53 protein-coding genes and 2 pseudogenes (2 of these 55 running past the window's edge) are annotated in these 55,496 nt (G+C 65.1%); 14 read left to right on the forward strand and 41 right to left on the reverse strand.

The annotated features are described in order from the left end of the window. The 7 genes in view from AC1D2O_RS01625 to AC1D2O_RS01655 are tightly spaced (at most 39 nt apart) and all read right to left on the reverse strand, a layout consistent with a single transcriptional unit that may run on beyond the window. On the reverse strand, positions 1-316 hold the 5' end (the start) of the coding sequence (locus tag AC1D2O_RS01625) for an ABC transporter substrate-binding protein (protein WP_478086381.1). 1,271 nt of this gene lie to the left of the window's left edge; only the first 316 of its 1,587 coding nucleotides appear in the window; its start codon is at positions 314-316; its stop codon lies beyond the left edge, outside the window. Continuing rightward, entirely contained in the window at positions 316-1,362 is a 1,047-nt protein-coding gene (locus AC1D2O_RS01630; protein WP_478156041.1) for an ABC transporter ATP-binding protein, read from the reverse strand. The genes AC1D2O_RS01625 and AC1D2O_RS01630 overlap by 1 nt, the downstream gene beginning before the upstream one ends. After that, positions 1,359-2,378, reverse strand: coding sequence for an ABC transporter ATP-binding protein (locus AC1D2O_RS01635; protein ID WP_478086379.1), 1,020 nt, complete (start codon positions 2,376-2,378; stop codon positions 1,359-1,361). The genes AC1D2O_RS01630 and AC1D2O_RS01635 overlap by 4 nt, the downstream gene beginning before the upstream one ends. 30 nt (positions 2,379-2,408) lie before the next feature. Next, positions 2,409-2,633: an acyl-CoA carboxylase biotin carboxyl carrier protein subunit gene (locus tag AC1D2O_RS01640; protein ID WP_478086377.1), complete on the reverse strand. Its 225-nt coding sequence runs from the start codon at positions 2,631-2,633 to the stop codon at positions 2,409-2,411. Between the two features lie 39 nt (positions 2,634-2,672). Continuing rightward, complete coding sequence (locus AC1D2O_RS01645; RefSeq protein ID WP_478086376.1) at positions 2,673-4,031, reverse strand: acetyl-CoA carboxylase biotin carboxylase subunit; 1,359 nt, start codon at positions 4,029-4,031, stop codon at positions 2,673-2,675. 8 nt (positions 4,032-4,039) lie between these two features. Next, positions 4,040-5,587, reverse strand: coding sequence for an acyl-CoA carboxylase subunit beta (locus AC1D2O_RS01650; protein ID WP_478086375.1), 1,548 nt, complete (start codon positions 5,585-5,587; stop codon positions 4,040-4,042). Positions 5,588-5,596: 9 nt separating this feature from the next. Beyond that, a complete protein-coding gene (locus tag AC1D2O_RS01655) occupies positions 5,597-7,303 on the reverse strand; it encodes an AMP-binding protein (protein ID WP_478156043.1) in 1,707 nt (568 codons plus the stop codon). Positions 7,304-7,523: 220 nt separating this feature from the next. On the opposite strand from AC1D2O_RS01655, the gene AC1D2O_RS01660 reads away from it, so the two are divergent. Then, a complete protein-coding gene (locus tag AC1D2O_RS01660) occupies positions 7,524-8,267 on the forward strand; it encodes a GntR family transcriptional regulator (protein WP_478086371.1) in 744 nt (247 codons plus the stop codon). 4 nt (positions 8,268-8,271) lie between these two features. Here AC1D2O_RS01660 and AC1D2O_RS01665 read toward each other — a convergent pair whose 3' ends face one another. After that, positions 8,272-8,601, reverse strand: coding sequence for a hypothetical protein (locus AC1D2O_RS01665; RefSeq protein WP_478156086.1), 330 nt, complete (start codon positions 8,599-8,601; stop codon positions 8,272-8,274). Between the two features lie 216 nt (positions 8,602-8,817). Between AC1D2O_RS01665 and AC1D2O_RS01670 the strand changes: the two genes are divergently transcribed. Together AC1D2O_RS01670 and AC1D2O_RS01675 are read left to right on the forward strand one after the other, a co-directional pair. Continuing rightward, positions 8,818-9,810: a tripartite tricarboxylate transporter substrate binding protein gene (locus AC1D2O_RS01670; protein ID WP_478086369.1), complete on the forward strand. Its 993-nt coding sequence runs from the start codon at positions 8,818-8,820 to the stop codon at positions 9,808-9,810. After that, on the forward strand, positions 9,807-11,039 hold the full coding sequence (locus tag AC1D2O_RS01675; protein ID WP_478086367.1) for a flavin-dependent oxidoreductase: 1,233 nt from the start codon (positions 9,807-9,809) through the stop codon (positions 11,037-11,039). Before AC1D2O_RS01670 ends, AC1D2O_RS01675 begins: the two co-directional genes overlap by 4 nt. A 93-nt stretch (positions 11,040-11,132) precedes the next feature. Here AC1D2O_RS01675 and AC1D2O_RS01680 read toward each other — a convergent pair whose 3' ends face one another. From AC1D2O_RS01680 to AC1D2O_RS01705, 6 genes are read right to left on the reverse strand one after another with little or no spacing between them, the layout of a single operon-like run. Then, the gene (locus AC1D2O_RS01680) at positions 11,133-12,290 is read right to left on the reverse strand and encodes an acetyl-CoA acetyltransferase (RefSeq protein ID WP_478086365.1); all 1,158 of its coding nucleotides are present in this window, start codon (positions 12,288-12,290) and stop codon (positions 11,133-11,135) included. Continuing rightward, positions 12,287-12,697, reverse strand: a complete 411-nt coding sequence (locus AC1D2O_RS01685) for a Zn-ribbon domain-containing OB-fold protein (protein WP_478086364.1) — start codon at positions 12,695-12,697, stop codon at positions 12,287-12,289. The genes AC1D2O_RS01680 and AC1D2O_RS01685 overlap by 4 nt, the downstream gene beginning before the upstream one ends. An 8-nt stretch (positions 12,698-12,705) precedes the next feature. After that, the gene (locus AC1D2O_RS01690; protein ID WP_478086363.1) at positions 12,706-13,965 is read right to left on the reverse strand and encodes a CaiB/BaiF CoA transferase family protein; all 1,260 of its coding nucleotides are present in this window, start codon (positions 13,963-13,965) and stop codon (positions 12,706-12,708) included. Between the two features lie 9 nt (positions 13,966-13,974). Next, on the reverse strand, positions 13,975-14,970 hold the full coding sequence (locus tag AC1D2O_RS01695; protein WP_478156044.1) for a tripartite tricarboxylate transporter substrate binding protein: 996 nt from the start codon (positions 14,968-14,970) through the stop codon (positions 13,975-13,977). 45 nt (positions 14,971-15,015) lie between these two features. Then, positions 15,016-15,456 carry a MaoC family dehydratase gene (locus AC1D2O_RS01700; RefSeq protein WP_478156046.1) on the reverse strand — a complete coding sequence of 147 codons (441 nt, stop codon included), beginning with the start codon at positions 15,454-15,456 and terminating at the stop codon, positions 15,016-15,018. 9 nt (positions 15,457-15,465) lie between these two features. Continuing rightward, positions 15,466-15,894 carry a MaoC family dehydratase gene (locus tag AC1D2O_RS01705; RefSeq protein ID WP_478091067.1) on the reverse strand — a complete coding sequence of 143 codons (429 nt, stop codon included), beginning with the start codon at positions 15,892-15,894 and terminating at the stop codon, positions 15,466-15,468. 174 nt (positions 15,895-16,068) lie between these two features. Here AC1D2O_RS01705 and AC1D2O_RS01710 point away from each other — a divergent pair, with 174 nt between their 5' ends. Both AC1D2O_RS01710 and AC1D2O_RS01715 read left to right on the forward strand, forming a co-directional pair. Continuing rightward, entirely contained in the window at positions 16,069-16,833 is a 765-nt protein-coding gene (locus tag AC1D2O_RS01710) for an IclR family transcriptional regulator domain-containing protein (protein ID WP_478156047.1), read from the forward strand. A gap of 281 nt (positions 16,834-17,114) precedes the next feature. Next, positions 17,115-18,341: pseudogene (locus AC1D2O_RS01715) on the forward strand (MFS transporter). Positions 18,342-18,355: 14 nt separating this feature from the next. Here the strand turns inward: AC1D2O_RS01715 and phnY are convergent. From phnY to phnD, 6 genes are read right to left on the reverse strand one after another with little or no spacing between them, the layout of a single operon-like run. After that, positions 18,356-19,810 (reverse strand): phosphonoacetaldehyde dehydrogenase, encoded by a 1,455-nt coding sequence (gene phnY, locus AC1D2O_RS01720; protein ID WP_478091069.1) that lies wholly within the window; start codon positions 19,808-19,810, stop codon positions 18,356-18,358. Next, positions 19,807-20,913, reverse strand: a complete 1,107-nt coding sequence (gene psrA / locus AC1D2O_RS01725) for an iron-containing alcohol dehydrogenase PsrA (RefSeq protein WP_478091071.1) — start codon at positions 20,911-20,913, stop codon at positions 19,807-19,809. The genes phnY and psrA overlap by 4 nt, the downstream gene beginning before the upstream one ends. Before the next feature lie 8 nt (positions 20,914-20,921). Next, positions 20,922-22,166 (reverse strand): phosphonoacetate hydrolase, encoded by a 1,245-nt coding sequence (gene phnA / locus AC1D2O_RS01730; protein ID WP_478091073.1) that lies wholly within the window; start codon positions 22,164-22,166, stop codon positions 20,922-20,924. Then, positions 22,166-22,984: a phosphonate ABC transporter, permease protein PhnE gene (phnE, locus tag AC1D2O_RS01735; protein ID WP_478091074.1), complete on the reverse strand. Its 819-nt coding sequence runs from the start codon at positions 22,982-22,984 to the stop codon at positions 22,166-22,168. The genes phnA and phnE overlap by 1 nt, the downstream gene beginning before the upstream one ends. Next, the gene (phnC, locus tag AC1D2O_RS01740) at positions 22,981-23,820 is read right to left on the reverse strand and encodes a phosphonate ABC transporter ATP-binding protein (RefSeq protein ID WP_478091075.1); all 840 of its coding nucleotides are present in this window, start codon (positions 23,818-23,820) and stop codon (positions 22,981-22,983) included. The genes phnE and phnC overlap by 4 nt, the downstream gene beginning before the upstream one ends. Beyond that, positions 23,817-24,683 carry a phosphonate ABC transporter substrate-binding protein gene (gene phnD, locus AC1D2O_RS01745; RefSeq protein WP_478156048.1) on the reverse strand — a complete coding sequence of 289 codons (867 nt, stop codon included), beginning with the start codon at positions 24,681-24,683 and terminating at the stop codon, positions 23,817-23,819. Before phnD ends, phnC begins: the two co-directional genes overlap by 4 nt. A gap of 237 nt (positions 24,684-24,920) precedes the next feature. On the opposite strand from phnD, the gene AC1D2O_RS01750 reads away from it, so the two are divergent. Beyond that, positions 24,921-25,808, forward strand: coding sequence for a LysR substrate-binding domain-containing protein (locus AC1D2O_RS01750; RefSeq protein ID WP_478088392.1), 888 nt, complete (start codon positions 24,921-24,923; stop codon positions 25,806-25,808). Positions 25,809-25,832: 24 nt separating this feature from the next. Here AC1D2O_RS01750 and AC1D2O_RS01755 read toward each other — a convergent pair whose 3' ends face one another. Genes AC1D2O_RS01755 through AC1D2O_RS01765 form a run of 3 tightly spaced genes read right to left on the reverse strand, consistent with a single transcriptional unit; the run spans position 25,833 to position 29,771 of the window. After that, positions 25,833-27,272, reverse strand: a complete 1,440-nt coding sequence (locus AC1D2O_RS01755; protein ID WP_478088390.1) for an MFS transporter — start codon at positions 27,270-27,272, stop codon at positions 25,833-25,835. A gap of 4 nt (positions 27,273-27,276) precedes the next feature. Continuing rightward, positions 27,277-28,245: a tripartite tricarboxylate transporter substrate-binding protein gene (locus AC1D2O_RS01760; protein ID WP_478088388.1), complete on the reverse strand. Its 969-nt coding sequence runs from the start codon at positions 28,243-28,245 to the stop codon at positions 27,277-27,279. Between the two features lie 47 nt (positions 28,246-28,292). Next, a complete protein-coding gene (locus AC1D2O_RS01765; RefSeq protein WP_478088394.1) occupies positions 28,293-29,771 on the reverse strand; it encodes an amidase in 1,479 nt (492 codons plus the stop codon). 63 nt (positions 29,772-29,834) lie between these two features. On the opposite strand from AC1D2O_RS01765, the gene AC1D2O_RS01770 reads away from it, so the two are divergent. Beyond that, positions 29,835-30,713 carry a LysR family transcriptional regulator gene (locus tag AC1D2O_RS01770; protein ID WP_478156084.1) on the forward strand — a complete coding sequence of 293 codons (879 nt, stop codon included), beginning with the start codon at positions 29,835-29,837 and terminating at the stop codon, positions 30,711-30,713. 46 nt (positions 30,714-30,759) lie between these two features. On the opposite strand, the gene AC1D2O_RS01775 is transcribed toward AC1D2O_RS01770, so the two are convergent. The 10 genes from AC1D2O_RS01775 to AC1D2O_RS01820 all read right to left on the reverse strand — a co-directional run bounded on the left by AC1D2O_RS01775 (position 30,760) and on the right by AC1D2O_RS01820 (position 41,678). Next, the gene (locus AC1D2O_RS01775; RefSeq protein WP_478156050.1) at positions 30,760-31,686 is read right to left on the reverse strand and encodes an SMP-30/gluconolactonase/LRE family protein; all 927 of its coding nucleotides are present in this window, start codon (positions 31,684-31,686) and stop codon (positions 30,760-30,762) included. 16 nt (positions 31,687-31,702) lie between these two features. Further along, positions 31,703-32,701, reverse strand: a complete 999-nt coding sequence (locus tag AC1D2O_RS01780; RefSeq protein ID WP_478156052.1) for a Bug family tripartite tricarboxylate transporter substrate binding protein — start codon at positions 32,699-32,701, stop codon at positions 31,703-31,705. A 32-nt stretch (positions 32,702-32,733) separates the two neighbouring features. Then, positions 32,734-33,663: an NAD(P)-dependent oxidoreductase gene (locus AC1D2O_RS01785; protein ID WP_478088380.1), complete on the reverse strand. Its 930-nt coding sequence runs from the start codon at positions 33,661-33,663 to the stop codon at positions 32,734-32,736. Then, positions 33,660-34,346: an RraA family protein gene (locus AC1D2O_RS01790; RefSeq protein WP_478156053.1), complete on the reverse strand. Its 687-nt coding sequence runs from the start codon at positions 34,344-34,346 to the stop codon at positions 33,660-33,662. The genes AC1D2O_RS01785 and AC1D2O_RS01790 overlap by 4 nt, the downstream gene beginning before the upstream one ends. Positions 34,347-34,482: 136 nt before the next feature. Beyond that, positions 34,483-35,496: a tripartite tricarboxylate transporter substrate binding protein gene (locus AC1D2O_RS01795; RefSeq protein ID WP_478088376.1), complete on the reverse strand. Its 1,014-nt coding sequence runs from the start codon at positions 35,494-35,496 to the stop codon at positions 34,483-34,485. A gap of 129 nt (positions 35,497-35,625) precedes the next feature. Further along, positions 35,626-36,726, reverse strand: coding sequence for a LysR family transcriptional regulator (locus AC1D2O_RS01800; protein WP_478088375.1), 1,101 nt, complete (start codon positions 36,724-36,726; stop codon positions 35,626-35,628). Positions 36,727-37,145: 419 nt separating this feature from the next. Continuing rightward, positions 37,146-38,354, reverse strand: a complete 1,209-nt coding sequence (locus AC1D2O_RS01805) for a CaiB/BaiF CoA transferase family protein (protein WP_478088373.1) — start codon at positions 38,352-38,354, stop codon at positions 37,146-37,148. Next, on the reverse strand, positions 38,354-39,325 hold the full coding sequence (locus AC1D2O_RS01810; RefSeq protein WP_478088372.1) for a Bug family tripartite tricarboxylate transporter substrate binding protein: 972 nt from the start codon (positions 39,323-39,325) through the stop codon (positions 38,354-38,356). Before AC1D2O_RS01810 ends, AC1D2O_RS01805 begins: the two co-directional genes overlap by 1 nt. Next, positions 39,322-40,512, reverse strand: coding sequence for an acyl-CoA dehydrogenase family protein (locus AC1D2O_RS01815; RefSeq protein WP_478156054.1), 1,191 nt, complete (start codon positions 40,510-40,512; stop codon positions 39,322-39,324). The genes AC1D2O_RS01810 and AC1D2O_RS01815 overlap by 4 nt, the downstream gene beginning before the upstream one ends. After that, on the reverse strand, positions 40,512-41,678 hold the full coding sequence (locus AC1D2O_RS01820) for an acyl-CoA dehydrogenase family protein (protein ID WP_478088369.1): 1,167 nt from the start codon (positions 41,676-41,678) through the stop codon (positions 40,512-40,514). The genes AC1D2O_RS01815 and AC1D2O_RS01820 overlap by 1 nt, the downstream gene beginning before the upstream one ends. A gap of 100 nt (positions 41,679-41,778) precedes the next feature. Here AC1D2O_RS01820 and AC1D2O_RS01825 point away from each other — a divergent pair, with 100 nt between their 5' ends. Next, a complete protein-coding gene (locus AC1D2O_RS01825) occupies positions 41,779-42,603 on the forward strand; it encodes an IclR family transcriptional regulator (protein ID WP_478088368.1) in 825 nt (274 codons plus the stop codon). Here AC1D2O_RS01825 and AC1D2O_RS01830 read toward each other — a convergent pair. The 4 genes and pseudogenes from AC1D2O_RS01830 to AC1D2O_RS01845 form a co-directional block, all read right to left on the reverse strand. After that, positions 42,600-42,985 (reverse strand): annotated as a pseudogene (locus tag AC1D2O_RS01830) (transposase); the annotation flags it as partial. The gene AC1D2O_RS01825 and the pseudogene AC1D2O_RS01830 sit on opposite strands and share 4 nt — an antisense overlap. A 197-nt stretch (positions 42,986-43,182) precedes the next feature. Then, a complete protein-coding gene (locus AC1D2O_RS01835) occupies positions 43,183-43,743 on the reverse strand; it encodes a lipid-binding SYLF domain-containing protein (protein WP_478088366.1) in 561 nt (186 codons plus the stop codon). 191 nt (positions 43,744-43,934) lie between these two features. Further along, positions 43,935-44,195, reverse strand: a complete 261-nt coding sequence (locus tag AC1D2O_RS01840) for a hypothetical protein (protein ID WP_478088365.1) — start codon at positions 44,193-44,195, stop codon at positions 43,935-43,937. After that, entirely contained in the window at positions 44,195-44,689 is a 495-nt protein-coding gene (locus tag AC1D2O_RS01845) for a hypothetical protein (RefSeq protein WP_478156056.1), read from the reverse strand. Before AC1D2O_RS01845 ends, AC1D2O_RS01840 begins: the two co-directional genes overlap by 1 nt. Before the next feature lie 470 nt (positions 44,690-45,159). Here AC1D2O_RS01845 and AC1D2O_RS01850 point away from each other — a divergent pair, with 470 nt between their 5' ends. Together AC1D2O_RS01850 and AC1D2O_RS01855 are read left to right on the forward strand one after the other, a co-directional pair. Further along, a complete protein-coding gene (locus tag AC1D2O_RS01850; RefSeq protein ID WP_286521153.1) occupies positions 45,160-45,354 on the forward strand; it encodes a hypothetical protein in 195 nt (64 codons plus the stop codon). A 974-nt stretch (positions 45,355-46,328) separates the two neighbouring features. Beyond that, the gene (locus AC1D2O_RS01855; RefSeq protein WP_477650469.1) at positions 46,329-46,643 is read left to right on the forward strand and encodes an ABC transporter substrate binding protein; all 315 of its coding nucleotides are present in this window, start codon (positions 46,329-46,331) and stop codon (positions 46,641-46,643) included. A gap of 248 nt (positions 46,644-46,891) precedes the next feature. Here the strand turns inward: AC1D2O_RS01855 and AC1D2O_RS01860 are convergent, their stop codons facing one another. Then, the gene (locus AC1D2O_RS01860) at positions 46,892-47,320 is read right to left on the reverse strand and encodes a hypothetical protein (protein ID WP_477650468.1); all 429 of its coding nucleotides are present in this window, start codon (positions 47,318-47,320) and stop codon (positions 46,892-46,894) included. Positions 47,321-47,901: 581 nt separating this feature from the next. Next, positions 47,902-48,213, reverse strand: a complete 312-nt coding sequence (locus AC1D2O_RS01865) for a hypothetical protein (RefSeq protein WP_477650467.1) — start codon at positions 48,211-48,213, stop codon at positions 47,902-47,904. Positions 48,214-48,296: 83 nt separating this feature from the next. On the opposite strand from AC1D2O_RS01865, the gene AC1D2O_RS01870 reads away from it, so the two are divergent. Next, positions 48,297-49,094 carry a hypothetical protein gene (locus tag AC1D2O_RS01870; RefSeq protein WP_478094433.1) on the forward strand — a complete coding sequence of 266 codons (798 nt, stop codon included), beginning with the start codon at positions 48,297-48,299 and terminating at the stop codon, positions 49,092-49,094. Between the two features lie 111 nt (positions 49,095-49,205). Here AC1D2O_RS01870 and AC1D2O_RS01875 read toward each other — a convergent pair whose 3' ends face one another. Both AC1D2O_RS01875 and AC1D2O_RS01880 read right to left on the reverse strand, forming a co-directional pair. Then, positions 49,206-50,261, reverse strand: a complete 1,056-nt coding sequence (locus AC1D2O_RS01875; RefSeq protein ID WP_478094435.1) for a ParB/RepB/Spo0J family partition protein — start codon at positions 50,259-50,261, stop codon at positions 49,206-49,208. Position 50,262: 1 nt separating this feature from the next. After that, positions 50,263-51,459 (reverse strand): ParA family protein, encoded by a 1,197-nt coding sequence (locus tag AC1D2O_RS01880; RefSeq protein ID WP_478156058.1) that lies wholly within the window; start codon positions 51,457-51,459, stop codon positions 50,263-50,265. A gap of 625 nt (positions 51,460-52,084) precedes the next feature. On the opposite strand from AC1D2O_RS01880, the gene AC1D2O_RS01885 reads away from it, so the two are divergent. From AC1D2O_RS01885 to AC1D2O_RS01895, 3 genes are all read left to right on the forward strand, one after another. Beyond that, positions 52,085-53,458: a hypothetical protein gene (locus AC1D2O_RS01885; protein WP_478087621.1), complete on the forward strand. Its 1,374-nt coding sequence runs from the start codon at positions 52,085-52,087 to the stop codon at positions 53,456-53,458. A 177-nt stretch (positions 53,459-53,635) separates the two neighbouring features. Then, entirely contained in the window at positions 53,636-54,634 is a 999-nt protein-coding gene (locus AC1D2O_RS01890) for a Bug family tripartite tricarboxylate transporter substrate binding protein (protein WP_478087622.1), read from the forward strand. A gap of 168 nt (positions 54,635-54,802) precedes the next feature. Further along, positions 54,803-55,496: the 5' portion of a methionine ABC transporter ATP-binding protein gene (locus tag AC1D2O_RS01895; protein ID WP_478087624.1), read on the forward strand. 182 nt of this gene lie beyond the right edge of the window; the window shows 694 of its 876 coding nt (coding positions 1-694); the start codon lies at positions 54,803-54,805; its stop codon lies beyond the right edge, outside the window.

Here is a 55,496-nt window from a genome sequence, read left to right on the forward strand (position 1 = left end):
GGAAGGACCACTGCGCCAATCCCGGCTTGGTCTTGAGCGTGTCGTAGTCCCATTCGACCAGTGTGTCGAACATCGTCCACAGGAACGGGTGGTCGTTGCCCGAGCCGCCCGTCGCCGGATCGAGACTCGACGGATTGCTGATCGCCGCGATCTTCAGCACGCCGCCCGGCTTGCGCGCCGCCTGTGCCCAGGCCGGCAAGCCAATAGGACCGGCCAGCGCGGCTCCTCCCAGTAAACGCAGCGCCTGCCGCCGACTCAGGGCGAAGGCGGCTTCGGAGGCGACGGATTCGAGGGGAACATCCTGGTACTGCGGCATCACACTGTCCTTCTTGTGTTGAGGGATGGAACGGGGGGAAACGTCGCGGGCGGCCCATCCACCGTGGCGAAATGGCATGCAACCCAGTGGTCGGGGCGCAGTTCGCGCCAGTTCGGCGGCTCGTGCTCGCACGCCGCCTGCGCCGAGCGGCAGCGCGTGTGGAACGCACAGCCCGAGGGCGGGTCGATCGGGCTGGGAATATCGCCTTCGAGTTCGATGCGGCGATCCGTGCGCATCGACGCGGGCAATGGCACCGGCTCGGCCGACAACAGCGCCTGGGTATACGGGTGAAGCGGCCGCTCGCTGAGTTCCTCCGCTGGGCCGAGCTCCATGAACTTGCCCAGGTAGGTCACTGCCACGCGGTCGCTGATGTGCGAGACCACCGACAAGTCGTGCGTGATGAAGACGTAAGTCAGGCCGAACTCGCGCTGCAGATCGGCGAACAGGTTCAGCACCTCTCCGCGAATGGACACGTCGAGCGCGGCGACGACCTCGTCACAAACAATGAGCTTGGGCCGCAGCGTGAGCGCGCGCGCGATGTTGACGCGCTGCTTCTGTCCGCCCGAGAGCTGATGAGGATAGCGTCCCGCATAGTCCACGGGCAACCCGACCCGCGCCAGCGCGTCGAGCGCGGCCTGCCGGTTGGCGTCGCGGTCGCGCCGCCCCGCTGCGACGAGGGGCTCCATGACGGATTCGAGAATCGACAGGCGCGGGTTCAGCGCCGCGCTCGGATCCTGGAAGATGATCTGGTAGTCGCGCCGATGCGCGCGCAATTTCGCCGCGCCGAGCGACGCCGGATCCACGCCTTCGTGCAGCACCGCGCCTCCACTGGGCCGCACCAGCGAAACCAGCGCGCGACCCAGGGTCGTCTTGCCGGAGCCGGATTCGCCGATGACGCCGAATGTCTCCCCGGCGCGCACTTCGAAGCTCACGCCGTTGACGGCCTTGACCGTCTTGTGGCGCTCCTTGATCGCGAACTCGACGCGAAGGTCTCGCACTTCGAGCAACGGGGGGCGCGCATTCGCGCCCGTCGCCGATGCCGTCATTGCAGCACTCCCGGCAGCTCCAGCTCGCCGGCACGGCAGCACCTCACGCAACGCCCGGACTCTCCGCTCACGGCACGTAGCACCTGCTCCTGGCCGCAGGCCGCGTCGCCGTGGCCACAGCGCGGCCGAAAACGACAGCCGGCGGGCATCGCGGCCGGTGTCGGCACACGGCCCGGGATGAACCCAAGCGGAGCACGGCGCGGCGCCAGGCTCGGCAGAGAACGCAGCAGCCCCGAGGTATAGGGATGGCGCGGACGCACCAGCGCCGCGTCGACGGGAGCGTCCTCCACCACTTCACCGCCATACATCGTGAGCATGCGCGTGCAGGTCTCGGCCACAACGCCCAGGTCATGGGTGATAAACAGCAAGGCGGTGCCGGTCCGCTCGCTCAATTCGCGCAGCAGCTTGATGATCTGCGCTTGCACCGTGACGTCCAGCGCGGTCGTCGGCTCATCGGCGATCAACAGGCGCGGCTCGCAGATCAGCGCCATGGCGATCATCACGCGCTGGCGCATGCCGCCCGAGAGCTGGTGCGGATATTCGTGATAGCGCCGCTGCGGCAGCGGGATGCCGACGTCCGCCAGGGCTTGCACGCCGCGCTCCCGCGCCTCGGCGCGGTGCTGCGGAAAATGCATGCGATAGGTCTCGCTGATTTGCTCTCCGACCGTGAACACCGGGTCGAGCGCGCTCATGGGCTCCTGGAAGATCATGGCTATGTCGCGGCCGCGAACGGCGCGCATCTGCCGCTCCGTGAGCGCGGCCAGATCGCGGCCCTGAAAGAGAATCTGGCCACCGATGCGCGTCGATTTCGGGGGCAGCAGGCGCATAAGGGACAGGCCCGTCACCGTCTTGCCGCAGCCGCTTTCGCCCACGAGGCCGATGCGCTCGCCTGGCATCGCCGAGAAGGACACGTTGCGCGTGATCTGGACCTCGCCTGTGCGGGTCCGGAAGGCGACGCGCAGGTCGCGCACCGTCAGCAGCGGCTCGGCGGGCGAAGCGACGAAGGGGGTCTGCATGGGCGCTCGAGAAAAACGCGGCGGCCGGGGTCAGGTGGGACTCAAGACGGCGAGGACCTGGCCTTCGCTGACGTTGTCGCCTTCGGCAACCGCCAAGCGAGTCACGATGCCGGCGCTCGTCGCTTCGAGCGGAATTTCCATCTTCATCGACTCCACGATGAGGATGGACTCCCCCTCGGCCACCGCATCGCCGACCTGTTTTTCGACCTTCCAGACTTTGCCGGTGACCAGGGATTCGAGAGAAATTTCAGGCATGGTGAGTGGGACCTTCGAAGGGATGGAACATCGGGCTTTTCAGCCCGCCAGAATCTGCGCAGCAATGCCGGTATGGATATCACCGTCGACGAATGCGGGCGAGGCCAGCACGTTCTGGATGAATGGGATGTTGGTCTTGACGCCGCACACCTCGGTGGCGCGCAACGCGGCCGCCAGGCGCTCGATGGCGAGGGCCCGCGTGGGTGCATGCGCCACGATCTTGGCAAGCATCGGGTCGTAGAAAGGCGTGACCCGCGCGCCGGGGCCGTAGCCGGTTTCCACCCGGATGCCCTCCCCGCCGGGCATGCGAAAGACGTCGAGCGGTCCTGGCGACGGGAAGAAGCGGACGGGATCTTCCGCATACAACCGCGCCTCGATGGCGTGGCCCGTGCGGTCGATCACGGGGGGCAGCACCGCATCGATCGCCTCGCCCGCGGCGAGCCGCAACTGCGCCGCCACGATGTCAACGCCGGTGATCGCCTCGGTGACGGCATGCTCGACCTGCAGGCGCGTGTTCATCTCGAGGAAGTGAAAGGCGCCGGCTTGCGGGTCATACAGCATCTCGACGGTGCCGATGACGTCGTACTTCAGCGCGCCGAGGATGGTCGCGATGCGCGTGGCGGTTTCGTCGAGCAGCGCGCGCGACAGGCAGGGTGCAGGCGCTTCCTCGATGACCTTCTGATGGCGCCGCTGAACCGAGCAGTCGCGCTCGTACAGCACACGGACGTGCCCCGCACGGTCGGCCAGGATCTGGAACTCGATGTGCCTCGGGCGCTCGACGAGCCGCTCGACGTACACGTCGGCGCTTCCGAAGCTGCGCGTGGCGAGCGAGCGGGCCTGCGCGAGCGCGCGCAACAGCTCCTGCTCATTGCGTGCGGGCAGCATGCCGATGCCGCCGCCGCCGTTGACCGGCTTGACGAGGAGCGGATAGCCCAGCCGCACGATCTGATCGCGCGCCGCGGCGGGAAGGCCATCCCACTCTGCATCGATCAGTCCGCTGGAGGGGCACATCGGCATGCCCTGTGCGGCCATGAGATCACGTGCCTTGACCTTGTGGCCCATGACGTCGATCCAGCGTGGCGACGGACCGACGAAGCACACGCCCATGGCCTCGACCTGGCGGGCGAATGCGGCATTCTCCGAAAGAAAGCCGTAACCGGGATGCAGCGCGTCGGCGCCGCTGCGACGCAGTATGTCCAGCAGCAGGGCCTGGTTCAGATAGCTGTGCTGCGGCGCCGGGTCGCCGAGTGCGTAAGCCTCGTTGGCCTGCGCGACATAGGGGAGATCGCGGTCGACGTCGGAGTAGACGGCGACCGATGCGATGCCCATCTCGCGCAGCGCACGAATCACGCGGGCCGCGACGGCGCCGCGATTGGCGACGAGTACCTTGCGGAACATGCGCGTGCTCAGGGACGGTAGCGCACGCGGGCGCCGCGCGCCGCACGGATCGGGGCGCAAAGGTCGGCGAACTCGCACAGCAGCGCACGGGTGTCGCGCGGGTCCACGATTTCCTCGATACCGAATTTTTCAGCCGTGAGGAAGGGCGAGGCGAGCGCCTGAAGACGCTGCTCGATTTCTCGGCGTTTGGCCACCGGGTCTTCGGCGGCTTCCAGCTCCTGCTTATAGGCCGCCTCGAGGCCGCCCGCGATCGGCAGCGATCCCCATTGCGCCGAGGGCCAGGCGAACCGCGTCGAGAACCGCCCCTCCGGCCGGTGCGCGGCGCCGGCGACGCCGAAGCACTTGCGCAGGATCACCGTCGCCCACGGCACGGTGGTCTGCGTCATCGCCGACATGGCCCGCACGCCGTAGCGGATCGTGGCCGCCTGTTCGGCTTCCACGCCGATCTGGAAGCCGGGCACGTCCACCAGGTGCACCACCGGCAGGCGGAAGGTCTCGGCAAGGTCGAGAAAGCGAACGACCTTTTCGGAGGCGGAACGCGTCCAGCCGCCGCCGTAGATGTAGGGGTCGCTGGCGATCACCGCCACCGGCCAGCCGTCCAGGCGGGCCAGTCCGGTGACGAGCGAACGTCCCCATTGCCGCCCGATCTCGAAAAAACTTCCCTGATCGACGATGGTCTTGACGATCGGACGGATCGCGTACACCTTGCGTTCGTCCCGTGGGACGACGGACAGCAGCACTTCATCGCGCCGGTCGGCCGGGTCGGCGCAGGGCGACCGCGCCGGCAGCTCATCGATGGAACGCGGCAGGAACGACAAGAACGCGCGCGTGCGCTCGAAGGCTTCAGCCTCGCTCGCGACCTCGTCGTCCACCGTGCCGTTGCGCGCGTGGATCGCCGCGCCGCCGAGTTCTTCCTTGGTTACCGTCTGTCCGAGGTGCGCGACCAGCGGCGGACCCGCGGCGAAGATCTGCGCCGTGTTCTTGACGATCAGCGAGTAGTGGCTCGCGGCCACCCGCGCCGCCCCCAGCCCCGCGACCGACCCCAGCGCAAGCGCAACGACGGGGATCTGCGACAGGTTCTGATCGATGATCTCCCAGCCGGGCACGGCGGGCACATAGGTGTAGCCCAGTCGCTCGAGCTGCTTGACCGAGCCGCCGCCGCCCGTGCCGTCCACCAGCCGGATCAGCGGCATGCGCATGCCCTGGGCCAGCTTCTCGGGGTAGATCAGCTTTTCGTAAATGCTCGCGTCGCTCGCGCCGCCGCGCACCGTGAAATCGTCGCCGATGACCGCCACGGGCCGCCCGTCGATGCGGCCGTGGCCCGCCACCTGGTTCGTCGGCGTGAGGTCCGTCAGATGGTTGTGCGCGTCGTAGCTTGCCCAACCGCTGGCCGATCCGACCTCGCGAAAGGAGTCGGCGTCCAGCAGCGCATCGATGCGTTCGCGCACCGTGAGCTTGCCGTGCAGATGCTGCCGCTCGATCTTCTCGGGGCCGCCCATGCGGCGGACCATCTTGCGGCGCGCGTCGAGCGCGTCGAGTTCGGGTTGCCAGGTCAATTTCAATCCTTATGTGTCCGCGCGGTCCTGCTGCAGGAACATCGAGCGCAGCTTGTATTTCTCGACCTTGTTGGTCGCCGTGCGCGGCAGGTCGGCGATGAAGCGAACGTACTTGGGGCGCATGAACTTCGGCATGCCCGACTGCGCCCAGGCGTGGATGCTTTCCTCGGTTTCTTGCGCGCCTTCCTGCAGCACCAGGTAGACGACGACGTCGTCTTCATCACCCACGTGTGCGGGCACGGCGAACGCGGCGCAGATGGCCACCGACGCATGCTGGTTGAAGAGGTCCTCGATGTGGAAGGACGACAGGTTCTCGCCCCGCACGCGAATGCGATCACCCATCCGGTCGACGAACACGAAGGTTCCATCGGCCCGGCGCATGGCCGCGTCGCCGGTGTGGAACCAAGCGTTGCGCAGCGCCTTGGCGGTGGCCTCGGGCTTGCCGATGTACTCGGTGAAGATCGTGTTGCTGACCTTCGGGCGCAGCACGAGCTGCCCGACCTGATCGGCCTTGCAGAATTCGTCGCCCTCATCGACGATGGCGGCGTCAAAGAAGGGATTGGGTCGCCCCATGAAACCCTTGACGGTCGCCTGCTCGGGCCCGACTTGTGTCACGCCGAACGCCGACAGCCGGCGGGTGCGGGCTTCGCGGTCGTATCCACGGAACAGCGCGGCCGGCGTGCCTTCGCCGGGCGCGAGCTCCTCGATGATGGCCGTCATGCAGCTGCCGGACTCGGTTTGTCCGAAACCACAGCTCACGACATCGATACCGAATCGGCGCGCCACCTGGTGATGGTTCATCGGCAACGGCTGCATGTGCACTTTGTTGAGGCTGTTGGCGCGGTCGTCATCGCGGGCCGGCGCATTCATCAGCCACGGGATCATGGCGTCGAGCAGCACCGCCGTCGTCGCGTTGACCTTGCGGGCCCGGTCCCAGAACTGCGTCGGGCTGAAGCGCTCCCAGCAGGCCACTTCGCAGCCGACCCAGATGGCGCGCGCGACGTTGAACATCGCACCTCCCACGTGGTAGAGCGGGAGGTCGTTGTAGATGACGTCCTCCTGAGTCAGCGTCAGGCGGCCGAAGAAGGTGTACTGCGCGATCCAGCGGTGCGGCAGCAATACGCCCTTGGCCGGCCCCGTCGTGCCGGAGGTGTAGACGATGTTGGCCGGATCGTGCGGCGCCAACGCAATTGCGGGGCGGGCGTGGCCCGAGCACGCGGCCTGCCAGTCGAGCACCTGGATGCCCTGGGGGACCGGCACCGGCTGCGCATCGCGCTGCGGACACAGCACGAGCACGGGCTGCACCTCCAGGCTGTCCCAGATGTCGAGCACGGCCTGCAGCCCCGTGGCATCGACCACCAGCATCGCGGCGCCAGTGTCGTTGAGTTGATAGGCCAGCAACCGCCCGGAGAAGCCGAAGTTGACAGGTGCATAGACCGCGCCCGCCTTCCAAACGCCGAACATGGCCTGCGAGGCGATCAGCGGATTGCGCGTGAGGACGCCTACCGGCGTGCCGACCGCGGTGCCGTGTCCGGCCAGGAAACCTGCGATCGAATCGGTGACGGCACCGAGTTCAGCGTAGCTCAGGAGCCGGTCTTCCTCCCCGTAGTAGAAGCAGCGGGCCTGCGGACGCTCGCGCGCCCAACGGTCGAGTTGCGCGACGACGAATTCGCCGCTCTCGGCAAAGGTCGCCAGAAGCTCTTGCTTCGAATCCATAGCTGTCTCCTTTGTTCGTGCCTCCTGTCTCGGAGGCTGGCGCCAGGGGCGCGTCGCCCTTTTTGGGCCCTTGTCTCTTGCGCCGCATTATTGCGTCATTCGGTCAACCGTCAACAGTTAACCGTGTAACATGACGGACACCTCGCCGGAGAAATAGAATGCGGCGCCGAGACTGACCGTCGGCATTGGCCCGTCCGGGCTTCCCCATCCTTGTCCATGCATGCTCATCCCCGCCCCTGACACCACAGCCCCAAGGGGGTTCAGGACCACGACGGTTGCTGAGCAGATCGCCGAGCACCTGTCCGCCCAGATGGTGGCCGGCGTGCTCAAGCCACGCGAGCAGATCGTCGAGCACAAGATCGCCGAGTTGTTCGGCATCAGCCGCGGGCCTGTACGCGACGCGCTGCGCATTCTCGAGAAGCAGGGGCTCGTCAAGATCGAACCTCGCCGCGGGGCCAGCGTGGTGGAGATGTCGCTCAACGACGTCATCGATCTCTTCAACGCGCGCGCCATGCTGCTGTGCCTGTCGGTACGCTACCTCGCCGTTGCGCAGGACGCGGAGCGCATCGCCCAGATGGATGCCAAACTGCGAGAGTTCGAACTCGCGGTAAACGAGCCATCTATCACCGCCGACGGCTTCATGCGCGCATTGGGCCGCCTCGGCCTCACCATGCTCAATGCCACGCCGAGCCAGCCGCTCATCAGCGCCTTCAACAGCCTCTCGCACGCCACCGTGTGGCGACAGGTCTGGAAGGATCACGCCTTTGCCTACGAATCCGTCGAAGGTCGTCAACGCTGCTACGAAGCCTACCGACAGGTGTTCGATGCGATCCGCGCGGCGGACGCCGATCGCGCCTCGATGGCCATGGAGCGCTTCTCCGTGCTCGTGCGAGACACCATGGTGGAGCGCATGCGGCCGCAGCGCGCCGAAAGCATCGACGAATTTCGGCTGCGCTGCTTTTGAGCCTTCAGGACATTCCGTTGCCGTTGGTCAGCCGAAAGCCTGAGGGACTTTCTGATCGCCGAACTCGCGAGCCCAACTGAACAGGCCGAGCGCCGGGGACGTTCCCCAAGCCGTCCTGCTCGAGCGACGGCAAGACACGTGTTCTAGTCTGAACAGCGGGCTCGTTCTTAGCCAGTCCCTTGTCGCGGGTCTTGCGGTGATCGAGCAGGGTCTGGATCACGTGAAATGGGTGCTCGACCTTGGCCCGGATGCTCGCCTCTAGCTGCGCGTCCTTCTCGAACAGCCCCGCCCACTTGCGCTTTGAGTTCGGTTGTCGGCACTTGCCCGGCGGCATTGCGACATGCTCCTTCGGAGCCTTTCGCTTCTGCGCGCTTGCACACCCCGGTCATCCGCATCGACTTCACAGATCCGCTTCCTCATGTGCGCTGAGCCGTCCACAACGGAAAGACGAGCTTGACATCGGGCCACACTCACAAAAGAATATACGACCGCCTAGCGGTTTATTTCATCCGCTTAGCGGATATTGAAAGGAGACATTCAAGTGAGATCTTTGAGCGCTCGCACATTTCAAAAAGGGTGCAGCTGTCTGTGCGCAGGATTGGTTCTTCTTGGGGCGATAGGCTCGGCGCTCGCCTCGCCACCTGATCCGTACCCAACAAAGCCGATTCGCCTGCTGGTCGGCTTCGGCGCAGGCGGGCCGACGGATCTGACGTTCCGCAAGCTCGCAGAGCTAGCCGGCAAGCAACTCGGCCAGTCGATCATCATCGAGAACAAGCCGGGCGCAGGCGCGACACTGGCACCGTCGAACATGGCCCGGATGGACAAGCCGGACGGCTACACGATCGCCGCGGCCACCGCCGGCCTTCTTCGCTTCCCGCACTTGCAGAAAGTCGATTGGGACCCGACGCGCGATTTCACCTGGATCGCCGGACTGGGTGGCTACACCTTCGTATTGGCGGTCAAGGCAAATTCCCCCTTCCGCACAGCCAAGGAGCTTCTCGACTACGGAAAGGCGAACCCTGGAAAGCTATCGATCGGGACCGCGGGTGCCGGCACGACCATGCACCTTCTTTCCGAAGCGCTGGGTGGCATGTCGGGCACCCCGGTGACGCACATCGGCTTCAAGAGCAGCAGTGAAGCGGCGACCAATCTCATGGGCGGACACGTCGTCGCGACGCTCGACGCCGCGGGGAGCGTGATCCCATTCGTTCAGTCTGGCGACCTTCGGCTGCTGATGAGCTTCGATGCGGAACCCGCAGCCTGGATGCCCGGGGTGCCAACGGCAAAGAGCCTGGGATACGACCTGGTCTATCCGGCACCCTATGGCGTCGTTGGCCCAAAGGGTATGCCGCCGGATGTCGTGGCCAAGCTCAACGCGGCCTTCAAGGCAGCCATCGATACGCCCGAGTACGCCAAGCTGCTGGAAACGCTGCGTCAGACCTACTGGTACAAGGGCTCGGCCGACTATGACAAGTGGGCGCGCGAGTTCTATGTGTCCGAGCGTTCACTGGTCGAGCGGGCAAAGCTGGGTGACCGCAAATGAAGATATGCATCGCTGGAGCCGGTATCGGCGGCCTGACTGCGGCACTCAGTCTTCATGCGGCCGGCTTTGCCGATGTTGAAGTGCTCGAGGCCGTGAAGGACATTCGCGAGATCGGTGTGGGCGTCAACCTGCCGCCGCACGCGGTTCGAGAGCTCGTCGAACTCGGTCTCGGAGACCACCTTTCGCAGATCGGTCTGCCGACAGCCGAGCTCTGCTATCACGACCGGGAGGGGCAATTGATATGGGCAGAGACCCGAGGTCTCGCGGCCGGGTATCGCTGGCCTCAGTACTCGGTCCACCGTGGACGTCTCCAACAGCTGCTGCTCTCGGCAGTCACGGATCGCCTGGGCCCGGGCGCTGTACGCACCGGGAAACGCGCGACCGGTGTTGCTCAGCAGGAGGACGGTGTTTCGCTGAGCGTCGTGGATGCCCAGACGGGCTCGGAGGAGCAGGTTCACGCCGATGTCGTGATTGCCGCAGACGGCATTCGCTCTGCCGTCCGCACCAGCTTGTACGAGAGGCCCATTCCCCTGGCCTCCAACGGGTGGGTCATGTACCGCGGGGCAACGCCGTTCACGGCCTTTCGTGGCGGGCACACGATGGTGATCGTCGGCGACGAGGCGCAGCGGATCGTCGTCTACCCGATCGATGACGGCACGCTGAACTGGTTGCTGGTCAGGCCGATGCCCACGGACGAGCGCCCGCTCGCCGAGCTAGGCAACTGGAACCGGCGCGTTGATCCGGGCGTGATTGCGGCGCACGTTGCGAACTGGTCATTCGATTGGCTCGACATTCCCGAATTGGTGAGTTCGACCGCCGTCGCCTACGAGTATCCGATGGCGGACATCGATCCGCTTCCGAAGTGGAGTTTCGGCCGAGTGACCTTGCTGGGCGACGCCGCACACGCGATGTACCCGTTCGGCTCGAACGGCGCTTCGCAGGCGATCCTTGACGCGCGTGTGCTGGCCTATGAGCTTGCACGGCATGCCAACCCCGTTGAAGGGCTGCGTGCCTACGAGGCGGCGCGGCGCGAACAGGTCGCCAAGGTGCAACTGGCCAATCGCCAGCAGGCCGGCGACGTCATGGCCAGAGTGGGTGCACTGTCGCGTTCCCAAGCGCACGGCGCGGCGATGGAGGAACTGAAGGCCGTCGAACAAAGGTACAAGAACCTGGCAGGCTTCGACGTTGCCACCCTCAACGAACGCCCGTCGTGGACGGTGTCGCCCTGACCTCAGCGCACGCTTCAAGAACCAGATGGCCCTCGCACCTCGACCATGTCGAAGCGCGAGGGCCATTCCGCAGAAGGTAGGCCCGCAATCAGGCTAGACGGTCGACGCGTTTCCCAGAATGACCGTGCTCTGGCTCGAAAGCGTTCCACCGTTGCCATGTGCGATGGCGGTTGCGCAATTCGGCACCTGGCGCTTTCCGGCCTCGCCTCGCACCTGGCGCACCGCCTCGATCAGAACGAAGACGCCGTACATGCCAGGATGACAGTACGAGAGGCCACCCCCGTTCGTATTGACCGGCAGACGGCCACCCGGTGCAATGGCACCGTCCGCCACGAAGCGGCCACCTTCGCCCTTCGGGCAGAACCCCAGGTCCTCGAGGAACATGAGGGTGGTGATGGTGAAAGCATCGTAGACCTCGACAACGTCGATCTCGCTTGGCCTCAGGCCCGCCATCGCATAAGCAGCAGCACCCGAACGCACCGCCGCGGTGGTGGTGAGATCCGGCATCTGACTGATGTTCAAGTGCGAAAGCGCTTCTCCGGTTCCCAGCACGAACGCAGGACGCGATTTCAGATACGCGGCGCGTTGCGCAGAGCACAGAATCAATGCGCCGCCACCGTCAGTGACCAGGCAGCAGTCGCGCACGGTCAGAGGACTGCTGAGGACCCGTGCGCTGAGGACCTCCTCAACGGTCAGCGGCTGTTTTTCCCATGCCTTGGGGTTCAACAGGGCCCAGTCCCGTGCGGCCACTGCGATCTGTGCGAGCTGCTCCCGAGTGGTTCCAAACTCGTGCATGTGCCGCGAGGCCGTCAGTGCATAGGAACTCCCGGTGTAGATCGGACGGTACGGCGCCTCGTACGGGTTGGCATCGGGCGCCGCGACGTTCGAGCGCCCCATGCTTCGCTGCGTGCTGCCGTACGCGATCAAGGCAACATCGCACAGACCGGCCGCGATGGCAGCTTGTGCATGGGCGACCATCGACATGAAGCTCGAACCACCAATGTTGGTGCCATCGTGATAGCGCGGCTGCAGGCCAAGATATTCACACAACGCCAGCGTCGGCATCCGGCTCTGCGATGTCGTGGCGAAGACGCCGTCGATATCGCCGAGCTTCAGGCCGCAATCTGCAAGGGCACGCTGCGTCGCCTGGGCCATGAGGTCCAGCGGGGACATGCCCGCCGCGACTTCTCCGAGGTCGGACTCTGCGACACCGACGATCGCGCAGCCGCCCCTTCGCATGGGATTGGTCATGCATTTGTCTCCAGCTCGAATACGGGATAGGGAGGCGTTCCATCGTCAGGAAGGAACGCGCGAAAGCGCACACGCATACCGATGCGCACGTCTTCAGCAGGAAGGCCCTCGATGCGGCTCATCAGACGGAATCCCTCGGCCATGTCGACGAGCACCACGTTGTAGGCGAGTGAACCACGCGGACTGATCACCGTGACGGCATACACCGTGCCGATGCCGGCGCTCACACGCCATTCGAGTGAATCATTTCCCGTGCGCGGTGCGATCACCCGGGGGTAGAAAACGGCGCAATCGCCAATGGCGTCGTACTGGTAGGCCAACTGGCCGCGCCGCAAGTGGTCCTGGAAGCGCGCCAGCGGGGAGAGCACGCCCTTCGACGGGGACGAAACTGCGTTCGCTTGTGTCATGGCTGCCTTCAGATCAGGCCTTGCTGCCGGTACGACGCAAGGGTTTCCTCACTGCATCCGAGAAGGCCGCGCAGCACATCGTCGGTTGAATCACCGAGCCTTGGGGGCGGACGGTCGTAGACAGGTGGCGTTCCTTTCAACCGCAGAGGGCTTGCGATCGTGGAGACCGTGCCTCCGCCGGGGCCCTCCATGTCGACGCGCAGCTTGCGATGGCGCACCTGCTCCTCTTCGAACACCTGCTTGTAATTGTTGATCCGTCCGCAGGGCACCCCGCGTGATTCCATGCGATCGATCCACTCCTCCGCGGGACGGGTGAGCATCGTGCGCTCCAGTTCCGGGATCAGCGTCTCGCGTCCCACGACCCGGCCGGTTGCCTTCAGCCAGCGCGGGTCCTCGGCGAGATCGGTCCGCTCTATCGCGGCGCAGTACTGTTGCCATTGCCTGTCATTGCCGACGGCGACCACGACCTGGCCATCCTGCACCGCGAAAACCTGGTATGGCACCAGACTCGCATGGGCGTTTCCGTACCGATGCGGCACCTTCTCGTTGGCGAAGAAGCCCGTGACCTGATTGCCGCCCAGGGCGACGATGCAATCGAGCAATGCCATGTCGATGTATTGGCCACACCCGGAGACCGTCCGGTGCTGGAGTGCGGACAGTATGGCGATCGTCGAGTACATCCCCGTCATGACGTCGGCGATCGCAATTCCGGCCTTCTGCGGGCCGCCACCAGGCAGTGTGTCTGCTTCACCGGTGATGCTCATCAATCCGCCAACGGCCTGGAACACGAAGTCGTAGCCGGGCTTGTGCGCACTCGGCCCGTCCTGACCATAGCCGGTGATCGAGCAGTACACCAACCGGGGATTCAACGCGCAGAGGCTCTCGTAGTCCAGCCCATAGCGTCGAAGGTCGCCGACCTTGTAGTTTTCGATCACGACATCGCTGATCTGCGCCAGTTGCCGCACCAGCGCCTGCCCTTCGGGGCGAGACAGGTCGATCGTGACGGATCGCTTCCCGCGATTGGCGGCCGCATAGTACGTCGAGTCGGGCGCGCCTCCTGACCGATCCTCACCCTGAATCCAGGGAGGGCCCCATCCACGCGTATCGTCGCCAACGCGGGGGCGCTCCACCTTGATCACCTCAGCGCCCATGTCCGCGAGATTCTGTGTACACCATGGTCCTGCCAGCACCCGCGAAAGATCGAGCACGCGCAAGTGCGAGAGCGCACCGGGACCCGAAGGTCGAGAATTCAAGCCGTCGGTAGTCAACGTTTGCTCCTAGTCAATCTTGATATTGGCGTCGGCGATCACCTTCGACCATTTGGTGATCTCGGCATCCACGAATGCGGCGAACTGTGGCTGCGTCATCGTTCCCGGTTCCGCGCCTTGTTGAGCGAACTGCGTGCGGATGTGCTCCGACTGCAGCGCCTTGAGCACATCGGCCGATATCTTGGTGACGACCTCCGGCTTCATTCCAGCGGGTCCGTACAAGCCAAACCAGGYAGTGGCATCAAACCCCTTGAGCCCGGCTTCATCGATCGTGGGGACGTTGGGCAACGCGGTTGATCGCTTGAGCGACGTGACGGCAAGCGCCCGTATCTTTCCCGCGTTGATGTGCTGAAGCACGCCCGGCACGGAATCGAACATCACGGGAATCTGCCCGCCCAACAGGTCGTTCAAGGCTGGCGCGGCGCCCTTGTACGGGATGTGAACCATGTCCACGCCGGCCGTCGTCTTGAACAGCTCGCCCGCGAGGTGATTGGCACCGCCAGTACCGGAAGATCCGAAGCTGACCTTGCCCGGGCTCAGCTTCGCGTAGTTGATGAGCTCGCGCACATTCTTGGGGCCGAAGTTCGGCGTCACGACGAGCACGTTCGGCACCGCGGCAATCTGGACGAGTGGAGTGAAGGCGGTGCGCGTGTCGTACTTGAGATTCTTGTAGAGCCCCGGATTGATCACGTGATGGGTCGCCGTCAGCATGAGCGTGTAGCCATCGGGAGACTGACGCGTCAGCTGTTCGGAAAAAATGGTTCCGCTGGCACCGGCCCGGTTGTCGACCAGCACGGGCTGCCCCCACTTTTGCGACAGTTCGGTCGCAAGAAGGCGCGCGAAGATATCGGTCGTCCCGCCTGGCGGGAAGGGTACGACGAGCTTCACCGGCTGCGTCGGGAAATTATTCTGTGCATGCGCGGCGGTTGGTGCAGCAACGGTCGCGCAGGCCATGGCCAGCGCGCACGTCGGGCGCACCAACGCCTTGAGGGCGTTGATACTCACGATGTCTCCTCGATTGGTTCTTGAAACGATCCGTCGCGACCAGCTTCAGGCCGCGCTCGGGAACTCCACCATCGCTTCGCCGACCGCGACGGTCTCGCCGCGTTGGTTGCGCACCTGCACCTCCAGCGTCGCCCAACGGCTCTTGTCGGTCTTGCGCACTTCCTGGACCGTGGCGTGCGGCGTGATGGTGTCGCCGGGCTTGACCGGCGCTTTCCATCGCGTCTCCAGGCGACGCTGAACACCGCCGATGGGATACAACCAGTCGGTCAGCATCTTCGTGATCACGCCGAAGTTGTTCATGCCGTGCATGATGATTCCGCCGTACTGCGTCTTGCCGAAGCTGCCCTTCATGTAGTTGTCGTCCAGATGCAGAGGGTTGAAGTCCAGCGACGCTTCGCAGAAGGCGCGGATCGACTCCCGCGTGGGCGAGAACGGCGTGCCCTCGATCTTTTGGCCGTTCGCGAGGGTTTCAAAGCTTTGTGTCATGTCGATTCCTTACATCGGGCGGATCGTCCAGCCGCGGCCGGAGCAGATCACTTGGTCGTCCTGGTTGAAGAAGACGTTGTCGTGGACGACGAAGAGACGGTCCTTCTTCACGAACTTGTCGAGCGCGCGGGCATTCAAGCGAATGGTGTCGCCAGGGCGGGCGGGAATGTTGTAGCTCCACGACTGGCCCGCGTTCACGGTGCCTGGCGTGCGCATCCAGTCATCGTTCGGCGTGCACGCGAACATGAGCAGAATGTGGATCGTCGGGGGAGCGATCAAACCGCCGTACACGCTCTTGCGAGCGAATTCCTCGTCGAAGTACAGCGGGTGGGTATCGCCAACGACTCGGCAATACTTGTGAATGGCCTCCAGGGTGAGGGTGTAGGGGATGGTCTTGCGCGGTTCACCTGGGACGATGTCGTCCCAGGTCTTGCGCAATTGAGCTTCCTTCCAGAAGTCTGTCTCGAATGTGTGCTGTGTCATGAAATTCAAGTCTTGTTGCCGAACCATTGGCCATCGTGTACAATGACCGCTTAGCGGATATAAACATCCGCCTGCCGGCTATTATCAACAAGGGTGCCTGACGCTGTCAAGGCGCCCAGGAGTGCTCACATGGCAACACCGGAGAGTGAATCGTTCGTGCGGGCCTTCGCGCGCGGCCTGCAAGTCATCGAGGCGCTTGGCGAGGGATCGGGTCGCAAGACGCTTGCGGAGGTGGCAGAGGCCGTCGACTTGCCGCGCACGGCGGTTCGTCGCTTCCTGATGACGTTGGTCGACTTGACCTTTGTACGTACCGACGAGAAGCAGTACTGGCTAACGCCGCGGGTTCTGAGACTCGGGCTCTCCTATTTGTCTTCTCTGCCTTATTGGCGGGAAGCGCAGCCGGCACTGGAAGAACTCTCGACGCGTGCCCGGCAGTCGTGCGCGCTCTCCGTGCTTGACGGCGAGGACATCGTGTATGTGCTGCGCCAGCATGCCAAGCGAATCCTGCCGATGAGTCCTTCGCTCGGTAGCCGCCTTCCGGCGCACGCAGTCTCCATGGGACGGGTGTTGCTGTCCGGCTTGTCGGACGAGGAGATCGATGCCTATCTGCAGAGCGCAACGCTCAAGCCGCGCACCAGCGCGACCATCGTCGATCGGAAGCGGTTGAAGCAGGAAATTCTGAAGGCGCGCACCCAAGGCTATGCGTGGGTCGATGGCGAGTTGGACGAGTCCATTTGCGGCCTCGCCATCCCCGTTCGGAACAAGGAAGGCGAAACCATCGCCGCCATCAATGTGAGCCTCCCGACGGGTCAATTCACGAGCGAGACGGCCGCTGAGCAGTTCCTGCCGGAGCTGCGCCTGGCCGCCTCCCGCTTGCGAGCAGTCATGCCCTGAGTTCCCGTGACGGGATAACGAACGCGCGGCGCGACTTCGGACCTGTCGGCGCCGGTTGAACTTTGATCCACCTTTGGAGTGAACCCCTCGAACTGAACCACCGGGTGCCAAACAAGGGCTCCCTTTGGCTCGGAACTGACACGTAGAGGCCGAGTGGCCCGATTCGCTGGCCGACTGCAACTTCGAGCAGGAGAGAATCATGCAATTTGGCAACCCAGTCCTTGCAAGCAGGTGCATGCGTGCCGCCTCCCGAACACTCCTTCAGACGCGCTCAGTGGCGAATGCTGCTGGCCGCCATGTTCTGCTATTTCTTCTTTTACACCGGCCGACAAACCCTCGGCTTCGCCATCCCGGGGATCCAGCGCGAACTCGGGCTGTCAAAGGAGAGCCTTGGCTGGGCATCGGCCTGCCTTCTGTGGTGCTATGCGATCGGTCAGGCCATCAACGGGAACCTGGGCGACAAGTTCGGTGGGCGCCGCGTGATGACGGCCGGTGCAGTCCTTTCGTGTGCGGCCAATTGGGTGGTCAGCTTCGCCGTCGGCATCAAGACCCTGGCAATCCCGTGGGGCGTCAACGGGTACTTCCAGGCGCTCGGCTGGGCTCCCGGGAGCCGACTTCTGTCGAACTGGTGGGGGACCGCTGAGCGCGGCAAGGTCTACGGTCTCTACGTCTTCGCCGCCGGATGTGCGTCGGTCCTGTCCTTCATCACATCCATCCTGGTCGTGAACGTACTGCACCTGGACTGGCGGTGGATCTTCCGGCTCCCGGTGCTGCTGATGCTCGTGGGCGGGATTGCGTTCTATCTGATCGCACGCGAGCGTCCCGAGGATCTGGGCTTCGAGTCGCCCGACACCGGCATCGCCAATGCAGGGGCTGCGAAGACTGCCCGCCTCGACAACGAGCCCGGCGAGAGTTCGTGGTCCCGCTAAAAGGCCGTCCTCGGCAACCCGAAGTTGCTCATCGCATCCCTCGCGATCGGATTCCAGAATGCCGCGCGCTACGGATTGATCGTCTGGGTGCCGGTGCACTTTCTCGGCAAGGACTGGGCCAAGGCTGCCGACGGCATGGTCGACCCAGCGTGGATTTCCGTCGCGCTGCCGGTCGGCATGGCCTTCGGCGCCCTGACGAACGGCTGGATCTCCGACAAGGTCTTCGGATCGAAGCGCTACAAGGCCATCGTGCTGTACATGTTGCTTGGTGCCCTGGCCTCGATCAGCATGTACCTGCTGCCTACCAGCCTCGGCGGCCTCTTTCTGCTGTTCCTTGCAGGCTTCTTCGTCTATGGCCCAGCCTCGTCATTCTGGGCCCTGTGCCCGGACCTCGTCGGAGCGAAACGCGCGGGAACAGCCACGGGCGTCATGAACTTCTTTTCCTACCTGCTCGCGGGGCTGGGCGAGCCGTTGATCGGCAGAATGCTGGACCACTCGGGCAACACCTCGATGGTCTTTCCGATCGTCGCCGCGAGTTGTCTGATCAGCGCCTGCATCGCGACATTCATTCGGCGCTGACCGCCCGCGCGGGTTCACCAGGGCATCGTGAACGTCTTGCCGTTGCAGAACGACTTCATCGCCTCCTGCACGCCTTCCTTGTAGCCCAGGCCCGAATCCTTGATGCCACCGAAGGGCGTCAGCTCGATCCGGTAGCCCGGCACCTCCCACATGTTCACCGTGCCCACGTTGAGCTCTTGCGCGAAGCGTGTCGCATGGTCCATGCGGTCGGTGCAGATGCCCGACGACAGGCCGTAGGCCGTGCCGTTCGAGATCGCGATGGCTTCGTCGATGTCGCGAAAGGTCAGGATCGGCGACACCGGGCCGAAGGTCTCCTCTCGCACCACGGTCATGTCGGGCCGCACGTTGTCGAGGACGGTCGGCGCGAACAGCGCCCCGTCGCGCCGGTGACCCGCGAGCACGCGCGCGCCGTGCGACACGGCCTCGTCGACCAGCGCCTCGAAGTGGCAGGCCGCCTGTTCGTCGATCACTGTGCCCATGTCCATGGACGGATCCGACGGGTCGCCGTGCTTCCAGCGAAGCGTCTTCTCGACGACGAGTTCGGTGAACTGTTTCGCGACCGACGCCTGCACCAGCATGCGTTTGACCGCGGTGCAGCGCTGCCCCGAGTTCTTGTACGAGCCCTGCACCGCGAGGTCGGATGCCCTGTCGAGGTCGGCGTCCTCCATCACGATCAGCGGGTCGTTGCCGCCGAGTTCCAGCACGATGCGGCGATAGCCGGCCTTGTTCGCGATGTACTTGCCGATCGGCACGCCGCCGGTGAAGGTGATCAGGTCGACGTGCTCGTTGGTGAGCATCTCGTCGGCGATCTCGCGCGGGTCGCCGGTGATGACCTGGAACATCTCGGGGGGCAGGCCCGCCTCGTACAACACATCGGCCAGGAAGAACGCCGACAGGGGCACCTTCTCGGACGGCTTGAGCACCATCCGGTTGTTGGTCGCGATGCTGGGCACCACCTTGTGCGCGACCTGGTTCATCGGGTGGTTGAAGGGCGTGATCGCCGTGATGACGCCCTGCAGCGGCTCGCGCATGGTGATGACCTTGCGCCGCTTCCCGTGCGGCGTGAGGTCGCACGAGAAGACCTGCCCGTCGTCGCGCAGCGCCTCGTTGGCGCCGAACACCAGCACGTCGGCCACGCGGCCGATTTCGTACATCGAATCCTTCAGGCACAGGCCCGATTCCAGCGTGATCAAGCGCGAGCCTTCCTGTGCGCGCTCGCGCAGCAGCGCCGACGCGCGTTGCAGGATGCTCGAGCGCTCGTAGCGCGAGAGCTCGGGGCGGAAGGCATGTGCAACCCGGTAGGCCTGGCGCACGTCTTCCAGGCTCGCGAGCGGCGCCGTGCCGACCCGCTCCCGCGTGTACGGGTTGATGACGTCCAGCGTGCGGCCGCGCGTGAGGCGCTCGCCGCCGATGCGCAGCGCCTCGGCGCGAAAGTCCTCGCTGTCCCGAAGGGGCAGTCGTGCATTCATGTCAGTGTCTCCATGGGGGCGTTGCTGCCGATGAAGTTCTTGCCGCGTGCCCCGCCTTGCGCATGCAGAACCATTTCCTGTGCTTCCTCGTCCGAGACGCCGTAGTCGCCGAAACGCGTCTTGACGCCGAGCCCTTCGATGAAGGCCTGCAGACGCTCCGGCGCCCCGGCCAGCGGCGCACCGAGCGCACGTTGCAGCGCGGCGTCGCGGTCGGCGCGTTGGCCAATGGCGCTGCGCAGCACCATCGGCAGCGAGAACGAGCAGGCGATGCCGTGCGGCACGCCGTGGCGCAGCGTCATCTCGTACGAGATGGAATGCGCCAGCGCCGTCTTGGTGTTGGAGAACGCCATGCCGGCCTGCAGCGCGGCCAAAGCCATGCGGCCGCGCAGCGCCAGGTCTTGGGGTTGGCGCATCAGGCCCGGCAGAACCGAGAAGATCTCGTGCACGGCCGCGCAGGCCATCGTGTCCGAAAGCGGATTCGAGTTGACGTTCCAGATCGACTCGAGCGCATGAGACAACGCGTCGAGGCCGCTCTGCAGGGTGACGGAGGCCGGCAGCGAGAGCATCAGCTCGGGATCGATCAGCGCGTACTCCGGCCAGGTCTGCGGCAGGTGCAGCGAGTGCTTCCTCTGTCGCTCTCGATCCCAGATGGTGGCCCAGGGCGTGACCTCGCTGCCGGTACCGGCTGTGGTGGGCACTGCGATGAGCCGCTTGAAGCGGTTTGGCGTGAACGCGCTTTCGCCGGCAAGCCCGGCCACCAGCGCGGCGAAACTCCCGCTCTCGTCGGCCACCATCAGGGCCTTGGCCGTGTCGATCGCGCTGCCACCGCCCACCGCGACAATGACCTCGACGTCCGCGTGCGCCTGCCAGAAGTCCTCGTAGGTCTTCGACAGTTCCTGCACGTCGGGGTTGGGATGGATGCGGTCGATCACACACGCCAGCTGGTCGCCAAGGATGGCCTCGAACCGGGCCACGAGGCCGAGTGCGCGCGCCTCCGGAAAGGTGACCACGGCAGCGCGGCGGCCGCGCAGCAGATCCGGCAGGGACGACAGGGCCCCTGCCCCGTACACGCTGTGCACGGGGTTGAAGTAGTGGACATTCATGAAGTTTCCTAGGCGGGGACGCGCACCGCGTGATTCAGCGCAAGGTCGAACACATCGAAGTTGCGCAGGCGCCGGGTGGCATCGACGCCCTGCAGCTTGCGGTTGAACAGCAGCGGCACTTTCTGCTCCGAGATGCCGCCATGCGATCGCAGGGGCACCGTCAGGCCACTCAGGTCGTGCTCGGCGGCGCGCGTGCCGAGCACGGTGAGGTGGTCCGACACCACCACGAGGTCACCGATGCGGTCGGACGGCAGTTCGAAGCGTTCGGCGGCTTCTTTGCGCAAGAGCACCAGTTCGATGCCGACGACTTCGCGAAGGGCAGCGGCCATTGCGCCGGCATCCAGGCCCGGCGCCAGGTACACGGTGGCAAAGGAGCCCAGTGCGCCGTGGTGGACGACATAGGGGTCGGTGATCGGCAGGATCACGCGGTTGGCCTTGCCGCCTTCGAGGCCGTCGAGCACTTCCTGCAGGAAGACGATGCGCGGCTGGCCGGCGGCGTCGGTCTTCGGACTCATGCCGTGATCGGCGGTGATCGCGATCACGGCGCCCAGTGCGTCGAGCTGCGCGAGGTAGCCGTCCATCATTGCGTAGAACGCATTGGCGCCTTCGGTGCCCGGCGCGCACTTGTGCTGCACGTAGTCGGTGGTGGACAGGTACATCAGGTCGGGCCGGCGCGTTTCCATCAACCGCACGCCGGCGGCAAAGACGAACTCGCTCAGGTCTGCGCTGTAGACCGACGGCACGGGCCGCCCGACCAGTTCCACCACATGGTCGATGCCGCCGTTCTCGAGCGTGGCCTGGTCCGCCTTCTCGGCCGAGAAGCAGATACCGTGCATGCCGTGGCCGAGCAGCGTGCGCAGCTTGTCCTTCGCCGTGACCACGGCGACACTCGCACCCGCCTCGGAAAAGGCCGCGAGGATGGTTCCGGCCCGCAGGTAGGCAGGGTCGTTCATCATCACTTCCTTGCCGAGCGCGATGTCCAGGAAGAAGTTGCCGCAGATGCCGTGCACCGAAGGCGGCGCACCCGTCACGATCGAGAGATTGTTCGGGTTGGTGAAGCTGGGCACCACGCAATCGCCGAGCAGCGAGGTGCCCTTGTCCAGCAGCCTGGCCATGAAAGGCGCGACGCCGGCCTGGATGGCCTGGGTGATGTAGTCCGGCTCACAGCCGTCGACGCACACCACGACCACCGGCTGCGCCGGCATGCCGTAGTCCCGGCCATTGACCGAGAGGCCGAAGTTGTCCGATTTCATTAGCGTGCCCCTTGTTGAATCCATGCGCGCAGCTTGCTGGAGATGTAGTCGGCAGCCATCACCATGGCCACGATCACCAGGATGCAGGTCGCGGTGTCCTGGTACTGGAAGAGCTTCATGCTGCCGACCAGTTCGAAGCCGATGCCGCCCGCGCCCACCATGCCGAGCACCGTCGCCTGGCGCAGGTTGGTCTCGAAGCGGTAGAGCACCACGGCGATCCATGACGTGACCACCTGGGGAAGCACCCCGAAGATGATGATCTGGATGGGCCCGGCACCGGTGGCGCGCAGCGCCTCGATCGGGCCCTGGTCGATGTCCTCGATCGACTCGGCGAAGAACTTGCCGAGCATGCCCGCACCATGCAGTGCCAGCGCCAGCACGCCGGGGAACGGGCCGAGGCCCACCGCTGCCACGAAGATCAGCGCGAGGATGATCTCGTTGATGCCGCGGGCAATATTGAGCACCTGCCGCATCAAGTGGAAGACCGCGAGGTTCGGCGAGATGTTTCGCGCCGCCAGGAAGCACACCGGCACCGCGAGCACGATGGCGAGCAAGGTGCCCCAGATGGCGATCTGCACGGTCTCGATCGCCGGCTTCACGAGCTTCTGCATGAACTCCCAGTTGGGCGGCACCATACGCCCCAGGAAGTCGGCGATCCACGGCATGCCTTTGGCCAGCTCGCCGAAGCTCACCTGGCTACCGATGGCGGCCCACCAGAGCACGATGCAACCGATGACGGCGGCGCCGGCATATTTCCACCAGCCTTCGTTGCCGCTGCTCTTGGCAACGAGGAGGTTGTAGCGGCCGATGCTGATCATGATTGCTCCAGGACGAGGTGATGGGCCACGGGGGACAGCGGTGCGGCGGGCGCGGAAGAAGTCAGTTCGCCGCCCTCGCCTGCCTTGGCGGGCGCGGTGTCTTCCATGCCGCCGGGGTAGATGCGTTGCAGCACCTCTTCGGTGAGCTCGTCCGGGCCGCCTTCGAAGACGATGCGGCCGGCGGCCACGCCGATCACGCGCTGGCCGAACTCGCGTGCGTAGTCGACCTGGTGCAGGTTGCAGATCACGGTGATGCCCGACTCGACGCTGGCTTGCTGCAGGTAGCGCAGCACCTTGCGCGAGGTCTTCGGGTCCAGGCTCGCCACCGGCTCGTCGGCGAGGATCACCTTCGGGCGCTGGGCCAGCGCGCGGGCGATGCCGACGCGCTGCTTCTGCCCGCCCGACAGCGTGTCGGTGCGCACGTCGGCCTTGTGCCCCATCTCGACCCGGCGCAGGCATTCGCGCGCCACGTCGATGTCGTCCTTCGGGAACCACTGGAACCACGACAGCACCGCGGGCATCGAGCCGAGCCGGCCCGTCAGCACGTTCTTCAGCACCGACAGGCGCGGCACCACGTTGTAGTGCTGGAAGATCATCGCCACGTCGCGCCGGACCTTGCGCAAACCCGAACGGTCGCCGCGCGACAGCTCGCCGTTGACGCGGATCTGGCCGGACGTCGGGTCGGCCAGGTGATTGATGCAGCGCAAGAGTGTCGACTTGCCGGCGCCAGAGGCGCCGAGGATCACGACGAACTCTCCCTTCTTCGCCGTCATGCTCACGTCGTTGAGCGCAACGAAGTCGCCATAGCGCTTCGTGAGGTTCCGGATCTCGATCATTTCATTTCCTTCAGATCGAGGTTCAGGATCTTCGCGGTCTCACGGATGATGTTGTAGGCCGCGTCGTTGGTCGGGTGGAAGCCGTTCAACATGCCCTGGTCCGACCACGGGATGTCCTTGACCTCGAGGAACGCCGCCTGCACGCGCTTCTTGAGGTCCGCAGGCAGGTCGCGCCGCCAGACCGTGGGCGACTCGGGGATCGGGTCCGACCGCCAGACCTCGACCAGATCTTCGCGCTTGGCCAGCCCCTTGGCGATGGCCGCGTCGAGGATGCGGTCCGCGATGGCGGCGGCATCGACCTTCCTGTTCTGCACGGCGATCGCGCTCGAGTCGTGCGAGCCCGAGAAGATCACGCGGCCGAAGTCCTTGTCGGGATTGAAGCCCGCCTTGATCAGCCCTGCCTTCGGAAACAGATGGCCGGAGGTGGACGTGGGGTCGACGAACGCGAAGGTCTTGCCCTTCAGGTCGGCGACCGTTTTGATGCCGCTGTCCTTGTGCGTCATGATCTGGCTGTGGTAGGACGTGCGGCCCGCCTTCTTGGTCTCGGCCACGGCGAATGCCTCGATGTTCGCGATGCTTGCGCCCAGCACATACGAGAACGGCCCGAGGTAGGCCACGTCCAGCCGCTTGGACCGCAGCGCCTCGATGACGCCGTTGTAGTCGGCCGCCACGAACGGCTTCACCGGCATGCCGAGCGCGTTGGACAGCATGTCCATCATCTTCTGGCTGTTGGCGATCATGGCCCGCGAGTCTTCCGAGGGGATCAGCCCGACGGTCAGAACCTGCTGCGAACGTGCTGGCAGGGCCAGCCCGCCGGCGACGACTGCGGCGGCGCCGAACACCAACTTTCTGCGATTCATCATGGTCTTGTCTCCGATGAGTTGTGGATGCATGAACGTCCTTTCGTTGCAGGCCAAGGCACCCGCTCCATCGTCACCCGGCTGCATGAAACGCGATGACGAAAAAGGACCGATGCCGCCCGCCGTTCTCGTGACGGCTGTAGCGCTCGGGGGCCAGTACAACACCGGCGCGCGTCCTGGACAAATTCAAAGATTTGTCGTCTTCTATAGAATTTATGAATACATCCGGAGCCAATCGAAATGCGTCTGACACAGCTGCGCTCGTTCTATGCGGTGGCGAATGCCGGGAGCTTCACCAAGGCGGCCGCGCACCTGCACGTGAGCCAACCGACCATCACGACACAGGTGCGCTTCCTCGAAGAAAGCTACCGCGTCGAACTGTTCCACCGCAGCGGAAAGCGTGTGCAGCTCACCGAGTTCGGCGGGAAGCTGATGCAGTTGGCGCAGCAGATCTTCACGCTCGAGGCCGATGCGGTGAGCTTGCTGAAGGACTCCGGTGAACTGCGATCGGGCGAGCTGCACGTGGCGGCCGTCGGCCCCTACCACGTGACGAAAATGCTGGCGAACTTCAACCTTCGCTACCCCGACATCAAGGTCAGCGTGAGCACCGGCAACTCGCGTGACGTGCTCGATCGCTTGCTTGACTACCGCGCCGATGTCGGCGTGCTGGCGCAGTTGGTCCAGGACGACCGCTTCCTGTCGGTCCCCTTCAGCAAGCAGCCGGTGGCGATCTTCACGTCAAGCGACCATCGTTTTGCAGGCCGCCGCACCATCAAGCTGCGCGAGCTGCAAGGCGAACGGATGGTCGTGCGCGAGCAAGGCTCGACGACGCGCAAGGCGCTGGAACTGGCACTGCAGTCGGCCGACGTGCAGCCGAACGTCGTCATGGAGATTGCGAGCCGCGAAGTCATTCGCGAAGCCGTCCTGCAGGGCGTCGGCGTCGCCGCGGTGTCTACCGTCGAATACGTGCCCGGACCGGGATTGCATCTGGTCGAGATCAGCGACGCGAAGATCTTCACGTACGCGCACCTGCTGTGCCTCAGGGAGCGCCGCGGGGCGCGCATGGTGAGTGCGTTCTTCGACACGATCAAGCCAGCTGCGAAACCGAGTCGAGCGACCCCTTCTTGACCGTGCACGCCCCCCGGGCCCGCTTCAGACGGGTTGCCGCACCTGGGGCGTGCGGCAGTTCTTCGCAATCAGGGCTGCACCCACAAAGCACAGGGATGCGAGCATTGCGAAAGCAGCTCTTGCACCCTGAGTGAATGCGGCGACATCGAAGCCCGAGAGGCCCGAACCGCCATTTCCAAGAATCATGCGCTGCGCACTGTAGGGCAGATTGGCCATCGCCACGCTCAAGGTGAGCGCCGTTCCCGCCATGATCCCGGTGTTCTGCAGCGTCGAGCGGACGCCGTTCGCAATCCCCCGGCGCTGCGGCACCACGCTCTGGAGAATCGACGCGTTGTTCGGAGTCACGAAGCTCCCGATGCCCAGGCCCAGCAGCCACAGGCAGACGGCCAGTTGCCCGGCCCCGATGGCCGGTTGCAGCACGGCCGCCAACAGCGCCAGCGCGCCTCCGGCGAGCAGCATGCCTCCCACACAGATGGCGTCGGGCGTGAAGCGCCGCATCAGGCTGCCGGCCGTCGGAGCGGCCATCAACATCCCGAGCGCGACCGGCGCGATGCGCAGGCCCGCCTCCGAGGGTGCCAGGCGCGCGCAGGCCTGGAGATACAGGGCCACGAGCAGCAGCGGTGCGGCCTGCGACATCGACAGCAGCAGGATGCCTGCGTAGGCGATGCGACGCCTCGGATCCCTGAACAGCGCAGGGTCGACCAACGGGCTCGCCACGCGCTGTTGCACGCCGACGAACACCAGGATGGCGCAAACACCAGCGAGCATGAAGGCCCACACGGGCGTGCTGGTCCAGCCGCGCGTCCCCGCCATCGTGAGCGCATAGGTCACGCCTCCGATCCCGGCCAGCGACAGCACGGCGCCGGCCAGGTCGAAGCGTTCGGCCTTGGCCGCCGCGCGCTTCGGCAGCACCTGCCACGACCCAGCCAGCACACAAAGCCCGATCGGGACGTTCAGCATGAACAGCACGCGCCAGCCCCACCACGACACGACGAAGCCGCCGGCCAGCGGCCCCGCGACCTGGGCCAGGGCGGCCACCATGGCGAGCACGCCGAGCGCGAGGCCCACCCTTTGGCGGCCGAACGCATCGCCGACCAATGCGCTGGTGTTGGCCATGACGCCGGCCGCACCCACGGCCTGGCAGACGCGAAAAACCAGCATCGCCCCGACGCTTGTCGCGACCGCACAGGCCGCACATGCGATCACGAAGAGGCCCAATCCCGCGAGGAAGAGTTGTCGCCGCCCCCACAGATCGGCCAGCCTTCCGAAGCTCAGGATGCAGACGGTGCTGACCAGCATGTAGGACAGCAGGATCCAGCTCGCCTGCGATGGTGAAGCCTGCAGGCTGCGCGCAACGGCGGGCAGCGCCACGTTGAGCGCGCTGAGGTTCAGGAAGCACAGCGCCGCACCCAGGCTGGCGACAACGAGCACCGCCCATCCGGCCTTGTCTTCGTCTTCCGTCACCGCTTCAATCTTCGCTCTTGAAGCCCGAAGCCTTGACGATGGGGCGCCAATACTCGCGGTCTTCGTTCATGATGCGCGCCACTGCGGCACCAGGCAGCCCGGTCGCTTCGAGCCCCGCGCGCTCGAGCTGGCCGTGCACTTGCGCGCTGCGCATCGCGGCCAGGAAGGCTGTCTCCAGCTTCGCGACAACGTCCTTTGGTGTGCCCGCGGGCACGAAGGCGGCATAGGACGCATTGGCGCGGTCGAAGGCGTCGTAGCCGGCCTCCTTGAGGGTCGGAACATCGGGCAGCCAACTCAGCCGCTTCGTCCCTGCGACGCCCAGGATGCGCAGCTTGCCGGAGCGGTGCAATTCCAGCTGACTGGCCAGAGCGTCGGTGCCGATCGGCACGTGGTCGCCGATGATGTCCGTCGCCAGCGGCGCGCCGCCTCGGTAAGTGACCGCCGTGAGCGGCACGCCGATGGCCTTCGACAGTTGCAGCACGCTGAAGTGCAGGCCGCCGCCGAGGTTGGTCATGCCCACGCTGCCTTGCGCGGGGTTCTTCCTGATCCACGCGACGTATTCGGGAATCGTCTTGTACGGCTGGTCCGCGCCGGCGGAGACGACACTGGGCACGTTGGCCAGGTGCGCAACGGGAATGAAGTCCTTGTCGACGTCGTAGTTCAGCCGCGCATAGGTCATCGGAAACAGCACGAAGGGCGGCGTCGCGCCGATGAGGATGGTGCGGCCGTCGGGCCGCGCAGCTTTCACGGCCTCGATGGCAATGCGCGTGGACGCACCGGGTCGGTTCTCCACCAGAACGGGCTCCTTGAGCGAGCTGCGCAATTCTTCGGCCATCGAACGCGCCAGGTTGTCGAGCGCGCCGCCCGGCGGAAACCCGATGATGAGGCGGATGGGCGCGTTGTCGGCGTGCGCGGCGGCGCCGGCCAGGGCGATCGACGCGCCAAGCACGAGTGTCTTCAGGAACGAGGTCATGGTGGCTGCCTGCGAGTTGAAAAATAGGAAGAGAAATAGCGACGAACTCAGAAGGCCACGACGGGCAACGGGTTCGCCGGCCGGTGCGCGGCTTCGAATGAAGCGGCGGCCTGCAGCAGCTGCGCGTCTTCGCGGAAGCGGCCGACGAGTTGCATGCCGATGGGCAAGCCGTCGCGGTCCGCGCCGCAGGGCAGGCTGATGGCGGGGTGGCCGGTGAGGTTGAACGGCATGGTCCAGGGGAACCAGTTCGCACGCACCTCGGCATATTCCTTGCCGTCGATCTCGATGTTGCCGAACAGGTCCTGGTCGATGGGCAGGGCCGTGCGCGACAGGGTGGGCGTGAAGATGAAGTCGTGCGTCTCCAGCTGCGCCTGGATGTCGCGAAACAAGACGGTCCGCGCGAACATGGCCTGCTGGAACGCAACGCCGTCCACATGCTCGGCCAGTGCCAGCTGCTGCAGCAGCGACGGGCTCAGCTGGTCGCCGTGCGCCGCCGCCAAGGGGGCGAAGCGGCCGCGCCAACTGGTGTGGTTGATCACGCGCCACACGGGCTCGACGTCGAAGCCTTCGCCGGACATCGGCTGCAGCTCGGCACCCATCGACGCCAGGGTGGCGAGAGCGGCCTCGAAGGCGGATGCAACGTCCGCGGCGATCGGCCGCCCCGCCGGCGCGGCGCAGAAGAGGATGCGCTTGCCGCGGAGGTCGCCGCCGGCTTGCAGGTCGTCGAAGTAGCGCTGGGCCGGCACACCCAGCGACCAGGGGTCCGACCCATGCGCGCCGGTCATGGCCTGCAGCATCAGTGCCGTGTCGGCCACGTTGCGCGTGGTGGGCGTCACGTAGGTGTAGTTGCCGAACGCGTCCTGCACCTGGCTGTGGGGCACCACGCCCAGGCTCTGCTTCAGGCCGACCACGCCGTTGCAGGCGGCGGGAATGCGCGTCGAGCCGCCGCCGTCGGTCGCAATCGCGAGCGGCGCAATGCCCGCCGCCATCGACGATGCCGCGCCGCCGCTGGAGCCGCCGCTCGTGCGCGACGCGCTCCACGCGTTGCGGGTGCTCCCGAACAGCGGCGCATCGGTCATGCACTTGGCGCCGAATTCGGACGAGGTGGTCTTGCCGATGAGGATGGCGCCGGCCGCGCGCATGCGCGCCACGGCCACCGCGTCCTTCGTGGGCACGTGGTCGCGGTGCAGCAGGGAGCCGTAGGTGGTCCGCACGTTGGCGGTGTCGACGATGTCCTTCACCGTGAAGGGCAGGCCATGCAGCAGGCCCGCGGCCTCGCCGCGCATGAGCGCCTGTTCGGCTTCCCTGGCCTGCTGCAGGGCCTGCTCATGGCACAGCGTGATGAAGCAGTTCAGGTGCGGCTGCAGCGCATCGGCGCGGCGCAGCACCTCTTCCACGATCTCCACCGGCGAGAGCTCGCGCTGCGCGACCAGCCTGCGCATCGTCGTTGCGGGCATCGCGCAGATCTCGGACTGGGGAAGGACTGGAAGATTTTTCATGCGCAGATGATTGAGGCGCCGCAACATGGCGTCCAATACTGTTTTCTTGAAAAGGCATATGCACAGCGTATGACTGCACCAGACCTGCGCATGCTTCGCTATTTCGTGGCCGTCGCCGAGGAACGCAGCGTCGGCAAGGCGGCTCGCCGGCTCAACATGGCACAGCCGCCGCTGTCGGTTCACATCAAGAACCTGGAGGCGGCGGTGGGCACGCCGCTGTTTCGCAGGGCGGCGCACGGCATGGAGATCACCGATGCGGGCAATGCACTGTTTCGGCGCGCGAAAGAGGCGTTGCTTCTGGCCAACGAGGGCTTCGACGCGGCGCGCGCCGTCGGCTCGGGCAGCCGGGGCCGGCTCACGGTCGGCACGATGATCGCGCTGTCCTACCTGATGTTGCCGCGGCTGGAGAACGAGCTGCGGCTCCGCTTGCCGGAGGTGGAGATCCAGTATGTGGAGCTGAACGCCGTCAACAACGTCTCGGCCCTCACCGACTCGGACGTGTCGGTGGCGCTCTGCATTCCTCCCATCGCGCAGGCGGGCATTGCGGTGGAGCGCATCGGCAGCCAGCCGTTGATGCTCGCGGTGCGCACCGATTCACCGCTGGCGCGACTGGTCAGCATTCCGTTGGCGCGTCTCTCGGGCCTCGCGCTCATCGGGCTGCCCGTGCCCGAGGGTGATGTCGACAAATCGGTCGTCGCGTCGCTGCTGCGGCGGCACGATGTCAGCATGCCGATCGCGCAGCGGGTCGAGACGATGGTCTCGGCATTGGCGCTGGTCCTGGCAGGCAAGGGCGTGGCGATCCTGCCCGCCTGCGCCCAGATCGGCCGGCCGCCCGGCGTGGTGTTCAGGCCCTTGCGCAACGTCGATGCAAGGATGGACATCGCGGTCTGCTGGCGCAGCGATTGGGACAGTCCGCTGATCGAGCCGTTCCTGGCCTGTGCGCGCGCGTCCTTGCGAAAGCCGACCTAAGGTTGTTCACGCGGGAACAGGCCTTCACACACAGGCACCTTGTGCTTTACCGAGGCGGGCGCCCCTGGAACAGCGCCACTCCCGGGACGTCGAGTCGCGCACACAAGATGCTTCCATGGCTCGAGTCGGTGACGAACAAGGTGGACCGATCCGCACCGCCGAAGGCAACGTTGGTAATAGAAGCGCCCGCGGGACCGCGCAGCACGGCCACGGGTTCCGCGCGTGCATTCAGAACCCAGACATAGCCCAGGCCGGGGTTGGCCACGATCACGCGCCCTTGTGCATCGACGGCCAAGCCATCCGGCCCGCTGGGGCCGTAGGACGTAAAGAACTGGCTGACCTTGGCCACGCTGCCGTCGGCCAGGAGCGGTACGCGCCAGACGCAATTGCCTCGCGTCACCGCCAGGTACAGCACCTTGCCGTCGGGCGAGAGTGCAACGCCGTTGGGACTTGGCACATTCGACAGCAGCAGGTCGAGCTGCCCGTCGGGGCGCAGCCGGTACAGGCGGCCCGTGGGATCGTGCAGGCCGGTCTGTCCCTGGTCTGTGAAGTAGATGCTCCCCTTCGCATCGATGACGAGATCGTTGACCCCCTTGAAGCGTTCGGTGTTGCGGCGCTGCAGGTGCGGCGTGACCGCACCGGTCGTCACGTCAATGCGCATGAGCCCATTCTTGTAGTCCGCGACCAGCAGCGTGCGCGCATCGAGGAACTTCATGCCGTTGGGCTCGCCGTCGTATTCGGCCACTTGCGACCACTGGCCCGCTGGATCGATGCGAAAGACGCGCCCGAACGGGATGTCGGTCACGTAGAGATTGCCCTCGTCGTCGAACGCCGGACCCTCCAGGAACGAATCGGTGGGCTGGCCCCCGCGGTTCGCATCGGCCCAATCGGAGGTCTCGCGCCGGCGGAGCGCGTCCGGCATACGCGTGAAGAGCTCCAGATCCCGAACCAGCGGCGGCTGAAGAAGGAACAAGGCGGCCTCCGGGGGTCTATTGCTTGTCGAACGACGCGTTGGCTGCGATCTTGCCCCACAACGCGTTGCTGTCGGTCAGCATCTTTGCGAAGGCGCCGGAATCCGCCATGCGTGGCTCGGCGCCCAGCCCTTGCGCGAAGGCCTTCATGTCCGGCGTGGCCATCGCCTTCGCGATCTCCTGCTGAAGGCGCGCGAGAACCGGCGCCGGCGTGCCCTTGGGCGCCCAAAGACCGGTCCAGTTCACGACGCTGAAATCTCTCACGCCAGCCTCGGCAAAGGTGGGCACGGTCGCAAGCGCGACAAGCCGCTTGTCGCCGCTCACTGCCAGCAGCCGCAGCTTGCCGCCCTTGACGTTGCCCATGACGCCAGGCGTCGAGGAGAACTGCATGTCGATGGTGTTCGACAACACGGCCTGCGTGGCCTCGCCCGCGCCCTTGAATGGCACGTGCATCAGCTTCGTGCCGCTGGCCACTCCGAACGCCTCTGCAGTGAAGTGCGGCGTGGTGCCGGCGCCACCCGTGCCGTAGGTCAGCTTGCCGGGCGACGCTTTCGCCGCGGAGAGAAACTCGGGCAAGGTCTTGTACGGCGATCCGTCGTTGACCACCATGGCCATTGGCGCGAATACGTACGCGCTGATCGGCACCAGATCCTTGTCGTAGTCGAAGGGCAACTTCTTGAAGATGAATGGCAACAGCGAGTAGGTCGTGTCGTTGGCCATCAGCGTGTATCCGTCGGCCTCGGCACGCGCCACGGCGCTGGCGCCGATGGTGCCGGTGCCGCCCGGTTTGTTGTCGATGATGACGCTCTGGCCCATCTGTTCGGTGAGCTTCTGCGCCATCTTGCGCGTGACGACGTCCACCGCGCCGCCCGGCGGGTAGGGAACGATGATCCTGATCGGCTTGTTCGGGTACGCTGCCTGTGCATGTGCGCCGAGGGGCACGGCTGCAGAAAGCGCTGCAATGGCTCCGAACGAGAGCGCCCAGATCTGGCTGGAATGAGAGGTCTTCTTGGTCATCAGGTGTCTCCTGTCGTTTCAGTGCGGCGGACTCAGGCTGCAGTCGCTTGCCTGTCGAGGACGCCGAGCGCATTGCGAGCCGCGGCGACGCCCATGTTCACGTAGGCATCGCTGGTGACTCCGCCGATGTGTGGGCTCAGCACGAAGCCTCTCTCGCCGTGGAAGGGGTGGCCAGCGGTCATCGGCTCAACGGCGAAGCTGTCGAGCCCTGCACCGAATACCTGGCCGGAGTGCACCGCGGCCAAAAGCGCTTCCTCGTCGATCAGTCCGCCTCGGGCCGTGTTGACGACGATCACGCCGTGTTTGCACTTCGCAAGCGAGTGAGCATTCACCAGGTGGCGGTTGTCTACCGTCAAGGGGCAGTGCAGGGAAATTGCATCGGACTCGCGCCAGATCGTCTCCAGGTCAACGGCGCAAACGCAAGGGGGCAGGTTTTTTTTGGCGTAGGGGTCAAAACCGATGACGCGCATGTCCAGGGCATCGGCCATCCGAGCGAAGCGCAGGCCGATAGCGCCCAGGCCGATCAGGCCCACCGTTCGGCCGGCCAACTCGATGCTCTTGTGCGTTGCCTTGTCCCAATGGCCGGCCTGCATGCGGGCATCGAGCGAGACCACGGATTTGGCGCAGGCGAGAAGGAGCGCCATGGCCTGTTCAGCAACGGCCGCAGCATTGGCGCCGACAGCGGCGACGACTTCGATTCCTCGCGCTTTGGCCGCTGCGCTATCGATGGTGTCTGTGCCGCTGCCGTGCTTGGAGATGACACGCAGCGCAGGCGCCGCGTCCATGGCCGCCGCGCCCACTTTGCTGTAGCGCACGATGATGGCAACCGGGTTGTGCTTGGCGCTCAGGGCCACGATTCCTTCTTCGGTTGGCGTCTTCCCGGCAAAGACCACTTCATGGTCCTTCAGCAGGGCCAATGCTTGCGGCGCGAGATCTGCGCCGGTGACGAGGATGGCGCTCACAGCGTCTCCCCTTCTTTCAGGACTCCAGCGGTGAGTAGGGCGGCATTCAGCCATTTGGCGGCCGTGTCGCCCGTCTTGATGGCCGCGATGCGCGCGGCCTCGTCCTTGACCTTCTTTGCCGCCAGCGGCAGCAGCGCCTCGATCTTCTCGCGCTCGACCACCACCACGCCGTCGCCGTCGCCGATCACGAAGTCCCCGGGGTGCACCGTGACGCCGCCGATCGACACGGGGTGGCCGATGCGCCCGCCGATACTCTTGGTCGGACCATTCGGGTTGGTTCCGACGGAGAACACCGGATAGTCCATCTCGTCGATCTCGATGCTGTCGCGGCACGCACCGTCCATCACCACACCGGCGATACCCCGTTGTTTGCACGCGGTCATCATGATGGTGCCCATCAAGGCGGAGGTCTGGTCGCCCTTGCCATCGATCACCAGAACATCGCCTGGCTTGGCCATCGCGATGGCGGCATGGATCATCAGGTTGTCGCCGGGGCGCACCTCGACCGTGAGCGCCGTTCCCGCGAGTTTCATACGCGGCCTGAGCGCCTTGATGCGGCCGTCAAGCGCGCCGCGTCGGCCGGCCACATCAGCCAGGATTGCCGGCTGCAGCTCGGAGGCCTGCGCCACGATAGGGGCAGGGACGCGTTCGAAGTCGCGAATGATGTCAGGAAGATTGGACATGAGCTTCTTTCGTGGGTGTTGACGTGGGGCGGGAGGGGCCTGTCGGTGCGATACGGGCGTGGCTCCGCCGAGCCTGGGAACGGTGCGGGCCCGTCCCTGCCTTCAGCGTTTCAGCGCGCGTGTGCGTGAGGGTTGGTCAGTCGACCTTGGCGCCGGATTCCTTGACGATCGGTGCCCAGCGCACGATGTCGTCATGGATCAGCTTCGCGAACTCGGCCGGGGTGCCACCGAGCGCATCTGTGCCTTGGCTGGAGAGCTTCTTCTTGACTTCAGGGTCTTGCAGTGCCTTGTTGAACGCACCGTTGAGCTTGTCCACCACATCCTTCGGCAAGCCAGCCGGCCCCGCGATGCCGAACCAGGTGACGGCCTCGAAGCCCTTGAAGCCGGACTCCGCGATCGTGGGTACGGCCGGAAGGTCGGCGGTTCGCTTGGCAGAGGTCACGGCGATCGCGCGCATCTTCCCGTTCTTGATGTACCCAATCAGGGTGGGTACCGAGGACATGTACATCTGGAGCTGGCCACCGATCAGATCGGTTGATCCTTGCGCAGCGCCCTTGTACGGAATGTGCGTGAACCTGACACCGGCGGTCTTCTGGAACAGCTCGGTGGCGAGATGTGCCACCGTGCCGCTTCCGGAGCTGGCGTAGTTCAGCGTTTCGGGTTTGGCCTTGGCTGCGGCCACGACGTCGGCGAGCGATTTGTAGGGCGAAACGGCAGACACGACGAGGACGAGCGGCGCGCTGGCGACGCTCACGATCGGCGTCAGGTCTTTCTCGGGGTTGTAGGGCAGCTTGGGATACAGCGTGGGGTTGATCGCCAGGTTGCTCGTCTGGCCCAGGACCAGTGTGTAGCCGTCCGCGGGCGATTTCGCCGCAGCGTCCACGCCGAGGTTGCCGCCGGAGCCCGGCTTGTTGTCGATGATGATCGACCAGCCGTTGGCGACGGATACCTTGTTGGCGACTTCACGCGCAATCAGGTCTGTGCCGCCGCCGGCGGGAAACGGAACGATGAGCTTGATGGGCCGCGAGGGATAGGCGGCCTGGGCCGAAGCCGGCGCGCTGGCCAGGAGCATCCCCCCGGCGGCGAGAGCAGTGGCCGCGAAGCCAATGAATCGGCGCGGGGCCGCTGCGGGGGAAGCGCGATATTGCATGAACTTGTCTCCGGTTGAACCGACCCTGCGCGATTGCGGGCGATGTGTTCAGTGGAGGCAAGTATTCGTCTCTCGGCTCATTCAGTCCAATCGATACTTTTTGGAGATCGATAGATTTGACTTTGGGTATCAGACCGCTGACACGTCGGCGTGCTTGGCGAGCAGGTCGATCAAGCGTTGAGCTGCGGGGGAGATATAGCCAGTGTCCCGGTAGGTCACGACCATGCGGCGGCGCATGGTCGTGGCGGGCAGCTTCACTTCCCGCAGGGCAGCGCCCGATCGACCGGCCTGCAGGTGCAAACGCGAGATGAAGCTCAGCAGACCGGTCTCGCCAATCAGGCTAGGGAGCATCAGCAGCATGGTGCTTTCGACCTGCACCACCGGCCGTGAGATGCGATGGCGATCGAACGTCTGGTCGAGCCAGTCTCGCGTCGGTGCTCCGGGCGGCTGGAGCACCCAGCGGTAGCCCGTCAGATCTTTCAAACTGAGTTTGGGTTTGTCGAAGATCGCGTGCGCTTCGGCGGCGGCGACCACGATCACGTCTTCGGCCAGGTACTGCGAGGCGAACCCGGGTTCCGCGGGAACTTCAGTGCCGACCATCAAATCGATGTCGCCTGCACGTAGCAACGGCTTCAACGCGTCCACCAGCGCGACGCTGGTCCGCAGGGTCACATCGGGCGCTTCGCGCATCAGGTCTCGTGCGGCGGGCGGGAGCAGAAACTGGGCCGCGGTCGGCACGATGCCGATCTTGATGTTGCCGCTCAAGCCATGTCCGATATCCCCAATCTCACGGCGGGCGCTTTCCACGTCAAAACGTGTGCGCTGAGCCCATTTGAGCAAAACTTTTCCGGCGGTGGTCAGTCGGATCCCGCGGCCGGTCCTCTCGAAGAGGGGCGCGCCGCATGCCTCCTCAAGGCGACGCACGCAACTCGTCAACGCAGGTTGCGTGCGATGCAGCCGTTCGGCCGCGCGCCCCATGTGCTCGAGCTCGGCAATGACTTCAAAGTACTGGAGATCGCGCAGATCCAGGATGTAGCTCCTTGGGTTGAGAGAGACCGCGTGGAAGACTGTAAGGCAGATGGGACACACCCTGGTCAACGGAAGGCTACGTCTGCAATCCAGCCGCCCCCCGGGCCGGGGAGATTCTCCCCTCCTCCGCTCGACCTTCTCGCCGGGCCCCGTTGCACAAAGATCGGTTCCTCCCTGCAAGGGCTCAGGGCCGGAGTTCATGGTTCAGTGAGAAAAGTTCAGAGTTAGGTGAGAACCGACAACTGTGCCGCATGACACACACACCACCTGTCATGCGACGGCAAAACCTGACCTCGTCGACAAGCACCGATGCGGACTTACCTGCGTTTGGTGACGCATGGAAGGTACGGATGCGACACCATTACCGTGTCACGCACCGATTTGCGTCACGATTTCCTGTTTCGCTTCGAACAACCAATTGCGCGGGCGCCGCGGTCACCGAAGAAGACACACACCACACACCACCCCCTCCCCCCTTCCCCGGCTCAGCCGTTGCCCTCGTCCATTCTTATCGCCGACGGGAGTGGCTACCGCATTCGTGATCGCTGCGTGACGGTGGCAATGCAGGACGCGGACCTGCCAACAATGCACTCACGTTGCCCTTGCGTTGCGCGTAGCCGCTAGAGGACCCGAGCAGCCTTCAACGCGGCCAGTTGCGCGGCATCCAAGCCCAGTGCGCCGAAGATCTGGGCGTTGTGCTGCCCCGTGTCGGGGCCAACCGAGGGAACCGGCGCCGTCCTCCCACCGAAGCGTGGCACCGCCACCGGCGCCGGGATGGCGCCGAGCACCGGATCCATCAGCTCGATGGTCGCGCCGCGCGACTTGAAGTGAGGGTCGGTCTGAGCGTCGGCGATCGAGTAGACCTTGCTGAACGGAACCTCCTGCCGGTCCAGGAGCACACTCAGCTCGTCGAAGGTCAGGCTGCGGCACCAGGCCGCCACGATGCCGTCGAGTTCCACCAGGTTCTCGGTACGCCGCACGTTTGTCGAGAAGGCCGGGTCGGCCGCCAGGGCGTCACGGCCCATCGCCCGGCACAGCCGCGCGAAGATGGGGTCGGACGAGCCGACCAGTGTGATCCATGCGCCATCGGCCGACTGGTAGACGTTGGACGGCGCGGTGTAGCCCGCACATGAACCGGTCCGTTCGCGGGCTGCACCGCTGAACTTGTATTCGGCAGCCAGCGGGTCCAGCAAGCGCATCATGGCTTCGGTCGCCGACAGGTCGATCTCCACGCCCTTTTGCTGCTCCCGCGGCATAGCGTTGCGCTCGACCAGCGCGGTGGCGATGGAGAACGCGCCGAACAAGCCTGCGATGGCATCGCCCAGCGGATAGTTCATGTGTTGCGGCGGCCCCCCGGGCTCGCCGGTCAGGTGAGCGAAGCCGCTCATGGCTTCGAAGATCCGCGCGAAGCCGGGTCGGCGCGCGTAGGGGCCGGTCTGTCCAAAGCCGGTGATCCGCAGGACGATCAGTCGCGGGTTGGCCGCGTGCAGAGTCGGCAAGTCAAGCCCCCACTGGGCCAACGTTCCGGTGCGGAAGTTCTCCACCAGGACGTCGAATCCCTCGATCAACCGCAGGAACAGCGCCTTTCCTTCTGGCTTGCGCACATCCAGCGAGATGCCCTGCTTGCCACGGTTGGCGGTCTTCCAGAAAAGCGCATGTTCCCCATGCACGGGTGCCAGCCCGCGCAACGCGTCGTTGCCCTGGGGCAGTTCGAGCTTGACCACCTCGGCACCCATGTCGCCGCACAGCGTCGCCGAAAACGGCGCGGCCAGCACCGTGGCCATGTCCAGGATCCGGACGCCGCGCAGGGGATAGGCGTTGTCGTCCATCAGTTGGTCTTCAGGTCGATGGTCTTGAGCACCGGGTCCCAGGCTCGGCGGTCGGAGCGAATGCGCTCCTCGAAGGCGGCGCGGCTGGGGTCGAGCGGCGTGGCGCCGAGCTTGGCCAGCCGTTCCTTCATGGCGGGTGTGGCCATTACCTTCGTCAGGGCCTGATTCAGCGTGTCGACCACGGCCTTGGGCGTCCCCTTCGGCGCGACCAGACCCATCCACAGCCCGGTGTCCAGACCCGGTAGGCCCAGCTCGGCAAAGGTCGGCACCTCGGGCACGGCGGGCGAGCGTGTCTTGCCGGTCTGGGCCAGGATGCGGATCTGGCCGCCCTGCAAGTAGGGCAGCGTTCCGCCGAGGTTGTTGCACATCACCGGGATATGTCCGGCCATCAAGTCATTCACGGCGGGCGCGTTGCCTTTGTAGGGGACGTGCTGCAGCTTGATTTTCGACTGGTGGTTCACCATCTCGCACACCAAGTGTGAAGGCGTCCCCACGCCGGCGGAGCCGAACGCCATCGAGCCAGGCTTGGCCTTGTCTGCGGCAATCAGCTCAGCCAGCGACTGGTACGGCGTCTTGGCGTTGACGGCGATCACGTTCGCTAGGTCCGCCACCAGGCCCACCTGGACGAAATCGTCCACCGGGTTCCACTTGAGGTCCTTGTGGACGTAAGGCAGGAACACGTTGGTCAGGCCCGCCATCAGGATGGTGTAGCCGTCGGGCTGCGCCTTGGCGACGTACTCCGAGCCGATCAGGCTGCCGGCGCCGGCCTTGTTCTCCACGACTATCTGCTGGCCCAGCGCGGCGCCCAGGTCGACGGCCAGCGCGCGCGCCACCAAGTCGGTGCTGCCTGCCGCCGGGAACGGCACGATCAGCTTGATCGGCTGGCTGGGATAGGCGGCCAGGGCAAGGCTGCTGCCCAGGCCCAGCGCGATGGCCGCAGCGGCGCGGCGAAAGAATGCACTCGTTCTCATGGTGTTGTCTCCAGGGTCTTGGCAGATAAGGAAGCAGAAGAAGTCTTGAGGAATCGGCGGCCAAGGGTGGCGCGGTGGAGCTCGGAGGCACCGTCGTAGATGCGAAACGGCCGCAGCTCACGCAGGATCAGCGACACCGGCGAGTCTTCAGACATGCCAAGCGCACCCATCAGTTGCGCGGCACGGTCGGCCACGCGGTTCAGAGCCTCGGAGACGAAGACCTTGGTCATCGCGGTTTCGGTCTTGACCGAAACCCCGGCGTCCATCCGCATCGCGCAATCAAGCGTCATCAGCCGACTGGCATGCAGGTCGATATGGCAATCGGCCACCATGGCCTGCACCTGCTGCAACTCAGCCAGGCGCTGGCCGAACGAGGAGCGCTCGTTGACGTAGGCCTGCGCCAGCTCGAGCGCGCGGCCCGCGCGGCCCAGCAGGCGCATGCAATGCGACAGCCGCGCAGGCTCCAGGCGCTGCTGTGCGTAGTCGAATCCCTTGCCCACTTCGCCCAACACCGCGTCGCTGCGCACCTTGCAGTCTTGCAGCAGGATTTCGCCGTGACCACCGATGGCGAAGGGCTCGATCGCGCGGATCGCGCGCACCAGCTTGAAACCGGGATTGTTGGCGTCGACGATGAACTGGGTCGGGCCTTCGGAAGTCTGCGCCAGCACGATGGCAAATTGCGCGCCGATGGCGCCGGTGATGAACCACTTGCGGCCTTCGATCACCCAGCCTTCGCCAGAGCGCACGGCCGCGGTCTGCAGCATCGACGGGTCGGAGCCGGCGCCCGGATGCGGCTCGGTCATGGCGAAGCAGGAGCGGATCCGGCCGTCGGCCAGCGGCCTGAGGTACTGCTGTTGCTGCGCCTCGCTGCCGTTGCGCAGCAGGCTGATCATGTTGGGCTGGTCGGGCGCCGCGCAGTTCATCGCGCCCGGCGCAAGGTAACTGCGACCGGCTTCCTCCAGCACAGTGGCGCGCTCCGTCCAAGTCAGGCCCAGCCCACCGTGTTCGACCGGCAATTGGGGCAGGTAGAGGCCCTTTTCACGGGCTATCGGGCGCAGCTCAGCCAGCACGCGGTCTAGCGCCGACGGATCGTGCAAGTGGGACACATCCTCGCGGGGCAAGGCTTCGGCCTCGACGAAGCGGTTCACCCGCCGGCGCAAGTCATCCAGCCGCGAAAGGGTCCGCATCAGGCCTTCCCCTTCGCATGCTCGCGCAGCACCAGCTTGGCGATGTTGAGCTGGTGGATCTGGCTGGTACCTTCGTACAGGCGGAACAGGCGCACGTCGCGGAAGTAGCGCTCGATCGGGCTGAAATCGGCGACGTAGCCGGAGCCACCGAACATCTGCACGCAGCGGTCGGCCACGCGGCCGCACATCTCGGAGGCGAAGTACTTGCACATCGAGGCCGCGAGGGCCACGTCCTCGCCGCGGTCGCGCGCGCGTGCCGTCTCGGTGATCATGGACTTCGCCGCAAAGATCTCCGTGCAGCTGTCCGACACCATGGCTTGCATCAACTGGAAGTTTCCCACCGGCTGGCCGAACTGCTCGCGCTGCTGCGTATGGTCGATGGCCAGCTCCAGCATGCGGATCGCCGGGCCGGTGCACAGGGCCGACAAGTGGAGGCGCTGCTTGTTGAGCACCTTCATGATGGTCTGAAAGCCCGCGCCCTCGCGCAAGCCGATGATGTGAGAGGCCGGCACCCGGCAGTCTTCCAGGACCACGTCGGACACGGGCGAGCCGGCCTGCCCCATCTTGCGATAGGGTGTGCCAGTCGTGAGGCCGGGTGCGCCGCGCTCGACGATGAAGGCCGTCAATCCCGCGCTGCCGCGCGTGCCCTCTTCGGTGCGGGCCAGCACCGTGAACACGTCAGCAATGGGCGCGTTGGTGATGAAGCGCTTGAGGCCGTTCAGCACGTAGTGGTCCCCATTCCTGCGCGCGGTGGTCTGCACGTTGGTAGCTTCCGAGCCGGCCTCCGGCTCGGTCAGCGCCAGGCAACCGGTGAGTTCGCCAGTGGCCATGCGGGGCAGCCAGCGTTGCTTCTGCTCCTCGGTGCCGTCGGCCACCAGCGCTTCAGATCCGATGCCGGTGTTGGTTCCGACGCGGGCTCGCAGCGCCACCGAGGCTTGCGACAGCTCGAACGCACACAGCACCAGTTCCTCCGTGGTCAGGCCGAGGCCGCCATAGGCCTCGGGAATGCTCCATCCGAAGTAGCCCTTGCGGCGCAGTTCCCGCACCAAGGGCTCGGGCACCTCGCCGAGGCGCTCGACCTCGTCTTCCATCGGGTGCCAGCGGTCGCGCACGAAGCCGCGGATGTCGGCCAGGAGCGCGTCGAGTTGCTTAGGGTTGCGAATCATGGACCGGACTCTAGTGGGCGGCGTACGATTGAGCGCACCACAGTTCCATATATTGGAACTACGATGCACAGAGCCTGCGCGTCACCACCAGAATCGAACCATGCGATCTCCAAGCCCCGTACACCAGATCAAGGACCAGGGGGACCTGCGCAAGGTGCGCGACGCCGATCCGGATTTCGCCGGCACCCTCGCCAAAGGTTTGTTGATCCTGCAGAGTTTCGTGGCGGATCCGCGCGCGCACGCCAACAGCGAGTTTGCGCAGCGGCTGGGCCTCCCCCGGTCCACCGTGTCGCGCCTGTGCCGCACGCTGCAGGCGCTGGGCTTCCTCGACCACGACGATCGCCTGGACCGCTACTTCATCGGACCGGCGGCCGTGACCTTGGCCTACCCGTACGTGATCAACACGCCGCTGCTCAGCCAGCTGAGGCCCGCGATGCAGGCCCTGGCCGCGCGCGTCAAGGGCGCAGTCTCGGTCGGCGTCGCCATGGACCTCGATGTGGTCTACGTCGAATCGGCAGCACACGAGCGAGGTACGCTCAAGCGCCCGGGCGTCGGCGCGGTGCGCGGCATCGTCGAAACAGCCATGGGTCGCGCCTGGCTGGCCCAACTCGAGCCGGCGGAACGCGCGAGTTTTCTGGCGCGCGCCAAGCAACAGCGACCGGACGACTACGTCCGCACCTCGGAGGGCATGCGCGAAAGCGTCGCGAGCTACAGCAAGCGCGGGTTCGCCATCAACCTGGGCGACGCCGGTCTGGGCGTGCACGCGGTCGGTGTCGCCTCCCGCATTCGCTATGGCTCGCGCCGCCTGCTTTTCAACTGCGCCGTGCCAGGCTATCAGGCGCGGCCAAACGACCTGCTCAAGACCATCGGTCCCAGTCTGGTGGAATTGGTGAACATGGCGGACCGACAGGTGGGCTTGCGCTGAAGGCTGGCCGGACGATCACTGATCGAGATCGCGTCAACGATTCTTCCGTGGGCTTCTGTCCTCTGCGTGTAGTGGCGCGAACGGCGCATGCCTCGCGTACGCCTGAGATGCTGCTGAAGTTCCTTCTTCAAGGCCCCACGGGCTTGAATGAACAGGCTGCGGTAGATGGTCTCGTGTGACACGTAGCAGTTCTCGTCGCACGGGTAAGTATGCTTGAGCCATCCGGCAATCTGCTCCGGCGACCACTGCAGCTGGAGCTTGTCCGTCCGACGCGCGCAAAGGCCCGGTTCTCAGCCAGCTTGCAGCGCTTGGGGCGATGGGCCCGGTCCCAAGCTGCCTGGTCGGCTTGAGCCGCACGATAGCAGTCTTGACCACCATGCCTGCAGGGCCGCCGCCTGCGCAGAGTGCTTCTCGGCACGCGAGGGCTTGTGGGCCTTGCCAGCCTTGCGCCGCGGCACCTGCGCAAAATGCTCGCGTGATGCTGTTCCGGAGATCTGGAAGCCCGTGCTCTGAATCGATGCTTCATGAGATGCGATCTCCTTCTACACCCAGGCCCTCGGCGCGATCCACGTCCGAACACTAGTTCAGGTCCTTGTCCTTCCAGACCTTCGAGCCTCCGAGGGACACCCCCGCCTGTAGGCCGGCCTTGGTCAGCACGTAAGCGGTGCCGCCCGAGAAGGCGACAGCACCCGCCTTGATATTGGCCTCGTCCTTGCCGGTGCCAGCGCCCGCGGCAGCGCCGGCCGAGGCATCCCAGCCGTTGTCGATGAAGTCGGCCAGCGACTTGGCATCCTTGAACACGAAAAGATAGCGCGTGTCGGAGGCCCCGATCTGCAGGCCAGCGCTCGCCTGAGCGATGTCCATGTACGTGTCCTTTTTGGACTTGCTGTCGTGCGCTATGCCCTTCCCGCCCGCTCCGCCAAGGCCGAAGCTCAAACCGTAGGTCGTGAACACGGCGTAACCGGGCGCCTTGCTTACCGCGTTCTTGATCTCGGCATCGGCCTTGTAGAAGTCCTCGAGCGCCTGCTTGACCTTTGCCCTGACCTCGGCCTGCTTGGCGGACTTGTCCTGCGCGTAGGCACCGCGGGCCAACAACGATGCCAGCGATGCACCGATGACGAGTAGCTTGCGACGTTTCATTTCGTTCTCCTTTCACGTGTCGTGCACATCCGCCTCATAGGCACGAGGGAGTCCGCCTCGGAGGCACTCTCCCTGCGAGCGACCCGTCCGAATGCTCCCACAGATCTGGTCACCTCGGCTATTGGACCAAGGGAAGTCCACGCCCAGCGAGGCTGGCGGTGCCCATGCCTTCCTTCCAGACAGCGAGGTCCCTAGATGTCGACAAAGTCCGAATCGCCATTGAGGCGTTTCGCGTGCCAGTCGTCAATAAAAGCGCGCGATCGGTCGGACAGGGAAGCGATCGCGCTGGCGCCGTCCTCGTGCTTCCCACTCAGGGCGATCCGGCATTTGTGGCCGTCCTTCCAATGAAGATCCGCGTGCCCAGAGATGATTCCATCGAGCATCGAACCGTCCAACTCCACCACCACATTCCAGCCGTCGTACTCGAAACGATGAGTTGCAGAGTTAGTCATCACAAGACCTCCAAGTCGCTTCCCCCCACTCCCTCGAAATCCACGTATTCGAGCAGCAGCGGCGCCACAGCCCGCAGGAACGCAAGTTCGCACGGCTTGACCTCGCGGCGTTCGACGTCGAAGTGGCACAAAATCCCGGCGACCGGCCCTGCCAGCGGGCCCACGGCCACACCGCAGTACGACGCGATCGGCCCGCCGAGTGAAGGCAGGCGGCGGTCCGTGCTGCAATCCGCACTGACAAATTCGCCGTTCGCAACCGTCAGGCAGCACAGGGTCTCCAGGAGGAAAGCGCTTCGCAAATACGCCCGGTCCTCCCTGAAGCGATCGAACACACAAAGCGGACGCATGGCGCGGTTGACGAACCCGTGCATGGCCGTGTACCGAAACTGGGTTCGACCATTCAGCAGTTCGAGCGCTGACGAAAGACCGCGCTGCGCCAGGTGCGCTCTGAACACCAACAACTGCTCCTCGAAAGGGAGGTCGGTGGATGTCATGTTGGAGCCTCGAATTTTTCAAATTGTCGAGTGGACCGCGCGTTTTTCAGTATAGGTCAGGTTACTTACCAGCGACTTGTTCAGTACGTGGTCAACTCGCTCCGCAGACGCGAGAGCAGCTCAAACTCCGTCCCGTACTTCGCCTCGAACCGGGCCTTCCACGGGTGGCGGCTGACCTTCACCACGTTCAAAGGGGAGCCCTACACCCACGATGGCATGAGCACGGCTTGGACGCGCGCGCGATCGGGCAGGGACCAAGAATGCGCACTTCCACGACCTGCGCGCCAAGGCTCTGACGGACAAGAATGACAGCCAGAGCATCGGCGAGGCGCGCAAGATGGGCGGGCACTCCACCGAGCAGCAGACGATCGATCACGTCCGGCACAAGAAGCCGAAAGACCTCCGCGACACGCTGAAAAAGTGTCTACGCCGGATAATGCTCTGCCAAGCTTTTATAACGAAAGGCAACCATGTTCAGCAATATTGTCAATGCCATCATCTGGATGCTGATCGTCGGCGTGGCTTGGTATCTGGTGAGCTTCATCCCGATCCCGGCGCCGGTGGGTACGATCATTACGATCCTGTTCCTTGCACTGGCCGTGGTCGTGCTGCTTTCCAGCTTCGGCGTAATCAACGTTGGGGTGCCACGCCTGTACAACAAGTGATTCACAGGTATGTCTAGCGGTGTCAGCATCACCCTCGTCTAGACCACGCTCAAGGGGGAACCCTACACCTACGATGGCGTTCGGTAGCCCCATCGCAAGTTGGGCGGCGATTTGAGCCTCGGCGAGCACGATGAGCGCGCGCCGCTGATCAGGCGCCAGCCTGTGGTGTTCGTCAAAGCCGCTGTCGCCCCACGTTCGCTCAGCCCCAGGAAAGGAGCCGCCATGTCCTTGGAGCTTCTTCGCCAAATCGCCGAGCGAAGGCTGCCATACACGTTTTGACGGCTCAGGTGGCGCGCTTGTCGCGATCGGGCCGCGGCCAGAAAACCGGGATGCCCTGGCGCGCGCAAAGGGCGCGTGCTTCCAGGTGGGCGGATCGGACAGTGGCACGGGTTGACTGATATCAGGCAGTTCGGGGTCCACCCGCTCAGGGGACCCTGCGGCCCGGCCGACGGCATGACGGTCAGCCAGTTGTCCGAACTGCTTCGGCAAGGCCCTGTCTGGGGAAAACTGGAGGACCGTGTCGAAAGTCCGTACAAAAGGACCGACACCCAGATCGGCGATCGGCGCTGTTGGAATTCGCCGTGCTGATGTCTACTTCCCGTCGACTGTAGCTAGCTATAGCGCGGAAACTTGCCTCTCCCACGGCCAGCGCGCGCTCGGCGGCCGCGACATGCCAGCCTCGCTGCCCCCGCCTGCCTCCCCTCGCCTGGCGTCGCGGCTGGCCCGGACCCACGCGGGGGGCGTTCTGCTGCGGTGCAGCACGCCACTTTTCATGTTGTGGCAAGAATGCAGGAAATGGTGTCGCACCAGACCTGAAATGGTGAAAAACTGTCGCGCGACACCAAATACTCCCCTGCTCCACAAATCGCGACGCGCACTTGCGCGTCTTCGGTGTTGCATGCGTCGGGCCTTGGCGACTCGATTACTTGTTCTCGCTCGGATCTGCGTCACCATTTCTGGTTCGGCGTGGTCGCGTGACATGGCGATCGGACACTGGTCGAGGGACCGCTTTGTGGCAGCCATCGTGTCCGCTCTATAAGCCCGCAGTCGCAGATGGCCGGGGATTTGCAGAAGCGGGCGTGCTCTTGACCTATTCCCCAGACTTCAAGGAGCTCGCGACTAGCGCCGCGGGAATGGTCTACAAGATATTGAACGGCACCAAACCGTCAGAGCTGGCGTGCTGGCAACGGATGCGCTACGAGTTGAATGTGAACCTGGTGACGGCCAAGGTGTTGGGCATCACAGTTCCTCGGGATCTTGTGGCGCGTGCAGACAGGGTGATCAGATGACGAGCGGTGGTTGGAGACTGCGCCTTGCGTTTCGGTGCAGGGCCAGAGACCGGTCTTGGCCCGACTGTAGCCGTAAGGCCCCGCAGCCCGAGACCTGGCATGGCAACTGATCGCTCCGTTTGGCGTCGCTTCATTCGTATGGCTCGGCTCGGATAACGTCGCCAACAGTGTCGTCGGGCACCGCTCAAGATGCGTGGGATCCGACGATGCCGCCGTGCTGGAAGACGCCGGCTACGGGTCGCGCACGTTCAATCCTCGTCGACGTCCCCGAGAAGCGCCTCCTCCTCTTCGGCCGGCAGGCAGTAGGTGAACGCGGTTCCGTTGGTGTAGCGCACGACCAGGTCGATGTCCTGGGTCTTCTCCTCGCCGAACTCCATCAGGCAATCGGCGAACGCAATGCTTTGGCGCTGAATACCTTCCAGAATCCTCTCGTTGGGCCGCTGGGTCTTGATGCCTCGGCTGCGGATGGTAGATGCAGAGAGGATCTCCTTGAGGTGGTGAATCCCGGTTTGGTTCTTGAAGTGAATCGTCAGGTCGACCTCGGACACCAGGCCGCAGCCCAGGATCTTGACGGCTGCGATCAGTTCGATGAATTGGTCCTGTACCAAGCTCAAGAGGCGACCGGACGGCGGCTGGAGCCTGGGATCAATCTTCTTTGGGGCTGTCGGATTCTTCATGCGCGGCTTTCAGAAGAAGTCGTGAATGGGTGGATCTGGTGGGCGGCTGGTGCTCAGACAAAGTTGCTTGATGGGGCGCCAGTTTGCAGTTGGCAGGCGCCCTCGAAACGATGGATCAATTATGGGATCGGGGGGCTTCGGGATCGGTTTCGCCCTGCGGCAAACCCGGTTACCGACCGTTGGTGTTTTGCATTTCGGAACGCTGGTCGAGGTCGAGTTGGGGGGTAATCGCACACCCTGGTGGAACGAGCCCTTGGTGACGCACGACATTCAGGTTCAGACACGACCGCACTGACCGCAGCCAGTGGCGCCACGCTGACGGCGACCCGCATGCGCATCACAACCACGGGTGACGACGCCTCGCGATGGGCGCGGTAGCCGTTCTGAACGGCACCTCAATCTGGCCGATTCGACGGTCACGACTTCGCGTGTCTCCAGAAGATCGCACGTTCGGCTGGAGTATTTCGCCGGAATGACCATCGTGGGCGGTCGTCGATTAAAACCCGGACACTTGTGTTCGTGGAGTCAGCGAACATGCAGAAGCCCGGCACCCTCCCCCTTTTGTGGACGCACCGTGCTCGTCATAGTCCATCCCGTCCCCTAGGGCCTGTTCCAGGATTTTGCCGTGCCCAGCGGGGCTGCAGGTGTGGCGACGATTCGCTGCGGTGCAGCATGGCATTTTTCACGATGCGGCAGTAGGACAGGAAATAGTGACGCACCAGACCTGAAATGATGACGCATGCCCGCTCCACGCACCCCAGCGTCCAGCTTTTAATCGGGTTCGCCGGGCCGAGCAGCGCCAATGTTTCACGACATTTTGAAGCATTTGATTTTTTTGTTTTGTGACAATGACTTATCGATCTTTTCTCAACGATCTGGCTCGAATGTTTCACGAAATGATGCAGCCGCTAGGCATTTTGTCGATTCATGCCCGCTTGTCGCACATAATTAGGTTATTGCATAACCAAATAAGCCGATGCAGCCCACTCCAGTCTTCGTCGACATTCGCCTGGCGAGCCCTGCCGACCATTCCCCGGCCAATCAGAATGAAGAATCCGCCAGGGAAGTCGTGGCCAGCCAAGGGTGGCCAGCCGTCTGCACTTTGGCAGAACTCGGCCGCATCCTGACGTTGATCCATGGCGTGCGCGCACCCGCCGATGCTTCCCTCAAGAAGTGGAGCGCCGCAGGTGCATTCAGGGCCTGCATGGCCAGCCAGGCGGAGATCGACACGAGCGAAGCGCCCTCCTCGCTCACCCACGAAGCGCTGCAACGACCGCGGCGCAGCGGTCGTCCCGGTCTCAGGCTGCGCACCGCGGCGGCGATCGGACGCGTGTACGAACTGTGGCCTTTCCTGGCCGAGTCCGATTCCCACGCAGTCCTCGAACTGGCTGTGGCCCGCACCGCCGACCACTTCCGCTCCGCCCTCGGCCCCATCTCGCCCCCGCCCTCGGTGCAGGCACCCGCGGTGGCCACGCCGGAGCCAGTGCTGCAGGAGGTTCAGGAGGTTCAGGAGCAGCTTGCGATGCTGACGCGGGAAATGGCTGCGGTGCGTCGGGAGCTCGCCCAGTTCTCGACGCTGCGCAACAACCTCATTACCAAACTGGACGATGTGGTGGCACGCGCCAAGGACGGCTTTGCCGGCGGCGCGCAGGCCGCGGGGCCCGGCTTCGACCCCTTGGCCGAGGCACGCCGCGATCGGGACATGGGCATCATGAAATCGACGCTGGCGGAGATTCTCGCGTCGCTGGAACGCATCGAGGCGGGTCGCTCCTGATCACTGCGGGCCGGGGGTAGTTTGAAACTACCCCCTCCACGGTTCGGTGCCGGACCCCAAAAAAAAGGGGGGTAGTTTGAAACTACCCCCCCTTTGCCTTCAGCCCGACACTCAGATCGAATCGACAAATCCCTGCATCGCCTTGATCAGAGCCTTCTGCTGATCCTGGTTCAGCTTGATCGACAGCCTCACCGAGGGCCGCCCGATGGCGTCGAACCTCAAGGAGCCCACCTTCTGGCCAGCCACCTTCAGCGCATGGCTGGCCTGTGCCGGCAGCGGAGCGGCCTCGGGCACCACCGAAGGCGGCGACACCAGCCCGGCAAAAACACTCTTGGCGGGCAGCACGCCTTTGTCCATCGACAGGGCCTGCGCCCGCGCGAGCAAACCCGATTCGTCTTCGATCATCGCCTTGCCGAGATCGGTTGCCCAGGCCAGCTGGATCGATTGCGGCGTCGGAAAGGCCGCAATGACCGTCGCAGGCAGTCGAGCCAGCGCCAGCGCCTTGCCGAGATTGCTGATGTCGACGCCCAGCGCCGCCGCCATCTGCCGGTTCGAGGGATAGACACCTTTGTCGAGCGCGCGCAGGTACGTCATGCCCTGCTCCCAGGGCGAAGGATCCGCCCTGCCCCGGTTCTCCCGGTCCATCTCCTCGATGAGCGCCCGATCGTCCAGGTTCTCGACCACCGCCCAGACCGGCAAGCCGATCTGGCGGCAAGCCTCGTAACGCCGGTGCCCGAACACCAGTTCGTAGCGCGGGCCATCGCCTGGATTCGCGATCGCGCGAACCTTGATCGGCTGCGAGTTCCGGCCAGCCTCCTGGATCTCGCGCTTGAAATCCTCGAACAGCTTTCCTTCGAAAGCCGACGCATGCCGGTTGGCGAACTCGCTGCGCGCGATGTCGGCGGTGTCGATGAGGCGTGCCGGCAGCGCGCCATCCCAGCTGCGCAGTTCCTCGCTGACTTCGCTCAGGCGCCCTTCCAGTTCGTCCACCTGCGCTGCGCGCACTCGAAGCTGGTCGTTCTCCCGCAACAGATCCGAGCGCTGATCGTTGGCAAATGCCATCATCGCGCCGGGCGCCGTCTTGGGCTTTGCGAGCTCCGGATTGGGCTGCGCAGTCGGCATGATCGACGCGAAGTCGATCTTGGAAGCTTTGTCTTTCAATCCCATGTCAAACCGCCGTTTCCAGAACTTGCCGCTCCGCGACCTGACGCGCCCAGACCGCCTCGATCTGCTGCTCGATCAGTTCGCACATCCGGTCGTAGGCCACCCTGGCCCGTGAGAAGGTCTTGGAGTTGACCGACCCCCGCGGCAGATCGTAGACCGTGCCGAACTCGGCGCTCGCCGTCGCCGCCACCGCGGTCTTCGGGATCTCGATCGGCAGTACCTTGTCGCCATAGCCCTCGAGCACCCACTGCCGCACCACCGAACTGGCGGTGTCCGATGCCTCGACACGCGACAACAGGACGTCGATGAACTCGAAACTCTTGTCTTTGCCGCGGCTGCGGACCAATTGGTTGCACAGGTCCGAGAACAGGTCCCAGAACTGGGCCGAGCTCGCGAAGTCCAGCGCCGACGGCGGCAGCGGCATGATCACGCCGTCCGCCGCCATCAGCGCGTTGATGGTCACGTAGCTCAGCGAGGGTGGCGTGTCGATCACGATGACGTCGTACTCCTCGCGCGGCAGGTCCAGCCCGCGGTCCAGCACCCGCCAGAATTCGAAGCCGGGATCCCGGGCCTGGCGCGCCGGCAGGTGGAATTCCGCACCGTAGAGCAGGGGGGCCGCGCACACCAGGTCGATGTTCGGCCAGTAGGTGGGACGGACGGCGTACTTCAGGTTTTCCTGATCGCCGGTGAACAGCGACATGGCCGTGTGCTCGGTCTCGACTTCGGCATCCGGCAGCACGCCGAACAGCGTCGTGGCGGAGCCCTGGGGATCGAGATCGACCAACAGCACGCGGTGGCCACGCATCGACAGGCCCTGTGCCAGCGTCACGGCCGATGTCGTCTTGGCCACGCCGCCCTTGAAATTGGCCACCGTGATCGTGATGCCCGCCGCGCCTTCGGGCCGCAGGTGCTCGGAACGCAATTCGCGCGCCCAGCTCTGGGCCTCCGCCATGGTCCACTCGCGGCTGTTGCCGTGGATTTCCCCGGCAGGCAGGTCGCCGCGCGTGAGCCGGTACGAGATCTTCGACTTGTCGACACCGCACAGGTCCGCCAGTTGCACCGCCTTCAGGCTGGGCGCAGACTTCACAGCGGTGGGCGCCAGCATCGCCGAGCGGATGCGGTCCATCATCCCGGCGATCTTGTGTGCCTGTTGCTCGATGTCTTCCAGGTTCTGACGTCGAATGGTTTGCTTGATGTCCACGGAATCTGCCTTGAAAGTTTGAGTGTCGTGCGATTATGCAGGGCACTGGGGAAAAAACGAAGAATGGCCGCGATATCAAGTGAAGACTTGGACGCGGATCCCGCTTTGGGTCCCTTTTCTTGGCTCTCTCCCGAGATTAAGAGAGAAACTTGAATAACTTCAAGAGATTAAGCGCCGGGATAACTGGAATTTCTTCAATTAAATCAACGACTTAGAGTCAATCCAGCGGCCCATCCGTCCAGACTTTAATCGCTTGCGTCCAGCTTTTGATCGGATGCGTCCAGCCTTTGGTCGGAATCCGTCCAGCTCCTCATCGGCGGGGTACACAGCCTTATCCACAGCCGGATTCGGCCGGTTCGGAGGCCGTTTGACGCAAGTGTCCGGGTTTTAAGCGGGCTCTCGGGCTCGCCTGGCGCCTCTTCGGAGGGCGGTCTGGGCCGAATGTCCGGCTTTTAATCGCCTCGCGGCCACCCTGATTCGGGCCCGCCTTCCGCAAACGTCCAGCTTTTAATCGGCCCCGCCGCGCCCCCTCGCACGCCAAATGTCCAGGAATTGATCGGCCTCGGCGGCGGCCGACACCGCTGGCTTGTGTCCAAACCCGGTTGGACATAAGATCGACGCTGCAATGAGTCATCAGATCGCGGGAAATCCGGGCGACAAGCCGATCATGAGCCACGCCGTCGACGACGTGCTGGAGCTCAGGAAGCCGCACGAGATGATCGTGATGATGCCGCGTTCGGCCCGCGTGACCCTGACCGGGCGCCGCATCTACAGCGCGCTGCTGCAGGTGGCGCAGACCCGGCTGGTCGCCTTGCCCGGGATGCCCGCGGCCGACTTCATGTTCGAGGCCCCGCTGGCGGCCATCCTGCGCACCACGGGTTCCAGCGGCAGCGAACGCACGGCGGCCAAGAAGTACCTCATCGAGATGCGCAGCCTGGAGGTCGACTGGGAGTCGACCGCACCGGGCGACGGCGTCAAGTGGCGCGGCTTCTCGATGCTGTCCGAAGTCGCGCTGGAACTCCGGCGCGGCGAGAACTGGGTCAGCTGGTCCTATCCGCCGACGATCATGGCCGCACTCCGGGACCCGCAGCGCTGGGCCCGGATCGACCTCGACGTGCTGGCCAAGCTGGGCTCCTACACCGCCGTGGCGCTCTACGAGATCTGTGCGCGCTACCGCGAGAACCCCAGCGGCGTCACCAGCCGCAAGCCCGTGACCTGGTGGGTCGACGCCCTGAGCAACGGGCCCGGGCCCGAGCGGCGCGAATGGCGCAAGTTCAAGAACGAGCGGGTGAAGGACGCGGTGGTCGAGATCAACGCCGAAACCGACCTCGAGATCGACCTGATCGAGCACAAGCAGGGCAGGGTGATCACCGAGGTCCAGTTCGCCGTCCGCAAGAAGCGCCAGGCGCCGGCGCCGAGGCCGCTCTCGGGCGAGCCGGTGGACGCCACGCTGGTGCTGCGCGCCGAAACGCTGGGCATCCGGGAGATCAAGCTGGAAGGGCTGCTGAAAGAGTTCGGCGACGAACGCGTGCGGGCCCAGATCGAGGTGCTCGAGCGCCGCGCCGCCAACAAGTCGCTGCGCACCATCGAGAACGCCTTCTCCTACCTGCGCTCGCTGCTGCGCAACGAACCGGTGACCGAGGGCGGCCCCGACACCCGGGCGCGCGCCGACGCGGCCGTGCCCGCGGCGCCGGAATCCGCGCCCGAACCCGCCGGCCCGGCGCCGAACGTCGAAGGCGCGAACTGGCTGCGCGAGCAGATCGAGGCGATGAAGAAGGAAGTCGCCGCGCTCGAACCCGCGCACCTCAAGCGCTGGGTCGACCAGGCGCTTCAGGACCTGGCGCGCAAGGGCGCGCTCAACGCAGTCATCAGCCGGCGCGCGGCGCAGGGCGATGTGCTGCACGGGCTGCTGGGATCGGCCGTGGTGTACGCCTATGCCGACGCCACCTACGGCCCCGACTGGAAGGTCGATCGCCAGCTGTTCGACGCCTTGCCATAGACGCCGCACCGGGCAGGCAAGCGCGGGCTTCCACCACGTCCCGCTTCCATATGCCGGATCGCGGATAAGCATCTGCCGAAACGGTCGTTCGCGTTTCGATTCCGAATCCGCACAATCGCGCCCCATGCCGCGACATCCGGTCGACGCGGCTCGTTCCCTTCATCCCCGGGACTCCCGATGCGAGCATCCGCATTCCTCAGGCTGGTCCTGACCCTGGCGCTCGGCGCCGCGCCCCTTTGGCCGGCCAACACCAATGCCCAGGCCCAGGCCCAGACGCCGGCCTTTCCGGCGCGGGCCGTTCACATCACGGTGGCCAACACGCCCGGCAGCACGCCGGATGTGCTCGCGCGCTACCTGGGCACGCGCCTGTCCGAGCGCTGGAACCAGCCGGTGGTGATCGACAACCGCGCCGGCGCCGGCGGCATCGTCGCCGCCGACGCACTGTCGAAGGCCGCCCCCGATGGCCATGCGCTGCTGGTCGGGGCCGACGGGCCGATCACGATCCTGCCCAACCTGCAGCCCGGTCTGCCCTACGACGCACTGCGCGACCTGGTGCCGGTGGCCTCGCTCGGCAAGATCGACTTCGTGCTGGTGGCGAATCCGAAGACCGGCTTCAAGACACTGGCCGATTTCACGCGCGCCGCCGCGGCGCATCCCGGCAAGTACAACTACGCCTCGGCCGGCAACGGCAGCCCGCAGCAGCTGAGCATGGAAATGCTCAAGCAGCGCGCGCGCATCCATGCGACGCACATTCCCTACCGCGGCGGACCGGTGGGCATGCAGGACGTCATCGCCGGCCAGGTCGACCTGATGTTCATTGCGATCGGCCCGGCGCTGCCCCACATCCGCAGCGGCCGCCTGGTTGCGCTGGCGGTCAGCGGCGAAGAGCGCCAGGCCTTGCTGCCCGAGGTGCCGACGGTGGCCGCCAGCTATCCCGGATTCCGCGCCGGCACCTGGTTCGGCCTCTTCGCACCGGCCCGCACGCCGCAGGCCGTGGTGGACGCGATCGCGCTGGACGCCAGCCGCATCGTGCGGGATCCGGTGGCGCGCGCCGATCTGGCCGCGCAGGGCATCGAGGTCACCGGGCTCGCGGCAGCGCCGTTCGCGCGCGAGGTGAGCGCCGAGTACGCGCGCTACGCGCAGATCGTCAAGACGGTCGGGATCCGGGGCGATTGAGCTCCCGCGTGTCCTCGCTTCGGGCAGGACGCGCTTATGCCCCGAGGCATATAAGCAGCCTTCCAATGCGTCGTTCCCTTCAGGCGAGCGAGTCGCGATACTTGCAGACTTTGCCGTGCCACCGCATCGGCCTGCGTGCTTGGCATGCGGTGCGCGCCTCAACTGTTCATGACTTCCTCTTCCCTGGCCGAGCCACAGACTCGGCCGCCTCTGATCCGACTCGAGTCGGTGCAGAAATCCTTCGTTCTTCCCGGCGGCGAGGTCTTCGACGCCGTGCGTTCGCTCTCGCTCGACATCCATGAAGGCGATGTGTTCGGCCTGATCGGCAAGAGCGGCGCCGGCAAGTCGACGCTGCTGCGCCTCATCAACCTGCTCGAGCGCCCCGATGCCGGCAAGGTCTTCGTGGGCGGCCGCGACCTGACCACGCTGTCGCGCCGCGAACTGCGCGACACGCGGCAGAACATCGGCATGATCTTCCAGCAGTTCAACCTGATCCAGAACGCGACCGTGTTCGACAACGTCGCCTTCCCGCTCAAGATCCACGGCCGCCATTCGCGCGCCGAGATCCAGGCCCGCGTGCGCGAGTGCCTCGACCTGGTCGGGCTGGCCGAGAAGATCGACAGCTACCCGGCGCAACTCTCGGGCGGCCAGAAGCAGCGCGTGGCCATCGCGCGCGCACTGGCGCCGCGGCCCCAGGTGCTGCTGTGCGACGAGCCCACCTCGGCGCTCGACAGCGAGACCACGCGCTCGCTGCTCGAGACGCTGCGCGACATCAATCTCAAGCTCGGCGTGACCATCGTCATCGTCACCCACGAACTGTCGGTGGTCGAGGTGCTGTGCCGCCAGGTCGCGATCCTCGAGC

This window comes from Variovorax sp. P1_G12 (assembly GCF_056405555.1).

Bases quoted from the DNA above. Each gene is read 5' to 3' on its own strand.
- psrA (WP_478091071.1), bottom strand. From the start codon at position 20,913: ATGAATGTCCACTACTTCAACCCCGTGCACAGCGTGTACGGGGCAGGG.
- AC1D2O_RS01750 (WP_478088392.1), top strand. From the start codon at position 24,921: ATGCGTCTGACACAGCTGCGCTCGTTCTATGCGGTGGCGAATGCCGGG.
- AC1D2O_RS01845 (WP_478156056.1), bottom strand. From the start codon at position 44,689: ATGACATCCACCGACCTCCCTTTCGAGGAGCAGTTGTTGGTGTTCAGA.
- AC1D2O_RS01770 (WP_478156084.1), top strand. From the start codon at position 29,835: ATGCTTCGCTATTTCGTGGCCGTCGCCGAGGAACGCAGCGTCGGCAAG.
- phnA (WP_478091073.1), bottom strand. From the start codon at position 22,166: ATGAAATCGGACAACTTCGGCCTCTCGGTCAATGGCCGGGACTACGGC.
- AC1D2O_RS01665 (WP_478156086.1), bottom strand. From the start codon at position 8,601: ATGCCGCCGGGCAAGTGCCGACAACCGAACTCAAAGCGCAAGTGGGCG.
- AC1D2O_RS01630 (WP_478156041.1), bottom strand. From the start codon at position 1,362: ATGACGGCATCGGCGACGGGCGCGAATGCGCGCCCCCCGTTGCTCGAA.
- phnD (WP_478156048.1), bottom strand. From the start codon at position 24,683: ATGATGAATCGCAGAAAGTTGGTGTTCGGCGCCGCCGCAGTCGTCGCC.
- AC1D2O_RS01700 (WP_478156046.1), bottom strand. From the start codon at position 15,456: ATGACACAAAGCTTTGAAACCCTCGCGAACGGCCAAAAGATCGAGGGC.
- AC1D2O_RS01825 (WP_478088368.1), top strand. From the start codon at position 41,779: ATGCGATCTCCAAGCCCCGTACACCAGATCAAGGACCAGGGGGACCTG.
- AC1D2O_RS01885 (WP_478087621.1), top strand. From the start codon at position 52,085: ATGAGTCATCAGATCGCGGGAAATCCGGGCGACAAGCCGATCATGAGC.
- AC1D2O_RS01655 (WP_478156043.1), bottom strand. From the start codon at position 7,303: ATGGATTCGAAGCAAGAGCTTCTGGCGACCTTTGCCGAGAGCGGCGAA.
- AC1D2O_RS01810 (WP_478088372.1), bottom strand. From the start codon at position 39,325: ATGAGAACGAGTGCATTCTTTCGCCGCGCCGCTGCGGCCATCGCGCTG.
- AC1D2O_RS01800 (WP_478088375.1), bottom strand. From the start codon at position 36,726: ATGAACTCCGGCCCTGAGCCCTTGCAGGGAGGAACCGATCTTTGTGCA.
- AC1D2O_RS01640 (WP_478086377.1), bottom strand. From the start codon at position 2,633: ATGCCTGAAATTTCTCTCGAATCCCTGGTCACCGGCAAAGTCTGGAAG.
- phnE (WP_478091074.1), bottom strand. From the start codon at position 22,984: ATGATCAGCATCGGCCGCTACAACCTCCTCGTTGCCAAGAGCAGCGGC.
- AC1D2O_RS01645 (WP_478086376.1), bottom strand. From the start codon at position 4,031: ATGTTCCGCAAGGTACTCGTCGCCAATCGCGGCGCCGTCGCGGCCCGC.
- AC1D2O_RS01870 (WP_478094433.1), top strand. From the start codon at position 48,297: ATGCAGCCCACTCCAGTCTTCGTCGACATTCGCCTGGCGAGCCCTGCC.
- AC1D2O_RS01890 (WP_478087622.1), top strand. From the start codon at position 53,636: ATGCGAGCATCCGCATTCCTCAGGCTGGTCCTGACCCTGGCGCTCGGC.
- AC1D2O_RS01795 (WP_478088376.1), bottom strand. From the start codon at position 35,496: ATGCAATATCGCGCTTCCCCCGCAGCGGCCCCGCGCCGATTCATTGGC.
- AC1D2O_RS01790 (WP_478156053.1), bottom strand. From the start codon at position 34,346: ATGTCCAATCTTCCTGACATCATTCGCGACTTCGAACGCGTCCCTGCC.
- AC1D2O_RS01710 (WP_478156047.1), top strand. From the start codon at position 16,069: ATGGCAACACCGGAGAGTGAATCGTTCGTGCGGGCCTTCGCGCGCGGC.
- AC1D2O_RS01805 (WP_478088373.1), bottom strand. From the start codon at position 38,354: ATGGACGACAACGCCTATCCCCTGCGCGGCGTCCGGATCCTGGACATG.
- AC1D2O_RS01685 (WP_478086364.1), bottom strand. From the start codon at position 12,697: ATGACACAAGCGAACGCAGTTTCGTCCCCGTCGAAGGGCGTGCTCTCC.
- AC1D2O_RS01635 (WP_478086379.1), bottom strand. From the start codon at position 2,378: ATGCAGACCCCCTTCGTCGCTTCGCCCGCCGAGCCGCTGCTGACGGTG.
- AC1D2O_RS01680 (WP_478086365.1), bottom strand. From the start codon at position 12,290: ATGACCAATCCCATGCGAAGGGGCGGCTGCGCGATCGTCGGTGTCGCA.
- AC1D2O_RS01815 (WP_478156054.1), bottom strand. From the start codon at position 40,512: ATGCGGACCCTTTCGCGGCTGGATGACTTGCGCCGGCGGGTGAACCGC.
- AC1D2O_RS01820 (WP_478088369.1), bottom strand. From the start codon at position 41,678: ATGATTCGCAACCCTAAGCAACTCGACGCGCTCCTGGCCGACATCCGC.
- AC1D2O_RS01780 (WP_478156052.1), bottom strand. From the start codon at position 32,701: ATGACCAAGAAGACCTCTCATTCCAGCCAGATCTGGGCGCTCTCGTTC.
- AC1D2O_RS01835 (WP_478088366.1), bottom strand. From the start codon at position 43,743: ATGAAACGTCGCAAGCTACTCGTCATCGGTGCATCGCTGGCATCGTTG.
- phnC (WP_478091075.1), bottom strand. From the start codon at position 23,820: ATGATCGAGATCCGGAACCTCACGAAGCGCTATGGCGACTTCGTTGCG.
- AC1D2O_RS01850 (WP_286521153.1), top strand. From the start codon at position 45,160: ATGTTCAGCAATATTGTCAATGCCATCATCTGGATGCTGATCGTCGGC.
- AC1D2O_RS01860 (WP_477650468.1), bottom strand. From the start codon at position 47,320: ATGAAGAATCCGACAGCCCCAAAGAAGATTGATCCCAGGCTCCAGCCG.
- AC1D2O_RS01765 (WP_478088394.1), bottom strand. From the start codon at position 29,771: ATGTTGCGGCGCCTCAATCATCTGCGCATGAAAAATCTTCCAGTCCTT.
- AC1D2O_RS01760 (WP_478088388.1), bottom strand. From the start codon at position 28,245: ATGACCTCGTTCCTGAAGACACTCGTGCTTGGCGCGTCGATCGCCCTG.
- AC1D2O_RS01660 (WP_478086371.1), top strand. From the start codon at position 7,524: ATGCTCATCCCCGCCCCTGACACCACAGCCCCAAGGGGGTTCAGGACC.
- AC1D2O_RS01875 (WP_478094435.1), bottom strand. From the start codon at position 50,261: ATGGGATTGAAAGACAAAGCTTCCAAGATCGACTTCGCGTCGATCATG.
- phnY (WP_478091069.1), bottom strand. From the start codon at position 19,810: ATGAATGCACGACTGCCCCTTCGGGACAGCGAGGACTTTCGCGCCGAG.
- AC1D2O_RS01675 (WP_478086367.1), top strand. From the start codon at position 9,807: ATGAAGATATGCATCGCTGGAGCCGGTATCGGCGGCCTGACTGCGGCA.
- AC1D2O_RS01840 (WP_478088365.1), bottom strand. From the start codon at position 44,195: ATGACTAACTCTGCAACTCATCGTTTCGAGTACGACGGCTGGAATGTG.